The organism is Rhizobium sp. B21/90 (genome assembly GCF_019355815.1).
GTDB classification, from domain to species: Bacteria; Pseudomonadota; Alphaproteobacteria; order Rhizobiales; family Rhizobiaceae; genus Rhizobium; species Rhizobium rhododendri.
The window spans coordinates 3,608,890-3,666,560 of sequence record NZ_CP072162.1 but is presented as its reverse complement, the minus strand read 5'-3'; the positions used below and the strand labels follow the sequence as shown (position 1 = coordinate 3,666,560).

The following is a 57,671-nucleotide window of genomic DNA, read 5'->3' as shown; positions in this document are numbered from 1 at the left end:
AGGTGATGATCACGAATGTCTGGCCGAGTGCCAGGATGGCGGTCATCGAGCCCTGACGCAGCAGGTTGCTGATATTCAGCGACGTCCAGAAGCTGTCAGTCGCAAAGGCCAGTACCAGCCAGAGGAAAAATAGCAATCCGATCAGCGTCAGGCTGAAGAGCATATTCATCCGCTTGCGGGGGACGGGCGCTACGGTTTCTGTAGGAGTGACTGTCATCGAATTCTTCCCTTAATCTTTATGTCTCACGCGCCGATGGCTTCGCCGAGGACTTCCTCGTGCGATGCGGCATGGAAATCATGGCTTGCCACCAGTTGGCCGCTACGGAAGACGTGCAGCCTGTCTGCGAGCTCGTAGACTTCCGGCAGGTATGAGGAAATCAGGATGATGCCCGCTCCCTGTTTCAGAAGCGTCGCGAACAGCCGGTAGATTTCCGCTTTGGTGCCGACATCGACGCCGACGGTCGGTTCGTCGAAGATGAAGAGCTTGGCACCGTGGCTCAGCCATTTGCCGATCACCACCTTTTGCTGGTTGCCGCCCGACATGCTGGCGGCGGGCACGCGCCGGGTAGGCGTCTTGATGCTGAGGTCGCGGATCTGCTTGTCGGCATTGGCAGCCTCCTTGCTGCGGTTGATGACAGGCCCCATGCTCAGGCGCTGGAACACCGGCAGGTTGATGTTGAGGCCAATCGGCAGATTGAGGCACAGGCCCTGGTCGCGCCGGCTCTCTGGGGCAAGCGCAATGCCGAGCGCCATGGCGCTCCGCTCGTTCTTGATGTCGACCTTGCTGCCCTTCCAGTGGATTTCACCGGCAGTTGTCTTCTCGCGGCCATAGAGGCCGAGTACGAATTCACTGCGGCCAGCGCCGATCAGCCCGTAGAGGCCGACGATCTGGCCCTCCTTGACTGTCAGCGAAACATCCTTGAAGCCCGGCCCGGACAGGCCACGAACGTCTAGGATCGTCTCGCCGATCGGGATCTCTTCCTTGTGGTAGATCTGCTCGATGGAGCGGTTGATCATCATGGTGATCAGCTCTTCGTCGTTCGTCTCGCCGATCAGGCGCGTGCCGACGTGGGTCCCGTCGCGCAGTACCGATACGCGGTCGGCCAGCTCGAACACCTCTTCCATGCGATGGCTGATATAGACGATGGTGACGCCCTCGGCCTGCAAGCGGCGGATGAGCTTGAAAAGCTGGGCCGATTCCTGCCGCGTCAGATAGGCGGTAGGTTCGTCGAAGATCAGGAATTGCGTGCCACGCATCGCCGCGCGCGCCGTGGCAACGAGCTGTTGCTGGCCGATCGTCAGTGAATTCAGCGGCGCTGCGGCGGGCAGTCCGAAGCCGAGGTCGTTCAGCACCGTCTGCGCCATTGTCTCCATCTGCTTCTTGCGCATCACGCCGAAGCGACTGACCTCGTCGCCGAGAAACAGGTTGGCTGCAACGGAAAGATGCTGGCACAACACGACTTCCTGATGGACGGCATTGATGCCACGCTCTATCGCCTCGTTCGGCGTCGCCAGCGCGACTGGATGTCCGCACCACACGATTTCGCCCGACGTCCTGCCGATGACGCCGGTCAGAAGCTTGATGAGCGTCGATTTGCCGGCGCCGTTTTCACCGACGATGGCGTGGATTTCGCCGGCGAGGAATGTCAGCGTCGCAGGCTTCAGGGCCTGGACCGAGCCGTAATTCTTTTGAAGCGCCTTCAGTTCGAGAATGGGTGATCCCGGCGGAACACGGTTTGCTTCCTTGAGGGCGGCGTTGTCATCGTGGCGATGACTGACCTCTTCCAATCCGGCCATGGGCCTATCCTCTCCACTGCATCAAACGCCTTTCAAAAGCGCTTTCGCATTTCTTCAAAGTCGGTTTGTCTTTGGGTGGAAAGGCCGCGCGGGTGTCCGCACGGCCTCCGGCGATGGCTGTTACTTCAGCTTCGGGTTCAGGAGCGCATCGATCTTCGGATCGCTCATGTTTGCCTTGGTGACGAGGTTGGCACCTGTGTCGACCGTAGCGGGGACCTTTTCACCCTTGGAGACGGCGAGTGCGGTCTTGATGCCGTCATAGCCCATCCGGTAGGGGTCCTGAACGACGAGGCCTGCAATGGCGCCGTCCTTGAGGAAGCCGATCGTCTTGTCGTCGCTGTCGAAGCCGATGACCTTGACCTTGTCGCCGAGCTTGTTTTCAGCGATTGCCTGGCCGACGCCCTGCGCCATGATCAGGTTGGAGGCGAAGACGCCAACGATCTTCGGGTTAGACGTGATCAGGTCGGTCATGATGTTGAGACCGGTGGTCGCCTGACCGTCGGCATACTTGTCAGCAACAACCTTGAGGCCCGGATACTTGGTCTTGATTTCATCCAGGAAGCCCGCGCGGCGCTGCTCGAGAGAGCCAGCACCAGGTGTGTTGGTGATGATGACGACGTCGCCTTCTTCCTTGCCGGTCATGCCTTTGATGGCAGCGGCAAGACCGTCGGCAGCAATGCGGCCGCCCTGGGTGTTGTCTGTCGTCAGGAACGACTTGAACGCCTTGGAGTCGGCACCGGAATCGATACCGATGATCGGAACCGACTTGGCGGCTTCATCGACGGGCTTGCCGAGTGCCTTGGATTCAGTGGGCGAGATCACGATTGCAGCCGGTTTGCCGGCAACGGCATTTTCCAGGATGCTGATCTGGCCGTTGACGTCTGTCTCAGCCTGGGCGCCGAGTTCCGGCACCTTGACGCCGAGGTCCTTGCCGGCCTTGCGGGCGCCGGCGAGCACGATCTGCCAGTAGAAAGACGTGGTGTCCTTGACGATGATCGGGATCGTCACTTCGGCGGCGAAGGACGTGACAGGTATCGCTGTGGCAAGGACGGCAGCGCCGGCCAGGGCGGCAAATGCACGGCGGGAAAGAATGGATTTCATGATGTGAGTTCTCCTCTCAGGTGCGTTCTCCTCCAGATAAATCGTGCCGCTGAACGCATGCGGACGACCTTTGTCGATAGTCTCTTGATTGTTCGGCGCGAAAGGGAGCCCGCGTCTGGCGTATCAGCCAATGGTGGCTCGAATTGTTTTGAAAAACGGACGGCGTCCGTGGCTTCCCCTCCCTCTCCAAGGCCGTCTCCCCACGGCCAGTTGTCTCAACGAAACATAAATTCCACAAAGGTGTCAAGATGGAATATATGTTCCAAATAGCGGTTGCGGCGCTTTCGGCCCGGTAATCCGTGCAGCGTTAGACGCGCACAGCATCTTCTCCCAAAGGTGGTGCTACCAGCACGTAGGGCTCAAATTGCGGATAGACGCTTTCCGGAACCGGCTGCGCGAAGTTTTCCATGTTGCGATACAGACTTGCAGCCTTTCCCGTGCCGATCAGCACCGAGGCAACAAGCGGGTCTTGCAGCGGAAACTGCAGCGCCGGTGCCGCCAGAGGAACCCCGCTTTTCGAGGCTATGGCTTCCATCGCAGCGACCTTCTCGAGCACCTCTTCCGTTGCCGGCATATAGTCGAAATTTGCACCGGCAACCGGTCCTGTTGCCAGGATGCCGGAGTTGAACACTCCGCCGATGACAAGCGAGGTTTGCGCTGCCCGGCAAAGCGGCATCAGTTCTGCTACCGCCGAGCGATCAAGCAGCGTGTAGCGTCCGGCCAGAAGAATGCAGTCGAGCGGGGCGGCGCGCATGACGTCGAGGCAGACCGGAACTTCGTTGACGCCGAGACCGTAGGCAGAGATGGCGCCCGAAGATTTCAGCTGCTCCAGCGCCTTCAGTCCGGAGCCGAGCAACTGTCCGAGGTAATGTTCGTTCGCTGCCCGCCCGTGGGTGTAGGCGCCGATATCGTGGACGTAGAGGATGTCCATATGGTTGAGGCCGAGGCGTGCATAGCTGAAGTCGACCGAGCGCATGATGCCGTCGTAGGAATAGTCGTAGTCGGCATCGAAGGAGAGCGGGTCAACATAGCTGTAGTCGGGGACCGTCCCGGTCGGCACCGGCCGGAGCAATCGGCCGACCTTGGTCGACAATACGTAGCTGCCATCCGGCTTGTCGCGCAGGAAATCCCCGACATAGCGCTCGGCAAGGCCGAGGCCATACCACGGTGCGACGTCGAAATAGCGGATGCCGCTATCCCATGCCGCCTGCAATGTCTCCATAGCCTGATCGCGTGGGCAGGTGCGGTACAGACCGCCGAGCGCCGCGGCACCGAAACTGATTTCGGTGACTTCGAGCGCCGTCCTGCCGATTTTCCTCCTGTTCATCATCTCTCCTCAGACGATTGCAGATCTTCAGTCTTAAAGCGTCGCACCCAAATGCCAAGGCACAAACTCGTTGTCGCCATAGCCGAAGGCTTCGCTCTTGGTTTTCTTGCCCGATGCCGTTTCGATGATCAGCTCGAAGATCTCGCGGCCCTTGGCCTCGATGGTCGTCTCGCCGGTGGCAATCGTGCCGCAGTCGATATCCATGTCCTCTTCCATCGCCTTGTAGAGCGCGGAGTTGCTGGACAGTTTGAATGACGGAGCAGGTCGCGATCCGAAGCAGCTGCCACGTCCAGTGGTAAACGCGATCATGTTGGCGCCACCGGCAACCTGTCCGGTTGCCGATACGGGGTCGTAACCGGGCGTATCCATGAACACCAAGCCGCGTCCGGTGACCCGTTCGGCATAGCCATACACGTCTGTTAGCGGTGACCGGCCACCCTTGGCGACGGCGCCAAGCGACTTTTCGAGGATAGTCGTCAGGCCGCCGCGCTTGTTGCCGGGCGACGGATTGTTATCGAGCGATGCGCCGTGCAAGGCGACATACTTTTCCCACCATGTGATCTTGGCATCGAGCTTGGCAGCGACCTCTTCGCTCACCGCCCGGCTGCGCAGCAGGTGTTCTGCGCCGTAGATTTCCGAGGTTTCCGACAGAATGGCGGTGCCGCCGGCAGCAGCCAGGATATCTGCCGCAGCCCCCAGTGCAGGATTGGCGGTGATGCCGGAAAAGCCGTCCGAGCCGCCGCACTGCAGGCCGATGATGATCTCGCTGACGGAGATCGGCTCGCGGCGAGCGGTGCCCACTTCCTCGCAGATTTCCTTGAGCACGCCCATGGCAAGATTGACGGCACGGCGCGAACCACCGGCATCCTGAATGTTGAAATGACGCTTGCTGGCACCGGCACCGCTCTGACCGTAGAGCGTCAGCTGATTGACCTCGCATCCAAGCCCGATCATCAGCACGCCACCGAAATTGACGTGACGCGCGTAGCCGGCCAGTGTCCGGTGCAGGATATGCATGCCATCGCCGGTCGAGCTCATTCCGCAGCCCTGATCGTGGACGATCGGTACGAACCCGTCGATACCATCATAGTGCGGCAGCAGCGTCCGGTTTGCCTCTTCTGCGATGGCGCGGCAGACCGTGGTGGAACAGTTTACGCTGGCAAGGATACCGATATAGTTCCGCGTTGCCGCGCGTCCGTCGGCGCGACGATAGCCCTGGAACGTCCGGGCCTTTTCAGCCTCGGTGGCCGGCTCCGGCGCGGCTGCTGCCGTCACGGAAAGCCGGTCGTTCTCGAAATGGAGGTTATGGCTGTGCACATGATCGCCGGCCTTGATCTCTGCCGTCGTGCGGCCGATCGCCTGTCCATATTTGACCACAGCTTCGCCCAAGCCAAGATCCTTCAGCGCGAACTTGTGGCCTGGGTCGATCTTTTCGCGCGTCGTCAGCAGTCCGCTAAACGCAGTTCCGGCTGCGATCGGTGCAGTCGCAACGGCGACGTTGTCACCGTTGGACAAGATGATCCAAGGCTGGTTGTTCAACTTCGTCTCCCTGTCCAGGCGCCTGCTGCATTGGCAATCGCGCATTGATTTTGTTTTTTATCTACAATAAACATTTTGAAGTCAACGGGGAATATCGCCGCTGACGAGGGAGAATGCGCCAACAACAAGCGCTTGTGAAAAGGCGCGCTACACTGGCCACGCAAGCTTTGCCGCCTTAAGAGGTGGCCGGGTTGCGCGGGGTCGTGCAGGCAGCAGGGGGTCGGCATGGCCAGACAAAATACAGTGTTCAAGGAGGCGTTCAATCGCTATGCGGCGACGCTTGTCCCGCATGCAGCCTTGCCGTCCGAGCCTGATATCGCGGCCCAGCTCGGCATCAGTCGCAGCACCGCGCGCGCAATTCTCCTGCGGCTAAGCGATGTCGGGATCATCCAGTGGAACAAGCGCGAGAAGACAGTGCTCCGGCCGCCTGTGGCAGCCGACCTGTTTCCCGAGCAGGAAACCAATTCGCTGCACGACATCATCGAGCGCAGCTTCATGCTGCGCATATTATCGGACGAGGCCCAGCCGGGCATGCAGATCAACGAGCTGGAACTCGCCCGCGAAATAGGCACCGGCACGACCAGCGTGCGCGAGTTCCTCATTCGCTTCTCGCGATTCGGCTTGATAGAGAAACGCCCCAACAGCCATTGGACGCTGAAGGGTTTTACGCGCGAGTTCGCGTTGGAACTGGCTGACGTCCGCGAAATGTTCGAGCTGCACTCGGCAGCGGAGTTCGGGCGGCTGCCGGCCGATCATCCGGCCTGGGCAAGCCTTGCCGCCATCCGCAAGGAGCACGACGAGTTGCTTGCCGACTTCGACGAACGATATCGTAACTTTTCACAACTCGACGAGAAATTTCACCTGCTGATCCAGCGCGCCTCGAACAACCGTTTCATCGCCGATTTCTACGACGTCATCGCCATCGTTTTCCACTACCACTACCAGTGGAACAAGGCACAGGCCCGGCAGCGGAATGCCAGGGCGATCGCCGAGCACCTGGCCTATATCGACGCCCTGCAATCGCGCGACATCGGTCGTATCGATGAGGCTTGCCGTCATCACCTGAGGTCTGCCCGGCAGACATTGCTGCAATCGATACCGCAGGCCCCGAGCGAGGAAGGAAACCCAAAGTGAAGACCCCCATAATGCAGTTCGGCACCAGCCGCTTTCTCCAGGCCCATGCCGATCTCTTCGTCAGCGAGGCGATGGAGAAAGGCGAAGCCCTCGGGCCCATTACCGTCGTGCAGACGACAGGTGCAAGCGAGCGCGCCGAGCGCCTCAAGGGGCTCGCCGTCGAAAGCGGCTTTCCTGTCCATATCCGTGGCATTGAAGACGGCCGCCCGGTGGACCGCGTACAGCAGGTGACCAGCGTCAGGCGGGCACTCTCCGCATCTGCAGATTGGGCAGAGGTCGAGCGCGTGTTTGTCGAGCAAGTCCAACTGGTCCTCTGCAACACCGCAGACCGGGGATACGATATTTCCCTGGAGCCCGCGACGCTCCCGGCGGATCTGCCGGTGTCCTTCCCCGGAAAACTGACGGTTTTGCTGCATCGTCGGTTCGGGTCAGGGCGGGCAGGTCTGACAATCCTGCCTTGCGAGCTGATCAGCAGGAATGGAGAGGCACTGCGAGCCATTGTGACCGGCCTTGCCTCCAGCTGGTATGCGGACGACACCTTCAATGCGTGGCTCTCGACGAAAGTGATCTTCTGCAACACGCTGGTCGACCGTATCGTCTCCGAACCGCTGGCGCCGGCCGGCGCGGTTGCCGAGCCCTATGCTCTCTGGGCGATACAAAGGATGCCGGGGCAGGCCTTGCCCTGCATCCATCCGGATATCGTCGTGGCCGATGACATCGAGCCCTACGAGAAACTCAAACTCTTCATCCTCAACCTCGGCCATACCTATCTTGCCAATCGCTGGATCGAGCAGGGTCGCACGGAAGCGATGACCGTGCGCGAAATGCTCGGCGATCCGGCAACCCGAGGCGCCCTCCTGTCGCTCTACGACACTGAAGTCGTTCCGGGTTTTGCACGAAGGAAGATGCAGGCCGAGGCGGAGGCCTATGTGGCCGCGACATTGCAACGCTTCGACAATCCGTTTCTCGACCACAAGCTTTCCGACATCGCCCAGAACCATGGCGAAAAAATTCGGCGACGTTTCCAGGGTTTCGTGGAGTGGTCGGGCATCACCGCGCCGACATTGCAAGCCATCATCCGCTCCAACGCCGAAGCGTAGCTGCTTCCCGGCGTGTCCAGGGTGGCCGGCAACGGTTTCCTCTGGTCAAGGGCTTCGAACGGCGTGTATCACATTCGCTCCTGAAGCCGTCGGATCGATGCACCATGCGCCTTGCAAGCCTAGCCATGTACACCACGCCAGCCCCGGTTGCTGCTGCCAACGACGCACTATGGGCTTATCTCCGAAATCGGTTGCGCCAGCTAGGGCTCGATGGTGTCCCGGACGATCTGGGCAGGCTTGTGGTCTACGATCAGGCGTGGCTACGTCCAGACCTGCTGTTGGCGCAGACCTGCGGCTTCCCCTTCGTGACGAAGCTGCTTGATCGTGTTCGCTTGCTCGCAACCCCCGTTTATGATCTGCCGGGCTGCAACGGGCCTCTCAACCGCAGCAAGATCATCGTCGCCGGAACTAGTCCTGCCACGGGCCTCGAAGATCTGCGCGGATTGACGGCGGCCATCAACGAGCCCGGCTCGAACTCCGGCAGCAATCTTTTTCGCGCAGCTATCGCACCGCTTGCGCGAGACGGCAGATTTTTCGGCTCGGTGATAGAGACCGGTGGCCACCTCGCCAGCATCGAAGCCGTCGCCTCCGGCAAGGCCGACGTGGCCGCTATCGACTGCGTTACCTTCGGCAACACGCTCCGCTTCGATCCGGATCGGCTTGCCAATGTACGCATCCTTGCCGAGACCCCGGAGGGCCCCGGCCTGCCTTTGATCACGTCGGTCAGGACGACGGACGACGAGATAGCGGCAATCAGGCTCGTTCTGGATGAGGTCGCTTTGGCAACGGAACTCGTTGAAGTCAGGGAAGTCCTGTCGCTTCGACGTTTCGAGGTCCTGCCCGAAAGCGCCTACCAGCGTCTCGCCGAACTGGCACGCGATGCCGTGTCTCTCGGCTATCCCGTCATCGCCTGATCTCGAGTAGGTCTCACCCGACGACGATCAGTTCGAGGGATGCGCCTGTTCGTTTCGGGCATTGGTCAGGCCGGTGATGGCATCACGGTCGCCGGTGGCGGCTGCAGCCTCGAAGATGCGGATGGCATCGGAATAGCGCTTGAGGTTCAGGTAGGCGTAGCCGCGCAGCACCATCAGGCCGATCTGTTCGGGCTGGATCTGGTTGAGCTGGTCGAGATACAGAATTGCCTCGCGATACCGTTTTTCGTCGTAGGCGGACGAGGCGCGTTTGGTGAGGATTGCGACTTGCAGGCTCAGCGCCCGCTCGCGGCTCTGTGGCGCCTTGATTGCCGAGACTGCGGCGTTGCTGGCGAGATTGAGCTGCAGATAGGCGAGGCTCTGGCCATAAGCAGCGTCCTGGCGATCCTTCGGCAACGGGCTCCGCAGCGCAATTTCAAAAGTTGCGGCGGCCTCGACCGGCCGCTTCTTGCTCATCAGGCACCAGGCGCGGGGGAGTGCGGCCTCTGGCGATAGCATGGCGGGATCGATGGTCGTCGTGCAGCCGGCGCTGGCAGGCCTACGGGCTTCCCGTACCCTTACGACCTGAGCCTCCTGTCGTGGAGCAGACGAGAGATAGCTTGTCTCGCGAACCGGTGCCGGTGGCTGCCGTCGGGTGCCCTGGGGTGCAGCTTCGATCGCCTGCGTCTCGCCACCATCGACACGGGCCTGCCGCGGGGCTGCACCGGTGTCGCGGAGCGTGGCGATCCGCTCGGATCGCCCGGCCCACTGACGCTGGATATCCGTGACGCCGGCCTTGTCGTTCAATTGGGCAAGGGTGATGGTCAGGCCGTAGGCTGAAGGCTCATCGTCTGCCTTCCACCCGAGCGCCGTCCGGAACCACTGTGCCGCCGTCTGCGGCTGGTTGAGGCCGCGCGCATACCAGCCGAACTGCTGTGCGCTGGGCACATCGCGGGCCTTGAGGACCGCACCAGCGATCCGCTGTAGGACGTCGACCTTGAGGATAACCGGGGGGTCGATTGCCAAGAGGTTCGCCGCCGCCGCGAGGTAGGTGGCATTTGCGTCCTTGGAGTCGTCACGCCACTTGAACATGACCTCCTCGGCCTCCTCCGGAGACTTGCGGGCAATGAGGGTCAGGGCAAGCCCCTGCGATGCCGACGCGGTGTCCTCCTTGGTGCGCGCAAGACGAAACCACTTTTCCGCGTTCGTCAGGTCGCCGCGCGGATAGTTGTACCAGCCGAGCAGCAGCGCGTCGGACGCCAGTCCTTGCGTCTCGCTCAGGCGCTCGAGGCGGCTCAGATATTCGGGGGCAATCACGAGTTTGGGGTCGGCATTGGCCTCGGCCACGAAACGGCGGGCGAGATCGTCGCGGATGCTCTCGAACTCCCGCGTCCCGTCGGCCATGGGCTTTTCCTGCGCCATCAGGTCCTGCATGGTGCTGTAGGGCAGCAGCGCCGAGGCTTTCTGGATCGTCGCCAGCCGCTCGGCAGCATTGGTGCAGTTTTTCATGACGTACATGTAAGCGTCGCGCGCACGGGTCAGGCGGTCGGTGTGACCGAAGGCATCCGCCACCCGCCACAGCACGTCGACTTCGCTGCAGGTCAGCAAGCTCGGAGTTTCTGAGGCCACGCTGACAACGGTCTCGTATTGCTTCAGATCTGAAGCGTTGATGAGGCGGGTGCGTGCCTCCGCGACATTCAAGCGCTCGGTAAGGTCCGTAGGTGGCTGCCAGCCGGGCTCGGCGGCCTGACGGTCGGAGATTGCCTTGCGCACTTCCGCATAACGAGCCTCCGAATAGAGCTGCCACATCGATTCCAGCTGCTTGTCCTGGTTCTGGGGCACGGCCAGCGGATCGGTCGGCGGGGTCCATGTCGGATAGAGGGCCTGCAGCCTGGAGATTTCGGCCTGCAGCCGCGCCTTGTCGCCGCGGCTGGCAAAATACCGTAGGGCGCTCTCGTCGACGGCCGGTTGGGCAGCGGCAGGTGGGCTGGATGGCGGAGGTGCTGTCTGAGAAACCGCGGCAGGCTGGTCGGCGGCAGTAGCCGGCGTCGTCGCGTCGGGAGCTGCCATATTCTGGGCGAGGTCCACGGCCGGTGCCGTATCCACATCGCGCGCCAGGCCCGGCTCCGTCGTCTGCCTGTCGAAGGGATGGAAGTCAGGGCCGCTGATACGCCCCATGCGCATCAGCTGGGGTATCTCACCAGGCGTGTTGGTGCCCAACAGGTCTGACACCCTGTCGGCTATCTGCGAGCGGTCCTTGAGTGCGGCTATGCCCACCGTCATGATGAGCGTCGCCGACAAAAGGACTAGGGACGGTCTCATAGGCACTCCGGATGCTTTTCCGTAACAAAGGCAAGCCCCAGCAAGTGGAGCGTGGACGGGAAATACAAAGTCGGAACAAATGATTTGGCCGACGCTGGGAGTTTCGTCCCCGCAAGCATACAGGCCATAATATGGTTAATAATCTGATAACCGGGGTCGTCCAGCGTCGTCTTGACGCTGTCGTTGCTGAGGTCGATGAGCCGGATGGAGCCGTCGGCAGCGCTCATTCCAGACTGCAGCCGACCCAGCAGATCCCTGTCGTCGATGCCGCCGCGCATCAGGTAGAGCGGAATCCGGATTGCGTTGTAGCCGAACTCCGGAACGAAGCCTTCAGCGGGCTTTGCCTGCCTCTTCAGGCTGACCCAATCTGCCGGAAGTTTTTCTTTTCCGAACTGCATCTGAGATATCAGAACGTGGCCATCATCGGAAAGCTGCTGCCACTTCGGCGATGGCAGCAGTGAATTCATCACCGGGAAGGCCTCAAAGATCCAATAGGACGGGTTGATCACCGGTCCATCTGCACGGTCGGCCGCCGCAAAGCCTGAGACGCCCGGCAGCAGCAATGTCCGGCCGCCGCTTTCAACGATAGCCTTGTCGAGCAGCGTCGCCGCAATCTTCGTTGCCGCCTGCGTATAGTCTGCCCGGCCCCAGGCCGCGCCAGCGCGCGCCAAGGCGTAGGCAATCAAGAGGTCGCCATCGGTGGCATCGTTGATGTCGTCGACATGCGGGGTCTTGTCGGGGCTCCAGCTCCAGGCGGCGAGCCCGTCATCGCGGATCAGCAGTTCGGTTCGCGTGAAATACCAGATCTGCTCGAAATCGGCGGGGCTTTCGGAGAGATAGGCGAGCAGCAGTCCGTAGCCTTGTCCCTCGCTGTGGCTGATCCCGCCGTTTCCGTCGTCCACGATGCGGCCGGAGGGATCTAGAAACTTCGCCTTGTACGCCTGCCAGGACTGCGTCTGTATCATCGGCTCCTGTGCTCCGGCCGGGTTTTCGCAGACAAAGAAGAACAGCACTCCGATGACGCAGGCGGTGACCTGCCTCAAAGTCATCGGCGCCGTCCAAGATTGGATAGAAGCGCGGCAGTCGCAAGTCCCATCAGCATCGTCAGGGCTGCAAAGAGCAAGGCGTAGGAGAGGATGTTGGTCGACAGCCAGTTGGCGGCAACGAGCCGGTAGTTGGAGAAGGAGAAATCCTGCGTCGGCACAAAGGCAAACCGTGCGACCGGCACCGTCTCGATTTTCTTGGTTCCTGCCGCATAAGTCGTGATGCGACCGGAAAGCTCCGGCCACGTGTCTTCTGCGGACAGAGCCGTCAGGCCGGATCTGAGGTCGCCAGCCGTTGGTGACGTGACGATGGTCCAGGTTCCGTTGCCGTCCGGGCTGGCGCCCTGCGCGACCATGATTGTCGCAGCGTTGCTCGGCATGAACGTTGCCTCGGCACTCGGTGCGAACCGCAGGGAGCTGAAGGAAATATCGAAATTGCGCCGCATCCATTCCTCGAACGCGGAGATCTGCCCGGTCCAACTTCCGCCACTGACCATGGACCGCCATTGCTCGAATGTTGCGCCGGTATCCACATCTGCCGGCTTTCCAGCCGTATTCGGTCTCCAGCTGACCTGGCTTGCCGGCGCAATGTTCAATTGCGTGAGTGCTGTCGGCGGGATCTGCGAAATGGGGCCAATGAACAGCGCGTTGCGATCGCCGATCCCGGCGGGCGAGGTTGCGACCTCGATGGGAATGGGTCGGCCAGCCATCAGGGCCAGCCTCGCGAGGAAGGTCGCCGATGCGGACAGCGTATCGGCGTCCACCCGGTCGAGATAGACCGGGAGAACATTCTCGATAAGGCCGTAGGGGTAGCCGGTGCCGCCGGTTGCCGCGAGATTGGGACGTTGGCCGACGCGGGCGAAGTCAGGCATGCGGAATTCGGATGTATCGAACAGCGCGAAATGGGGCGTTGCCGATGCGTTCGAGCCCGGAGCGCAGGCGGCGTCGGCGCTCGTCAGAAGGGCGGCCTCCACCGCAACGTGGTTCAGCCCGGGCTTGAAGTGTCGGAGCGTAACACGGATCGGCAGGTGCCGGAAAATGCCACCGCCCTTGTTGGTGATCGGCACGGTCGAAGCAACGCTTCCGTTGACGAATACGTCGATATGGCTGCCGGGCAAGACGTCGGGAGAATAGGCAGCGTCAAGCAGTATGGTCGCCTCGCCGTAGGCGTTGGCATAGAAATCGGCCGGTACGCCGATCCCGAAATCTGTCCGGAATCGGCGTCCGGTAAATTGTGTCGTGGAGACGCCAAGCTGCGAAAACGGCAGGACAGTATTGCTGAAAATCAGTGGCACATCGGGTGCCTGCCATCGCTGCGTCGCCAGCACGTCGCGGCGGTTGTCTACTGCCCGGTCAGTGGATGTGACCAGGCTGTCGATGGCGGTGTCTATCGATTGCCACGAAGGACCCGTGACCAGCAGAACCGGTCCGCCGCTACGGGGATCGTTGACGAACGTTGCCACAGGGGCCACTTGTGCCGCCGGTGGCAGTGACGGAAAGAGTGGCTGCAGTTCGCTTGCCGTCCCGACAAGAACAGTGAGCTTGCCCGGTGCCAAGGCTGGCAGGCCGGCGGTCTGGAAGTTGAAGGACTGGTTGGGCATGCCGCTCAGTACCGAAAGGCCCTGCGCCAGTCGCATGAGCGGTTTCGTGGTGCCAGGCTGGGCAAGCCCAGGCACGACGAAGTCGAATTCAGTCGCGCCCTTTTCGTCGACGCCCACCGCGCGGACACCATCGGTGCTCACCAGCCGCGCGGCTTCCGTACCGCCAAAACTCAGATAAGTGCGGCTCGGGTCGATATCCGTCCAGAGTTCGTAGGTCGAGGAGATGCTGCAGTCCGTCCGGTGGCGCTGTTGCGTCTCGAAGCTCACCAGGTTGGAGCCTGCCTGCAACAGCCCGGGCGGCACGTCGAAGCTGAGCTCTTCCGGCTTTTCGGAAGAATGTATGGGCGTCGATCCGACCGAACGGCTGTTGATGAGAACAGTCAGTTGAGACGCTTCGGGCGCGACGACGATAGCGTTCTGATAGGCGAGGTTGAGCTTGACCGGAGCGGCCGCTTGCGCCGGCGTCAGATAGATCGACCACGTCTTCTTGTCGATTTCGCCGTTCAGGCCAAGATCCGAAGCCGGGACGAGGAAGCGCCTGAAGCGCTCTGTCGTGACAGGCTTGCCAACCGGAGTACCTGCGCTTTTTTGCGGGGCCGCGGCGGCCGGCACGGGTGGTGGCTTTGCGGCGGTCGGCACCGGTGTAAAGGGCGGTATGGCCGGCTGCGCGGCAGGTGCCGGCTGAACCGATGGGCTCGCGGGTGCTGCACCCTTCGGCCGCTCAGGCGTCATGTCGAAGGGCGTCGTCTGCGCGAGGGCAAATGGCGCGAGCCATGTTGTAGCGAGCGCGGCTACGACCGCGATACGACCCGGCCTCATTGTGCGCCCGCCTTCACTGGCTGGATCTGCTCCTCGGGCTTGCCTCTGAAACTGCGGAAGAAATACACAAGCCCGCGGCTCGTCTGGTAGGCCGATACACCGAGAAACCAGATCGTTCCCCTGATCAGCCCGGGATTGCGGCGACGGGAGAGCTGGAATTGCGTCCACTGGTCTGAGTTTGCAAAGATCAGATCCGCGATCAGGCGGTGATCCAGCGCGCTTTGTGGATTGTAGAGGCAGCCGATCGCCGTGATTTCGCCGCTAGGCTGGGTGTTGCGCACGGTGACGATCAATGTCTCTTCCTGGGCGCCGCTGTAGGGCCTGAACTTGATCGTCGCGCGAGTGTCCACTCCCAGCGGATCGAAGGTCTTGCTGAAGACGTGCAGCCTCGCACCATGAACGGATACGTCCTCGATAGAAGCCGGATACCAGCGCCCGTCGACGCCGAATTCGCACCGTCGGTTAACACGCACCCGCCGCGACGAAGACCGCTCGCCGCGCTCGGAGACAACGCCGAGAGCGCAGCCGGCCATGATCAGGTTGAGCAAGGTCCAGCCGGCAACGACCAGCGTCACGTCTGCCTTGTAGGGCTCGGCGTAAAGGCGGTAGATCGCCATTCCGAAAGCTACCAGCAGAACCCCAAAGATGACGAAGAACGGTCGGCTGATTTCGGAAAGGCGCGCGACGGCAATGGATTCGTCCTTGGCCGTCACCTTGAATGTCGGCTTGCGCGGATTGAGGATGACCGAGATCACCGCCGGCAGCAGATGCACCGTCTGCACATATTCATAAAGCTCTGAGATCCAAGGCCAGCGGAACGAGCCGTAGAGATAGTTCTGCATCATCATGTTCACGACCATGTAGGCGAGCGAATAGGCCAGGAACTCGCCGCCCGACGAGGTGAAGATCTCGAGATTGAAGAAAAGATAGAACAGCGGCGCGAACAGGAACATCGTCCGTGGGAACGGGAAGAGCCAGAACAGCGTCGACGACATGTAGCAAAGCCGCTGCGGCAGGGAGAGCCCGCGCTTGAAGAGCGGGAAGCGGAAACGCAGGATCTGCATCATGCCCTGCGCCCAGCGGCTGCGCTGACCGATGAAGCTGGCAAAGGTCGCCGGCTGGAGGCCCGCGATCAGCGGCTTGTCGACATAGATGCTGTTCCAGCCTCGCGAGTGCAGCTCGATCGCCGTTTCGCAGTCTTCGGTGATGCTGACGCCACTGAACCCGTTGGTTTCAGCCAGCGCCTTGCGCCTGAGGACGGCAGCGGAGCCGCAGAAAAACGAGGCATTCCACTTATCGAGACCGCGCTGGATAATGCCGTAGAACATCTCGTTCTCGCTCGGCATATGGTCGAACGTCTGCAGATTGCGCTCGATCGGGTCAGGGTTAAGAAAGAAATGCGGTGTCTGGCACAGGAAGAGCTTCGGATCGTCGTCGAAGTAGCCAACGGTTTCGAGCAGGAAATCACGTGCCGGCGCGTGATCGGCATCGAAGACGGCGATGAGCTCGCCCGTCGAGTGCTGCATGCCGTTGTTGAGATTGCCGGCCTTGGCATGCTCGTTGCGATCGCGGGTCATGTAGCGAACGCTGAGTTGCTCGCACAGTTCCTGAAGCTGGATGTGGCGGAGGGAGGCGGCTTGCGCATCTAATATGTTGTTGGCATTGCGCTTCTGCAGTGTACTACCGTCGTCAAGCAGCCAGACGGTGACCTTCTCGGGTGGATAGTCCATCGCCTTGGCCGCCGCCAGCGTATTGCCGAGCAGCGCCGCATCCTCGTTATAGGTCGGCACGAAGACATCGACATGCGGAAACTTGCCTTCGGTGGCGGCACGAGACGGTCGTGGCGGCAACGGCATGGCAACGACAAACAGGCTGAGCGCGCCCATCATCACGCTGTACATTTCGGCGAGATAGACGAGGAAGCCCGGAATGAAGTTTTCAGGCTGATTGATTGGCGGCAAGGTGCTGGTCGTCCGCCAGAACACGTAGCGCAGGATGATCGAGCTTCCGAAGGCGAGCGCTACGAGGCGCCATTTTCCCTCGCCCTTGAACAGCTTGATCAGCGCCATGATGATGACCACCGTGACGCTGACGATCAATTGCGTCTGGAGGCTGATCGGCAGGGTGATGAGGGTAATTACGCATACCGCGACGATCATCCAGATCAGGATACTGGCGGCTTTGCGCATGGTTATTCCTTTACCTCAAGTCAACACTTAAGCACGACGCGATCATGGCGACGACACCAAGCACCGTGACACCGGATGGTTGACAAACCGTTCATGCTACTCGTCTCTTGATCGATGTAATCGCAAGACCTTAGTTAGGAGCAGGCACAATGACCGCCGGAGCCGCTGTCGTGCTGCTTTTGTCGTCGCCGATCGGCGACGGAACGACCGGCCCCCTGGGCGCCGGCGCGGGTGCCTGCTGTTGCGCGACCGGACGCGGTGCTGCGCGCGGTTCTACGCTGCGCGGGCTTTGCGGTGGGATGCCAGGTGACGTCGCCGGCAATTGGAAAGCGGCTGGCAACTGGCCGGCGCTCGTAGGCGATACCACCGGGTAGATGGGGTTGCCGGTGCGGCCAAGCGTCGGATCGACCGGTGGAGCGCTGTCATACGGGTTCCAGCCGGGTGCCGGGAAAGTGCCTGTGATGGTGTAGCCATACATGACACGAAGCAGTTGCTCGGCGGTTGCATGGGTGTCGCAGAGTCGCAGCCGGACCTGCACGGTACCGCGATTCTGAAAAGCACCACGAGCATTGTCGCTGGAGCGCACCTGCTGCCAGGCATAGAGGCAGGTGTCGCCTTGTGCACTTTTGCCCGTGGCATAGCCGAACGGTCCGTAGTTGTTCTGGACGTAGATGCCGGACCGAACCATCGCCACGCCAGGCAACGCACGACGCATATCCCTGTCGACCGTGCTGTCGCGGATCGAGGCATAGCCGAGGCCCTTGCGGTTGTCGTAGTCGAGACCGACCGGCCCGAAGAACGTCACCTGCAGATCGTTCTGCCCCGAGGTTGCGGCTGAGGTAAAGAGGTAGATGTCCTGCTGGACGGCGTTGTTGTAGGAGTGCTGCACGACATTGACGATCGAGGGACCGCCCGGAGGTGGCAGCGCGAAAGCCTTGTCGCTCGTCACCGTCTCCGCGGGACCGGGAACCCGGATCCCATCCTTCGACGCGCAGCCGGATATCGCCAGCGCCGCCGTGAGCCACAGCGCGCCATAGACACCTTTTGTCATGCGTGACGGCGCGACATGCCGAATCAGAGAACGAGGGACCATGCGCATGAAATAGCCAAATGCGCTACATAAGCAACATGAACATCGTTTTGCGGGTATTGGTGGGTGCGCTGAAGGGCCCCGTCGCGAATGAAATCTTCTGCCACGCGTGCCTTTCCGGCGACAATTGACAAGCCAGCGTGGATGAAGAACATGCCCTCGAGATTGCGTGATGCCCGGGAGTGCAGCGCGCCATTCAGAAAAATCAGGGCAGGAGACGGCAAAATGGCAGGCGATATCGGCATGTTCGAAGCGGGAAGCTTCATCGGGCGCATCTGGGATGCGGCCAAGGACGGTCCATCCGTTGTCGTTATCCGCGACGGCACTGTCTACGACGTCACGTCACGAGATATTCCGACCGTCTCCGCCCTTCTGGAAATGGACGATCCCGTCGCTTTTCTAAGCACGCAGGTGGGCGAAGCTGTCGGCAGCCTCGAGGCGCTGTTTTCGGCGGACGCCAAATCGCCCCACAGCTTGCTGGCGCCGATCGACCTGCAGGCCGTCAAAGCTTGCGGCGTCACGTTCGCGCGCTCGATGCTGGAGAGGGTAATCGAGGAGCGCGCTGCCGGTAATCCGGATCTAGCGAACAGCATTCGCGGCCGCATCACGTCCATCATCGGCGACAGCCTTCGCAATCTGAAGGCGGGATCGCCGGAGGCCGCAAAGGTCAAGGCGGCGCTGATCGAGGATGGCGTCTGGTCGCAATATCTGGAAGTCGGCATCGGCCCGGATGCCGAGGTCTTCTCCAAGGCGCAGGTGCTCTCCTCCGTCGGTCACGGTGCCGATGTCGGCTTGCACCCCATTTCCAAATGGAACAACCCAGAGCCGGAAATCGTGCTGGTCGTCGATAGCCAGGGGCGCGTCAAGGGCGCAACGCTCGGTAACGACGTCAACCTGCGTGACGTCGAGGGCCGCTCTGCCCTGCTGCTCGGCAAGGCCAAGGACAACAATGCTTCCTGCTCGATCGGGCCGTTCATCCGGCTGTTCGACGATACTTATTCCATCGACGACGTCCGCAATGCCGACCTCGATCTCACAATCGAGGGAGAGGACGGCTACGTGCTGCACGGCAAGAGTTCGATGAAGGAGATCAGCCGTGATCCGCTCGATCTTGTCTCCCAGACAATCGGGCGGCATCACCAGTATCCCGACGGAATGGTGCTGTTCATGGGGACGCTTTTCGCGCCGGTCGAGGACCGCGACGTGCCGGGGCAGGGCTTTACCCACAAGATCGGCGATGTCGTGACGATTTCGAACGACAAGCTGGGCGCACTGCGTAACCGCGTCATGCTGTCGACCGATTGCCCGCCCTGGACTTCAGGCATTACAAAACTCATGCGCAATCTGGCGTCGAGGGGCCTGCTTTAGGAAGCCGCTCGCTCGCTGCGGCTACTCGGAGACGAGCAGCGCCACTGGTGAAGTGGCCAGCAGAGCTGCCAGTTTCAGCGGCTGGCCTGTCTCGTGGACCGTACCGTCGATGACATTTCGCACTCTGCCGACAGCGCGCTCGGGCAAGGCGATCGCACTGTCTCGCCAGTAATCGCCGCACGGCCATTCGCTTTCGCCCAGTCCGAAAACAAGCCGAGGAGCAATGGCGACGACCATTTTGTTCTCGTGGCTGCGCAGGAATGCGATGGCGTTGGCGGCGCGTTCACCGGTGACGGCCAATGGCTGATAATCGCCTTTAGCAAACAGCGTTGGCTCTGCGTTGCGGAGCGCAAGGCCCTTCTGGACGAGGCGCTGCTTGAAGAGTCCCCGGGCAAGCGCGCTCTCATCGCGTATCTGGAGGGGCACGGCCAGGTCCTCACCCAGGCGTGCAAAGTCCGGCAGGCGGCGATTGTCGGGGTCGACGAGGCTGAGATCCAGTTGCTCTGCGCCCTGGTAAATGTCGGGTATGCCTGGAGCTGCCAGCTTGATGAGCGTCTGTGTCAGGCCGTTAAACAGGCCCGCCCGCACGAACGGCTGCAGCGTCTTGCGGAAGTCCTGCAGAAAAGCCGCATTGTCGCTTGCAAGCAGATTGGCCGCGAAAGCCTTTACGGCGTCCTCGTAGGCACCATCCTCCTCGCCCCAGTTGGTGCGCTGCTTGGCCTCGCGCAGCGCTTTCTCGACATAGGCAAGGAAACGGTCGGGCAAGTCGGCCGGAGCAGGCGCTTCGAGCGCGAGGTCGGCCGGCCAGGCACCGGCGAGTGCCTGATAGAGCATCCATTCGAGCCGTGGTTCCGGCGCGGCGCCACCCGGCAGGGAAGCGCCGGTGGCGGCATTGATCTTGCGCCAGCGCTCCACGCCATCCAGCCATGCCTCCGGCGCTTCGGTAAGCGCATAAAGCCTCGCCCGCCCGTCCTCGCCGCGTTTCGTGTCATGTGTCGATGTTGCGGAGAGGCCGGCCGGCTGCGTCTCCATCCGCTTGGCCATCTCATTGTGGAAGCGCTCGAGTGCAAATTCACTGGCGGCAGGTTCGCCGCCGACCTCGTTCAGGCCGATCAGGCGGTTATATCGATAGAACATCGTGTCTTCGATAGACTTCGCCGTCAAAGGCCCCGTCAATTGCTGGAAGCGCCGTCGGAATTCGAGCGCATCCGCCTTGGCCTCCGGTGGCACATTGCCTTGAAATACCTTGTCGACGAAGGACAACGCGGCGTGGTCCGGCTTTTCGGATGAGCCGCCCGCAGTTTCCACGATAGTCCTCCACATCGCGCCATCGGCCGCGTCGAGGGCGCCATCCGTCCCGTAGGTCCGATACACCGGGCAGGCGACAAGCAGAGACACCAGCGCCTGTTCCAGTGCCGCTTGCTCGGGCACGTCGCCATTGATCGTTCCGACACTCAGAGGCAGCTTCAGCAAATTGTTGGTTTCAACAGCGAAGTTTTTCCGGGCAAGCATCGCCTTGACAGCCAGCGCGCCCTCGGCAAATTCCGGCTCACCATCGGCAATTTCCCGATAGGTCTCGGTGATTGCCTTCATTCCAGACGTGTTCCCCAGAACGTCGGGCAAGGTGGTGATAAATTCATAGCCTGTGGTTCCGGAGATCGGCCACGCCTCCGGCAGCGTCTCTCCTTCGGCGAGGATTTTCTCGACGACGATATAGGTATCCTCACCGACGGCACTCCGCAGACGCTCGAGATAGCCGGCCGGATCTGCCAGCCCGTCGATATGATCCAGCCGCAGTCCATCGACTGCACCGCTGCGCACCAGTTCGAGTGTCAATCGATGTGCATCGTCGAAAACAGCCGGGTCTTCGACGCGCAAGCCTACAAGGCCAGTCACCTCGAAAAAGCGACGATAGCTGAGCTCGCGCGGTGCGTCCTTCCAATAGATCAGCCGCCAGGGCTGCTCATCCAGCACGGCCTGAAGCGAAGCCGGGTCGCTGAACTTTTGCTCGAGCGCCTTGTTTATGTCTGCCGCCTCGCCAGAGAGCATGTCGCGCATGCTTTGGTGAAATTCCGTCTCCCGCCGTGGATCTGCATCAGACGCCAGAGTGCACATTGCAGCGACGACCGGGAGATCAAGTCGCGACAGCACGGCGGCATAGGTGCTCGGCGACAGTGGCAGCCGCTGCTCGTAGTAAGCAACAGTGAGCGTGCCGGCATCCGCGTCCATCGTCAGCTTCAGTTCGCCTGCCCCCAACGCATCCTGCAGCGGCTTTCCGAGGATAGGCAACGTCAGCTTTCGGCTCCAGTCGATGTCGAAATGCTGGCTGAAGGGGCTTTCCTCACCCCACTCGACGACGCTGCGCCACCACGAATTTTCCAGCGAGGCGGCCATATGGTTTGGAACGATGTCGACCAGCAGGCCGATGTCGGCTTCCCGAAGTGCCTCCGACAACTTGTCGAACCCCTCGCGGCCGCCAATCGCGGGATCGATCTCGTTGGTGTCGGTGACGTCGTAGCCGTGGGTGGAACCCTTGGTCGCGGTGAAGATCGGTGACGCGTAGAGGTGACTGATGCCCAATTGGCGAAGGTAAGGAACCATTTTCCGGGCATGGTCGAAAGTCATGCCGTCGCGAAACTGGATGCGGTAGGTAGAATTGGGCAAAGTCATGGGGATACCTGGCAGAGTGGGAAGGCCGTCGGGTAGCGTGGTCAGCAAGTTACGCTCCCAGGAGCCAATTTCAGGCCGCATGGAAACGAATTAACCGGCAACGCAATGCCCTTAGCCTCTCGGTGAAGCCTCGACCTGCAAACTTGCGGAAGCAAAATAAGTTCCGTCCACTGACGATGCGGGGTGGCGCAGGCGCCTCGGTCTAGTGGGTCGGTGCCGGTTGCAATGCCGGCTGGCTGCGCGCAGCAGTCAGTTCTGCGGTGGTGTGGTTGAGGCGGTCGGCTAGCACCCTCATGATATCCACGGCCATTTCGGGGAAGTCGGAGAGCAGCTTGAGGAAGTGCTCTTTGCTGATCCGCAGTGCCTCGACATTCGAGGTGGCCTTGACGGTCGCAGTACGGGAGACGTCGCAGAGGATGGCGATTTCTCCGACAATCGAATTGACATCGACATCGGCGACCTTGATCTCACCGGTCGGCGTATCGACCAGGATATCGGCGGTTCCTGCCAGCACGACATAGGCAGCGTCGCCAAGATCGCCCTGGTGGAAAAGTATTTGGCCAGCACGGTAGCTGACACGATCGGAGGTGAAGGCAAGCAGTTTCAGCTTCGCCGGCGCAATGCGTGCGAAAATCGGCACTCGCCGCAACATTTCGACTTCATCTCTTAACAGCATGCGCGTTCAACCCCGGGATCACCGCCGCCAGATAGCCTATAACGATAAAAGTTCTTTGAACATCCCGTCGTGCTGCAAAAGATCTTCGGTTGTGCCGCTTTCGGCCAGCGTGCCGCCCTGAAATACCAGGACGCGGTGGAACTGCTCCGCTAGCGCGACATTCGACAGAACCCAGATGATAGCCGGGTTGTGGTCGCTGTTTTCGATGTCGCGTAGAACGGTGCGGACGATCTGGTCCTGGATGCGATGGTCGAGCGCAACCAGCGGCCTGTTGAAGATCAGGTAGTCGGCGCGCTTCAGCAGCGCGCGGGCAAGGTTCAGCTTCTGGCGCTGGACGTTGGTCAGGCGCTTGCCGCCGGAGCCGACGTCGAAATCGAGGCCGATTGCCAATACGCTGTCCTGCAGGCCCAGCCTGTCGAAAAGATCGCGCATGATCACATGGATCTGCTCAGGCGCATCGGCCTGCTGGTGGGCGATACGCCCAAACAGCACGTTGTCCATCAATGTGGCCGAAGCCGTGAAGCGCTCGGGGTCATAGCGTTCGATGACAGCGTTCAGATCGGCCGGGATATGCTTGTGAAACTCCGTACGTGCCTCGACGATCTTGTTCATCAACTGCTTGGTGAGCAGACCGAAGCGGTGGCGTGGCTCGATGTAGGAGAAACTGAGACGAATGATCGATGCCCGCTCTTCGGGCGTCGCCGTCTCGAAGTTGCGGCCGCCCCGCTTCTGCAGCAGCGCCTGATAGTCGGGAATGTCGTCCGCCGTCATGAAGGTGAGCTGCTGGAAGAAAGGGTGGTCCGGCGGCAGGTCGTTGAACAACTCGACTGTATTTTCGGCGATCTCGATGCCCATGTCGTAGAGTTCGCTGTTCAGGCCGCTGTCCTGGAAGAGCTTGATGAAATAGGGATGTGCAGCGAGCTTCCTGTTGGTCATCAGCGGACGCTTAAGCGTGCCGAACAGCAGGTTTTCACCCACCGTCGCCTGCGTATTGTAGGCGGTGAATTCGAACGGCACGACCAGCCCGTCGAGATCCTGCTCCTTCAGCCGCTCGATCAGCGCATGGCGCAGTTCGACGATCCGTTCGGTCAGGTCCTTGTGCGTCTCAGTATCGACTGTGGAGCGCAGCGCCATGTCGAGAATATCCTGCGACATCAGCACCGAATCGAGCACTGGTCGGATGACGCTGTAAAGGTCGTCCGGCCCGGTCGCCCCGGCAGATGTGTAGTCGACCCAGTCGCTGTCGAGGCTGAGAGACGGGTTGCCGGCGCGTTTGGCCTCCGAAATCGCCCACTTGTTGCGCACCGCGGCCTCGCCCTCATAGGTGACGGTCGTCAGCGGGGCATGCTTCAAGCCGTAGAGAATGTTGTCGCGCAACGTTCCGTGGAAGAAGTAGGTGTCCGAGCCGGCATAGGCGATCCGTCGGCCGGTCACCGATTCCGGTAATTCCAGGATGTCGTGCCCATCGACGGTCACCTTGCCGCTGTCCGGCCAGACCAGCCGTCCGAAGGCCTCGGCCAGATACTCGCCCCCACTGCCGCTCTCGCCTACGATCGCCACGGTTTCACCGGGCTGGATCTCGAGCGAGACATGGTCGAGAACACGGGCGCCGCTGTCGTCGCTGATTGTCAGGTTGGTGGCGACAAGCGCATGCTCCAGCCGTGCCGGAGATTTGGGGTCCATGACCTGGATGCGCGGGTCGATCAGCCGGTCAACGCTGAATTGCTCGACCACCTGATTGTATTTTACCTGGACATCCTGACGCGACTGGTCCCAGTCGATCAGTTCCTTGAGCGGTCCCGGCAGATCCTTGTAGGCGTTGATGACCGCGACCAGCTGGCCGATGTCCAGGCGCCCCTGCAAGGCGAGAAACCCGCCGATCGAATAGAACAGGAACGGCGTGACCTGGGCCAGGAAGTTGTTGATGAACTTGACAAGGAATTTCCACTGATAGAGGTCGTAGCGGATCGAGAAGATCAGCCCCAGCCGGGCAGCAATATCGGCCCGCTCGAAGTTGGACGTGTCGTTGCCATGGATGGTGCCGATGCCATCGACGATCTCGCCAACTCGGCCAGAAAGTTCGCGCGCCGTCAGTTGGCGCTGGCGGCCAAGCTCAAGCAGTCGCTTGCGCATGCGGGGAATAACGACCGCCTGCACCGCGACGATGCTGGCGGCGATCATACCGAGCCAGAAATTCTGCATGATGATGAAGATGAGAGCGGTGACCGCCTGCCCGCCGAGCAGTGCGGGCTGGACGAATGCGTCTCCGGTAAACCCGCCGAGAGGCTCCACCTCGTCCTTGATCATCGTCGCGATTTCAGCCGCCTTGACGCGCTTGAAATGCGAAGGCGGAAAGCGCAGCACCCGATCGACAAGCTCGAAGCGGATGCGACGCAGCATCCGCTCGCCAAGCCTACCCTTGTAGGTATTGATGTAGAGTTTGAAGAGGCCGTTCAGCACCACCAGGGCCAGAAACACCAGGCTGAGAGCGATCAGCATCTCGAAACGGTCGAGCTTCAGGCCTTTGAATACCTCGATATGGCCAACAAAGGGGATGTCGTAGGCGATATGCATGAAGGACTGCGTGGCGCCTTCGCCCTCGAAGCCCTTGCCCTGGATCGGGCCGTTGACGATCTGCTTTGGCAGGTCGAAGGACAGGAAGTAAGGCACCATGGACGCAGCAACGACGAGCAGGATCCATATCTGCTCGAGGCGCGTGTTCGACCAGATATATTTGGCGAGGCTTTTTTCCATTGCTTACCGCATGCTTCTAAATTCGGGGGTCGCCACGCTCGTCTTCCTCTCGCATGCCGCTTTTCCCTGTCGCTCGAAATGCGAAATGCCATGGCGGCGATCCATTCCGATTCCCCGCCTTCGAGCTTATATCACAACAGTCTGCAAAACGAGGTCAAAGCTGCAACGGTCAGGCAGCATCTTGAACGATAACGGCCGTCTTTTCGGCGCCATCCAGGTCGATAGAATGCGAAGCCGGCTTTGGTTTCTGCAGTGCTGTTGCAACTGACTGTTCCAGCATCTCGGCCGTAAGCCCTGCCTCCGGCAAAGCTGTCGCCAGACCGAGTGCTTCCAGCCGTTCGGCGCGGACGGATTGCTCCGTTTCACCACCGGCGGTGAACGGTACGAGGATAGAGCGGCAGCCGGTCACGAGCAGGTCGCAGACCGTATTGTACCCCGCCTGCGAGATCGATAGCTCGGCCCCACGCAGCAGCGACGGGAAATCGCTGCGAAAACGAACCAGTTGCGTATTGGCCGGAGCTTCGTTCTGAAGGGCCATGAAGTCCGCCTCGGGCATGTTCGGCCCCGCGATCAGGCACCAGCGCCGGTCGGTCGCCACGCGTCTCGCCGCGTCGAGAGAGGCGCGGACGAGATCGCGCCCAACCGCGCCGCCGCCGGCGGACACGACGATATCGAACACCTCGGCCGGCTCCGGTGGCATCGCCGGTGCCACAAGTCCGGTGTAGCGTATCTTGCCAGCGATATCGGCGGCCAATGGAAACGTTTCCTCAAGACGTACGAAACGGGGGTCGCCATGGACCAGCACGCCGTCGAAATGGGCGTCGAGCGTGGCAACGGTTTCAGCGTCGCGCCCCGCCTTCTTCTGCTGCTGCAGGATGTCGCGCACCGAGGTGAAAAGCTTTGGCCGCGGCTTTGCCGTCTCGATGGCGTCGAGCAGCGGCAGCAATTCGAACCGCATTTGCCGACGGCCGAAGGGAAAGGCCTCGATGACGACGACGTCCGGTCGCGTCGCATGAAAGGTCGCAAGCAGCCGGTCGCGGCGGTCGTCCAGGAATGCCTGGTCAACCGGCGTGCCATCCTTGTGGGCAAGTCCTGAAAATCCCGATGTCGCAGCCACCACCGGAGGCAGGGCAATTGAGGTGACGTCGTCGCCCGGAAATCCAGCGACCGGCAAACCGCCGGTCACCAGCGTAACGCTGCAGCCGCGACGCGCGAGCGCGCTCGCAATGCGGCTTGCACGGGCGATATGGCCGATGCCGAGCAGATGCTGAACGTAGAAGAATACCTTTGGTCCACTCACGCCGATTGCTTCCGGTTGTCGTCTTTTTGCCATTCCTCTTCGAACAGCCGGCTGAGGTGTCGGATGCTGGAATGATAGTCGAAGTTCTCGCGCACCCGCCGCTCGGCAGCCAAACCCAGACGGTCGCGAAGGGCAGGGTCGCGGATTGCGGTTTCCAGAGCCCGGGCCAGGCCGGTTGGGTCTTCGGAAGACACCAGCAGCCCATTCTCGCCGTCGATCAAAAGTTCCGGAACGCCGGAAACCCGCGTCGAGATGCAGGCGAGACGCTGGCTGGAGGCCTCGACCAGCACGTTTGGCAGCCCATCGCGGTCGCCGTCGGCAGCAACGCGGCAGGCAAGCGCGAACACATCGGCACGTCGATAGTGTGCCAGCACCTCTTCCTGCGCCATCGCACCCTTCCAGATGATGCGGTCGGCAATACCGAGACTGTCCGCCAGTGCTTTCAGGTCAGCCAACCGGTCACCGCCGCCGATATGCTCGAAGCGCCAGTGGAGCGTCTCAGGCAACAGCGCCAGCGCCCGCAGCAGCACGTCGTAGCCCTTTTTCTCGACGGCGCGGCCGACGCTGAGCAGCAACACGGGTGCAGCGGGATCGCTGCCGTTGCGGTTGGAATGTTCAACTTCGGAAGGGCTGAAACGGGCGAGGTCGAGACCGTGGTAGCTTAGGTACACACGCTCCTTGAATGGCGTCAAAGTTCGCATGTGGTCAAAACCGCTATGGGTGCAGGTCACCGCCCATCGCGCCTGTCCGAGCTTTTCGGTCAGTTCCCAGTCGGGTGACGTCCAGATATCCTTGGCATGCGCAGAGCAGGTCCAGGGGGTGCCGGTGAGAATGCTTGCATAGGCGGTGACGGAGGCGGGGGTGTGAATGAAATGGGCATGCAGCCACTCGGCTCCGTCAGGCCATTCATGCGCCAGCACCATCGCCTGGCCGAGACGGCGAAATCGGTTGCGCGTCGGGTCACGCTTCAGGTCGGCCCAGAATTGGCGCAGCAGCTGCCGAAAGCCGGGTCGGTGCCTGACCGATAGTAGCGCCTTGACGACGCGCAACGGCTCTTCGTGCAGATATTCCGGCAGGTAGACGACACGCGCCTTGATCTCGTCGTGGACCGGGTGCCGCTTCTTGTCGGTGGGACGGCGCATCGAGATCAGCGTCAGGTCGAAGCCCGCCTGCTCCAGCCCAAGCAGCTCCTGGGCGATAAACGTTTCCGACAGCCGGGGATAGCCCTTGAGGACGACCAGTATTTTCTTTCGGATAGGCAATGGCTGCGCTCTACTCACCGACGACGGAAAGCGAGGGATAGCTCTCCCGCCCGTCGAGCCACTCGCCGACGATCTGCGAGATGTTGACGAGACCCTCGAGCCGCATGTTCTTCTCACCGCTCTTGGATGGAGGTGCACGATTGACCAGCTTCTTCAAGGCTGCCGATAACTGCAATGCGTCCTCGGACTCCTCGGGCAGCAGCATGTCGACCAGTCCCATTGCACTCGCCCGCTGGGCGCGGATCAGTTGTTCCTCGCGCGGCCGCGTCCGCGGGATGATAAGCGCCGGCTTGTCGAAAGACAGGATTTCGCAATAGGTGTTGTAGCCACCCATGGCGACCACGGCCGTCGCACCATCGATCAGTTCTTCCATGCGCTTGTCGAACTCGATCACCTCGAGACAGCTGATCTTGTTGGCACGCTCGACAAGTTCGGTCCGCTCACGGGCCGGCATGTAGGGTCCGAGCACGATCAGCGTCTTGTACTGCAGCGAGCGATCCTGTTCGTAGGCATTGACGATATCTCGCACGAGATCCGCGCCATCGCCGCCGCCGCCTGTTGTCACCAGAATGTAGTCCTCATCCGGCACGTGCTCGGATTTCTTGCCTTGCGGAACGCTGCGCTGCAGGAAGCCGACAAAGTCCATTTTCCGCCTTACGCCGGCGGGAACGTCGAGGCCGAGAAGCGGATCGTAGAAATCGGGCGGCCCGTAGACCCATACCCGGTCGTAGTACTGGTCGATCTTTTCCAGCATGTTGCTCTTCTTCCACTCGGCATCGAGCAGATGCGGTGCATCCATCACATCGCGCATGCCGAGCACCAGCGTCGTGCCGCGTGCCTTCAGGTATTGCAGCGTTTCCTCGACCTCGCCCTTGAGGCCGAGCGGTTCCTTGTCGACGATGAAGATGTCCGGCTGGAAGTTTTCGGCCGTCTGGCGGATGATCGCCTGGCGCATCTTCAGCGTGTCTTTCAGGTCGACGTCGCCGGCCATGGAGGTGTATTCGCCGTCCTTGAGCTTGATGACGCTCGGCACCTGGACGAAATCGACGCGGGCACGGTAGTCGAAGGCACCGGCGATGGTTGCGCCCGAAATAATGAGGACGTTCAGCCCGCGATAGTCGCCGACCAGCGAATGCGCGATCGTCCGGCAGCGGCGCAGGTGTCCGAGCCCGAACGTGTCATGGCTGTACATGAGTATGCGTGCATCTTCAACGCGCCGTTTCATGGGCAAAACCTCAAGTCCAAACGTCTTTCGCAGTTAGTTTGCAAGAGGGAGCCAATGCCGTCATGCGCCGTGCGCGCTGTTTTGCGTCCGCACCACACGCTATTTGTAGGGATCGGCAGCATCGCGCAAGCCATCTCCCAGAAAATTGAAGGCAAGTATCACAAGAATTACTGGAATCATCGGGAACAGAAGCCAAGGATAAAACGCGATAACGCTGACGCTTCGGGCCTCTGTCAGCAGGATACCCCAGCTGGTGATGGGGGGTCGCAGGCCAAGGCCCAGAAAGCTCAGCGCGGTTTCTCCGAGGATCATGCTCGGGATCGAAATCGTCGCGGTAGCGATCAGGTGCGACATGAAGCCCGGTACGAGATGGCGGCCGATGATGCGTCGCGATTTGGCGCCCATCAACTGTGCCGCCAGCACATAATCCTCTTCGCGCAAGGACAGGAGTTTTGAGCGGACGGCGCGCGCAAGCCCGGTCCAGTCGAGAATGCCGAGAATGATGGTGATCCCGAAGTAGACCAGGATCGGGCTCCAGGTCACCGGCATGATCGCCGCCAGCGCCATCCACAGCGGCAGGCTCGGTAACGATTGCAGGACTTCGATAACCCGCTGCACAAGGAGATCGAACCAGCCACCGTGATAACCGGCAAGTCCGCCGAGCACGATGCCGAGGATGAAGCTGATGGATATGCCGATCAGGCCGATGGTGAGCGAAATGCGTGCACCGTAGATGATCCGCGAGAACACGTCCCGCCCGAGCCTGTCCGTTCCCAGCAGATACATCTGCCCGCCCACAGCCGGGCAGACCAGATGGATGTTGGAGGGAATGGCGCCCCAGAAATTATAGGCATCCCCACGGCAGAGGAAGCGGATCGGCTGCACGTCGTCAGGCTTGTCCGTATAGGACCTGCGCAGCGTCTCGATATCGAGCGACATGGTGCGACCGTAGACAAAAGGCGCCACGAGCTTTCCGTCATGGAAGATGTGGACCGCCTGGGGCGGTGCATGGATGAAGTCGACATTGCGTGTGTGTAGGCCGTAGGGCGCAATGAACTCGGCGATGATAACGACGCCGTAGAGGAAAAGCAGGAATATGCCGGAGGCGACAGCCACCCGGTGGCGCTTGAATTTCCACCACATAAGCTGCTTTTGCGACGCCATGTGATAGCGCGTCTGGCCGGCCGACATCGCCTCGAACTGCATCGGGTCGAATGGCGCTGTCGAGACGTAATGCTGCATCGGCGCCCCGGGTTCTGGCAAGGATGAGGTCAACGGATGCTCCTGCCCTGCAAGCGGATACGGGGGTCGAGAAAGCCAAGGGCTATGTCGGAAATCAGCACGCCGATGACATTGAGGACGGCGAGGAACATCAGGAACGATCCGGCAAGATACATGTCCTGGCTCTGCAACGCCTTGATCAGCATAGGCCCGGTGGTCTCCAGCGACAGCACGATCGCTGTTATTTCAGCGCCCGAGATGATCGACGGCAGGATCGAACCGATATCGGCGACGAAAAAGTTAAGAGCCATACGCAGCGGGTATTTGATCAGCGCACGCAGCGGGTGAAGACCCTTGGCCCGCGCCGTGATGACGTATTGCTTCTGCATCTCGTCAAGCAGGTTGGCGCGCAGCCTCCGGATCATGCCGGCGGTACCGGCCGTGCCGACGATGACGACGGGGATCCACAGATGCGAGAGGATGGAACTCGCCTTCTCCCAGCTCATCGGTTGGGATAGATATTTCTGATCCATAAGGTGGCCGATGGAGACGCCGAACCAGACATTGGCGAAATACATCAGGATGAGCGCCAGCATGAAGTTCGGAATGGCGATCCCGAGCAGCCCAAGAAACGTCAGGCTGTAGTCGCTCCAGCTGTACTGATGCGTCGCCGAATAGATGCCGATGGGAAACGCGATCAGCCATGTCAGCAGGATGGTGGTGAACGACACGAGGATGGTCAGCCAAAGTCGGTCGCCGACCACCTGAGAGACGGGTAGCTGATACTCGAAGGAGTAGCCAAAATTGCCGTGCAGCATGCCGGCCACCCAGTAGACATACTGGACCGCCACTGGCTTATCCAGGCCGTATTCCTTGCGAAGCTCCTGTATTTCCTGAAGGTTGGCGGTCTCGCCCTGGGCTTGCAGTTCGGCAATCTGGCTTTCGAAGAAGTCGCCCGGAGGCAGCTGGATGATGGTGAACACCAGCATCGAGATAACCAGCAGCGTCGGGACCATGACGGCAATACGCCAGACGATATATCTAAGCACCGGGACGGTCCTCCGTCAGCCAGAAGGTATCGGGCATATAGATGCCGAGGAAGCATGTCGGGTCAAAGCCGTAGAGTGCCTTTTCGGGCACGTTCTGCAGCCGCCTGGAGTGCAGGATGGGCTGCAGGGTGCCATTGATCAACCCGATCGAAAAGACCTGCTCGGTATAGATCGCCAGCATCTTTTGCCAGATTTCCGTCCGCTCCTCGAATGAGGCCGCGATACCCCATTGTGCCAGGAGCTCGTTCAACTGCGCAGCCTCGGGAACATCGGGGGCGACCCCCTGGCTTCCGCCGGACAGGTAATACATGCCCCAGAGCGGCCATTGAAGCTGGTCGTCCATCGTCGGTGCCAGTTCGCCGGGGTTCATGTCTGCCGTCGGTACGCCGTTGTCGAGCCCGTACCAGATGGACATCATGATGCGCCCGCCCATCGCCCGGCTGCGGAAGATGTCGCGCTGCGACGAGCGCGTGAAGGCCGCAATGCCGATCTTCCGCCAATGGTCGGTGACCAGCTCCATCACATCGGTGTCGAGCGTGCTTTCGCCCGCTGTCTCAACGGTGATTTCCATCGGCCGCCCGTCGGGCAGCAGGCGCAGGCCATCTGCGTTGCGCTTGTCGAGGCCAGCAGCATCGAGCAGGGCATTGGCCTGGGCCGGGTCATGGTTCACCCAGGCCTTGGCGTATTCCGGCTTGAAAAGCGGGCTTTCGGGCAGCACGGTGTCGGCACTTTCAGCACCGAGGCCATAGAAAGCCGCCATGTTGATCTCGTGACGGTCGATCGCCATGGACAGCGCCCGGCGTACCCTGACGTCGCGGAATACATCGCGCCAGACCTTGTCGGCACAATTGAGGTTCGGCAGCAGCGCCACGCGCGATCCGCGCGCCATTTTCCAGAGGTTGACCTTCACCGGGTAGCGCTTTTCGGCGTCTTTCAGGAACGCATAATCGTCGAAATCGATGCCGGTCGCCTGCAGGTCGCTTTCGCCGGCACCGGTTTTGGCGGCAATGATCGACGACGAACTGACGTTCAGAACGAAGCGATCGATATAGGGAAGCTGCCGCCCGTTCTCGTCGACGCGGTGAAAATACGGGTTGCGCTCGAAAACGAACTGCTCGGCCGGTGGCGCGGTGGTGTTATGCCAAGGATCCAGCACCGGCAGGGCCGGATTTTCCGGACGGTAGGCGCGACCCATCTTGATGTGCATCTCCTGCCACTTGCGCGCATGATTTTCCTTCATGAGCGAAGACAGCCTGATCTCGTCCTGATATTTCTTGTGGAACTGCTTCAGGTAGTGGGCAGGCCCGGCAAGCACCAGCGGCTGCGGGGCAGCAATGATCGGCAGAAAATTGGGGTTCGGTTTGTCCCAGGAGTAGCGCACAGTCAGGGAATCGATCACCTCGAACTTCGGCAGGCTGCCATGCGGCCTCAGTTCCAGAGCACCGCCGCCCGGAGTGAGCTGCTTGTTGAGGATGACGTCTTCCCACCAGTAGCGAAAATCGTCGACGGTGAACGGTGCGCCGTCCGACCATTTATGGCCGGGCCTGAGGTGGAACGTAAATACACGGTCGTCTTCGACGTCGTAGGATTCGAGGATGTCCGGCTGCATCTGCAACTTTTCGTCATAGCCGATCAGTCGCGCGTAGCCGTAGATCGTCATGAACCGGAGATCGCTCTGCCCACCGATGATGGTCCGCACCGAGCCGCCATATTGGCCGGGCTGGCGCCCCATCGCCTTCAGTTGGACAACCCGAGGGCGGTCCGGCAGGCGGTCGGCCATAGCTGGCATCTGGGCTGCATCGAGCCATGGCCGAAGATATTCCGGCTCGATATCGCGATCTGCAGCGCGCGCCGAAAACGTCGGCAGCATGGTCGAGGCGATTGCACCAAGGAACGTCCGACGGGTTACCACGTGCGCAATTCCTGGATGTTGGCGTCGCGATGGGCGCGAACGAAATGGCCATCGCCGAGATCTGCGTAGGCAAGTTCCTCGCCTTCGGCCTCGGCGAAGTTAGGCCCCCAGTCTCGCTTCGAGCTCGGGCCGACTGCTTGCAGCCCGGCAAAATCCAGAGGACGGTCGAGGTCGGGGAAGGGGACGGCGGAAAGCAGCGAACGTGTATAGGGATGCACCGGGTCGCGCAGGATGATGCCCCGGGGCGCGATCTCGACGATGCGTCCGCGATACATCACGGCAATGCGGTCGGCCATGTAGTCAACGACGGCGAGATTGTGCGAGATGAACAGGTATGTGAGCCCGAGTTCCTTCTGCAGGTCCTTCAACAGGTTGAGAATCTGCGCCTGCACGGAGACATCGAGCGCCGAGACCGGTTCGTCCAGGATCAGCAGCTTCGGACCGAGAGCCAGTGCCCGGGCGATGCCGATACGCTGGCGCTGCCCGCCGGAAAAGCTGTGTGGATAGCGGCTGAGGTAGCGTTCGTCCAGGCCGATGGCGCGCATAAGCGCCGAGACCTTCTGTTTGCGGTCTGCGCTGTCGCCGCGCCCATGTATCTCCAGAGGCTCGCTGAGAATATTGCGCACCGTCATGCGCGGCGAGAGCGACGAAACCGGATCTTGGAATACCATCTGGATGTTGGTGCGCATTTCCATCAACTCGTCGCCACTCGCCGACAGCACATCGACATCGCCGTGGCCGTCGTTGAAAACGACGGTACCGCTGTCCGGCTGGACGGCGCGCATCAATATCTTGCTGACCGTTGTCTTGCCGCAGCCGCTTTCGCCAACCAGTCCCAGGCATTCGCCCCGACGAATATCGAAGCTGACATTGTCGACAGCGCGCATCTCGGACCCGGTACCCCTGTCGAAAAGGCCGCGCCTTTTTGTTTTGTAAGTCTTGGCAAGATTGCGGACCGTCAGCAGCACTTCTGGTCCTGCCGGCTCGCTCTTGCGCTTTGCGGAGAATGTATCGATGTTGACAGGCACGTCGCGCAGCGATTTCAGCCGCTCGCCGGGCTTCATGTCAAAATGCGGTACGGCAGACATCAGTCCTTTCAGGTAGGGATGTTGCGGGTTCCTGAAGATTGTCTCTACGGGACCGGCCTCCATCACTTCGCCGTGGTAGATGACAACCACTTCGTCGGCCATGTTCGCGACCACGCCGAGATCGTGGGTGATCAGCAGCATCGCCATCTGCATCTTGCTTTGCAGATCGCGGAGCAGGGTGAGGATTTGCGCCTGGATGGTCACGTCGAGCGCCGTCGTCGGCTCGTCGGCGATCAGCAGCGCCGGGCTGCAGATCAGCGCCATGGCGATCATCGCTCGCTGGCGCATCCCACCGGAAAGCTCGAACGGATACATGTTGAAGGTACGCTTGGGGTCCTGAAAGCCCACGAGCTCCAGCATTTCCTCGGTCTTGAGGCGCTGTTCTTCTTTGGTCGCGGTGCTGTGTATCCGAAGCGCTTCGCTGATCTGGTTTCCAACCGTGTGAAGCGGGGACAGCGACGTCATCGGCTCCTGGAAAATGGTCGCCATCCTCCCGCCGCGAAGAGCCCGCATGGGGGCGCTGTCGCGCGACAGGCTCAAGATGTCGGTGGTGACGCCGTTTTTTGGGTCGGTGAACAAAATCCTGCCGGATGCAACAGCCGGAGTGGGCAGAATGCCCATGATTGCCTGGCTTATGATCGACTTTCCGGACCCGGATTCGCCGACCAGTGCGGTCACCTTGCCCGGTAGGATCCGAAGGCTGGCGCCTTTGACGACGGAGAGCTTGTCGCCGTAAAGCGAAAACGATACGTCGAGATTTTCGATACGCAGCAAGTCCGTCTCAGGCGCCATGCAAAAGAATTTCCCCGTATCACCTGTGACCCGCGCCGGCACACTAACGTAGGCTATAACGGGTGTCCAGTTCGCCGGTTCCAGTCTCCCGACAGAAATCTGCTTCGTCTTCAGATACCTATCAGAATGGCGCGAAGGAGCTTATGCTTGGCTCTACTGGACGATTTTTCCGGGTTGCCGCCGGATATCCTGTTTCTTGGCGTCGCGATGCAGAAGAATAACTTGCTCTGCCTCGGATAACCCGTCCGTCGCGGCATCGTAGAAAACATCCTGATCACCCTGCGATGTAACGACCGGCTTCGGGTGAAGTACAGTCAGTTTCTGGCGTACGCCGCGAAGCTTTTCTTCGCCGAGCGTTACCCAATCGCCGCCGCTATAGCCAACGAATGCCTTGCTGGCGACCACTTCGCGGGAATACTTCTTGGTCAGCGATTGCAGTCGTTGCACTTCGTTGACGGCGGAGCCGAAGGCGGAGAACGTCAGCCGGTCCCTGAGGCCGACGTTGCCGAACATAACATTGCCGACATGCAAGCCGATGCCATAGCTGATCGGGTTTAGCTTCCTGGACAGGCGATCCTCGTTCAGTTGCGCGACACGCATCTGCGCCTGCGCTACCGCGGCAAGCGCTGCCCGGCAGGCAACCTTCGACGGGTCCCTGTGCCTGTCGCAGGGATACACCGCCAGAAATCCGTCCCCGAGAAAACTCATGATTTCGCCACCGTTCCGGTTGAACGGCGCGGCTATCGCGTCGAAGAACGCGTTTAGCGTGTCGATATACGCCTGGCGCCCCTCTTTCTCGGCAAATACCGTCGATTGACGCATGTCTCCCATCACCAAGGCGGCGCGGATAGTCTCGCCGTCGCCGCGCCGGATCTGGCCGTTCAGCACGCGTCTGCCCGCATCGCCTCCGAGATAGGTGGTCAGCATATTGTTGGCGAGCTTGCCGAGCACCGCCATCTTGGCTGCCAGCGCCAGATGGTTCTGCATCCGCAGCAGGGCGCCGATCATCTCTTCGCTGAAGCCGCTTGCGCCATCTGTCGCCCACGAACCCATCATGCCTTGCGCCGAGCCGTCACCGAAGGTCTGCACGAAGGCAATGTAGTCGGTAACTTTCTCCTTGCGAAGTTCCTCGAAGATCGGGAAGTCAAGCGGCCCGTCGCCGTCGATGCGGCGGCGCATATAGTCGAGATTGCTGGTCAGCAGATGGTAGTAGGGGCTTTGCAGGAACCGCTCCGGCTTCTCGCCGGAATGGCGATAGCCTTCGATCGTCAGCCCGCTGGCGCGACGCCAGGTGAAGCCCAGCGCATCATAAAGCGGATGCAGCATCGAAAACGTCAGATGCACACGGGCAATCGGTAGGCCGGATGCGGAAATCCGGTCGCAGAAACCGCGCACGACGTTCTCGAGGTTTTCACCTGTCAGCGCCGCCTGCGTCAGCCACTCCGCCACCTTGTCGAGAAAAATGTCGGAGACGCTGGGAAAGGAGTTCGTCATGCAAGCGGTTCTCTGGAGTGGCGTCGGTTGCCGGGTGCAAGGGGCAACTGTTACGGAGGCAGATAAGAACATTTCAGGTTGAGGCAATGGGCACGGCAAAGCCTGTCGCGTAAAACACTATTCCTCCTGACGAACAGTGTCAGACCGGGCCCGATGCATTAGTCGGCCAGCTTCCGGCGGGCATGTCGGCACCAGACTGCGGCTTGGCACGAAGATCCGCGGCAGCCATGGCGTAGCCGCCATTGGCGCCATCGATGAAATGCATGTGGTCGCGCGACAGGGGTGTCGGCACGAAGCAGGTCATCAGCGCCGAGGCCTGCCGGTGCAATCCGTAGCGGCATATGCCTTTTGCTTCCGCTTCCTTCAAGATTTTCTCCAGTCGCGCCAAGCGGTCGGCATCGAGGTCGATCGTCATTTTCAGGCCGTCGTCGAATTTCCGGAAGTCGGAATTGGCCGCGACGTCCCGCTTGTAGCGGCGTGCATCGAAGGACCCCAGCGTGAGCCGAAGCTTGTGTAGGGCGATGGTCAGGCCGATCTGTGCGGCGATGGCGAGCTTGCGGCGCAGGATCCGTCCGTCCAAGGCCGTCGCGCGCGCTTCGTCCGCCACCCCGCCAAGCGCCAGACCCAGTTCGGGGCCGTCGACCGGCACCGGATGGCCGTCGCGACCCTGCTCGGCGGCGATTGCAATGATGCCGGCGACGAGGCTCTGGAACTCCAAACCATGGCCGCGCACATCCGGTACCGCGATGACGGAGACGATTTCGCCGTTGCGCGCCTCGATCGGGTTCCAGCGACAGGAAAGACCGGTCAGGTCCGGACGCATCTGCGTCTGGTCGGCTTCGACACCGTAGTTGCCAGCCTTCATCTGCGCCTCGGCCCAGGTCGTGCCGCCGCCAGCGAACATGGCGTATGAGACAAAATCCGTTGGGCTGAAGCGCGCCACCCGAACGTCCATTCCCTGTGCCCGGATGTCGGCCATCGGCACGAGCGCGCATCGCAGGCTCAGGTGCAGGTCGGCGGCCACGAAGGATTGCACGGAGGCCAGCGCCTGGCGTGTGCGGTCCAGGCCGCCCGACGGAATGGCGATGCACGCTCCGTCTCCGCCGAATACGAAAGGGTAGTCGGCGCGTCCGAGTGCGTTGAGAACGGCGGAGATAACGCTGGCTCCGGCCATGTTGACGGCCTTGTAGCGACCGGCTGCAATCGCTTCCGTCGAGGAGACAATATCGGCAAGAGCCAGATACCAGTCGTCGGGCAGGGGACGATAGTTGCCGTCGTCAGTCACCCCTTCGAAGCGGGTGAAGACCGGCAGGGCACTGAAGAACGCATCATGTGTCAAATCGTCCATAATCCATCCCTAGCATATCCCTTTATGTTGAACGAGTGCAGTGACGGATGAGTTGCACGCGACGCGACAGACCGAAAACGTTGTTGTCCTGTCGACGGGGCCGTCCTGACCTGCTAGGCGGACACACTCAATTGCCAACCCTGGAAACTCCCGACCATGAGCCGCCTCGACAGTTTCATTCGACGCCTGAGCGCCCAGCGCGACATACTCGATCATCTGACCAGAGATATCGCCGCTCTCGAGGGCCCGATCCTCGAATTGGGACTGGGCAACGGTCGCACCTTCGATCATCTGAGGGAGCGTTTTCCCGGCCGTCGGATCATTGCCTTCGACCGCGCCGCCAATGCCTCCGCCCATTCAATGCCGGCGCCGGAAGATCTGGTCCTTGGCGAAATCCAGCAGACGGCCCAGGCATTTCTCGGTGTGGATGCGGCACTCGCCCACGCCGATATCGGCACCGGCTACCCTGACAAGGACGAGATCACGCTGCGCTGGCTGCCCCAGTTGATGGCCGGTGTGCTGAGATCGGGTGGCGTGGCAGTCAGCGGCCTGCCGGTTGTCCACGCCGACCTGCAGCCGCTTCCGCTGCCGGATGGCATCCACGAGGATCGCTATTTTATCTATCGCCGCAGATAAGACTCAGCCGTAAAAGAGCACGTCGAACTGGTCGCCGGTAACCGGCAATTCGTCGACCTGCATGTCGATCTGACGATCTTCGCTGAACATGATGCAGGTCTGGTAGAAGCCTGCCAGCTGCCGCTTGAAGTCGGCAGCCTGCTCGCGCCCATAGAATGCCGGCGTGAACTCCATGTAAAGCGGCACGCGACGAGCCATCAGGGCGTGCATCGAGCGACAGGCCACCGGCTCGTAGCCTTCTATGTCCATCCAGATCAGCCCGACCTGACCGACCGCCACGCCGGCCTCTTCGAGAATCTGCGCCACCGGCCTGACCGGAACGGAGATCTTCAGGGATCCGCCGGCCTTGCTGATTGCGCTGCTTTTGCCATGGTTACTGTGATGCTGGAAGAATTCGAGGTTGCCCGTGCGGTCGCCCGCAGCACAATTGACCAGCGTGACGCGGTCTTCGAGCTGGTTTTGCTGGATATTGCAGCTGAGCAGCCTGACATTGCGCGGATCTGGCTCGACCGTGACGATCCGGCGATAGGCCTGGCTCAGGGCAAAGTAGATGGTCTGCGTGCCGATATTTCCGCCGAGTTCGAGCAGCACGTCACCGCGGCGCTGCAATCCGCGCTCACGCAATACAGCCAGCAGGCGGTCTACATGGTCGCGCTCGAAATGCCCCTTCCGGAACACCTTGCGGCCGATATAGTCCGATGGCGAAACGCTCATGATGTGATCGCCGCAGTCGACCGTCAGCGTCAAAACCCGCGACCCTATCCCGCCGATCAGCAGTTTGCGGCCGAACGGCATGTCGAACAGGCGCGTCGCCAGACGGTCGCGTAGCTTGCGCAGGCGTCGCTTGTAGTTTTTGCGTATCCAAAGGAGAGGGCTCATCATCGCCTTCCCTACACCGGCCGCCGGCTCATGCAAAGCGGCGGCACTCGTTCTTCGGCACGATATAGACCTGCAGAGGCTGCGCACGACCGCGCACGGCGATCTCACGGCTTTCGATGCCTGCAGTGTCGACGCCGGAGAGCAGCGCGACCGGCTCCGAGAATACAAGCGCGGTCTCGAACTCCTTGGCAGCGCTCTCGAGCCTGCTCGCGACGTTGACCGTATCGCCGATTGCCGTCAGAGATTTCACGTTGCCATAGCCCATCGATCCGACAACGGCCCGCCCGGTGTGGATGCCGATGGCGATCTGAAGGGGCGCCGAGAGTTCATCCGCCAGTTCCGCCGCCAGCTTGTCGAGCTCGACCACGATCGCAGCCGCAGCCTTCAGCGCCTGCCGGCAGGCAATCTCCGGCGTGGTGCCAAGGCCGAACAGCGCCATCACTCCATCGCCGATGAATTTGTCGATACGGCCGCCTTGCTCCTCGATGACGCGTCCGACAATGGAGAAATAGCGGTTGAGCAGAAACACGATATCGAACGGCAGGCGCGATTCGGTGAGCGTTGTGAAATGGCGGATATCGCAGAACAAAACGACGATCTCACGCTCCCGACCCGGGCTTGCCGCCTGGCTGAAAGTGGGAATGGCCGTCTCGGCGAGAGGCACGAGCATCGGCACGACGGTGACGTTATGGGGCGGCCGCAGCTGGCAGGCGAGCCTGACTTCAGGTGCCGCACCAATCCTGGTCAGGGTTTTCTGCTCAAGGGAATCAGGTGGCGGCAGGTTCTTGCCACCTTCGATCACCTGGACGCGGCAGGTCGAACATTGGCCCTTGCCCCCACAGATCGAATAATGCGGAATGCCCCCGAGGCGGCTGGCTTCGAGCACTGTAAAGCCACGCGGAACCTCGATGGTTTCGCCGCCGGGATAGCGAATGGTAATCTGGTGCGCCCGCTCGCTCCACCGACGTCTGGCCCGTAGCAGGAACAGTCCAACTATCGAGACAGCGAGGATTCCGTAGAGCGCCAAGCGGTATGGGGCAAGCGCCTCCGACACGCCGCGGGGTGCAGAGCCTGCGACGCTCGCAGCCTCCCGGGCTCCGTAGTAGCCGCCGGGATAGCCGTTGGGGACCTCATGGGCGATCTGGTAGGCAATATTGCGGCCCATTGCCGCAAATCCCAGCAAACCCAGCACCGGCAGGAGGATTGCGAACGCCAGCAGGGCAGGTGCAAGGCGGCTGTACCATGGGCGATATCGCAGCCAGAAATGCAGCCCGATGCATCCATGCACCCAGACGACGACCAACGCGATCGCCTGGCGCAAGCCAACATAGGGCGAGTTGACCCATAGGGACCGGACGGTGGAATGGTAGGTGTCGGCAAAGCCGTAGAGGCTGTAGACGACCCGCGTGGCGACGACATGGTCGATCAGGAGCAGCGGCACCAGCAACCCGGTGATAATCTGGAATGCCTCGCCGACAGGCATCCGGAGCGTCCTGCGAAGATACAGCGCCCGGAACACCAGAAGGACATGAATGACGACCGCACCGTAGAAAAGGCCGGTGCCGATCGGATTGCGCCATATCAGCAGGAAGATGAGGCGACCTTTTTCCGCTGCATGAACTGAAATCAGCCCGAGCGCATGGTTGCTGATATGCATCAGCACAAACAGGAACACGACCAGACCCGAGCCCAGTCTGGCTCTCCGGATGGATCGGTCGGAAAGCAGGGTATGTCGCGCCGCTATGGTTTCAATCCGCCTCTGGATGGCTGTTCACAAATGCGCTCGGATAGGCTAACCAAAACCGGCCATGAATATCGACATGCCACATTTGTCTATGGTTTATCTAGCGAATAACCGGGAAGCTGTCGAGGATCACCCCGCAATACAAGGTCGCATCATCCTGTCGTTCACGAAGGCTTTATGGGTTTTCCACGCCGTTCGACGGCAACGCGACAGGGGAGACGTCAACAAACTGGCGATGCCATGAAAATTGCCTTCTATGCGCCGCTAAAATCGCCCCACCATGCCGTCCCCTCTGGCGACCGCCTGATGGCGAGGCAGCTGATCGCAGCGCTCGAAATGGCAGGCCATAGCGTCGAGGTCGTGTCTGAACTACGCAGCTTCACGGCAACGCCGGATCCGGATTTGCGCGCGCAAATGACGACAATGGCAGGCGAGGAGATCGCGCGCCTGCTGGCAATGCCGACGTCTACCAAGCCACAGCTCTGGTTCACCTACCACCCTTATTACAAGACGCCGGACCAGATCGGCCCTGCTGTCGCAAGTGTGTTTGGTATTCCCTATGTTACCGCCGAAGCCTCATACTCCGGGCGTCGCGATCAGCAGGGCTGGCACGAAAACCAGCGTCTGGTGGCTGACGCCGTCCGACAGGCTGCCGTCAATTTTTGCTTCACCAAGCGCGATCGGTGCGGCCTGATGAAAGCCATCCCCGAGGGTGTCTATGCTCACCTTCCCCCGTTCATCGACCCGGCGCAGTTTGCGTCGCCTGCCGCAGAGGCGCCGCACCGGCTGATAACTGTCGCGATGATGCGCGATGGCGACAAGCTCGACAGCTACGCGATGCTGGCGCGCGCGCTCGATCTGATCCGCGAGAAGGACTGGACGCTGACGATCATTGGCGATGGCCCCAAACGTCCGGACGTCGAGGCAATGTTCGCACCGTTCGGAGACCAGCGCATCGATTGGCTCGGCCAGAAAAATGCTGATGAACTCGCCATCGAGCTTTCGCGCGGCGGCATCTATGTCTGGCCGGGGTGCGGCGAGGCCTACGGTCTCGCCTATCTCGAAGCCCAGGCAGCGGGCCTTCCCGTCGTTGCCCAGGCAACAGCCGGCGTTCCGGAAGTCGTCGTGAACGGCAAAACGGGCATCCTGACGCCGGATGGCAATTTAGAGGCATTTGCGGCAGCGATTGCCGAGCTTCTCGACGATCCCCAGCGCAGTGGGGAGATGGGGGCCGCTGCGCGTCAATTCATTTTTGCCGAACGGTCGCTGGAGGCCGCATCGAGCCGGCTGGACGCGCTCTTGCACCAGCATCTGGGAGAACGACATGCGCGATGAGCCGCACTGGAAAAAATTGGGTGACATGCTCGAGAGGCTGTCCGATACAAATCGCGGTGTTCGGCTGTGGCTGCGCGATGACGATGCTATCGAACCGACGCCGGCCCTCGAGCGCCTGCTGGACATGACAAGGCATGCCTCGGTGCCGCTAAGCCTTGCCGTCATTCCCGCCTTCACCGGCCAGCCGCTGGCAGACAGGTTGGAGGGCGAGCCCCACGCCGCCGTGACCGTTCACGGCTGGAGCCACGAAAACCATGCCGGCAGCGGTGGCAAGAAGTGCGAACTCGGTTTGGATCGCCCGGCCGACGTCGTGCTTGGAGAACTCGGTGACGGTCTGGCCAAACTCCGAGCGCTCTATGCCGCCCGGCTCGATCCAGTGCTCGTCCCGCCATGGAACCGCATCGACAAGACACTGCTGCCCGAACTGAAGCCTCTCGGCTTTCGCGCCGCATCCGTCTATGGCAAGGCAGACATCGCCAGCCCTATCGAATTGATCAATACCCATGTCGACATCATGGATTGGTCAGCAGGCCGTTGCCGCCCTCACGCGGACCTCGTGGATCTGCTGGTCGCCGAACTCGCACGTCGCATGGACGGCAGCGATGAGCCGATCGGAATTCTGACCCATCATCTCGTGCACGACGAAGCCTGTTGGGATTTCATGGAAAAGCTGTTCGAAGTGACGGCTACCAGCGACGCCGCGCGCTGGCATTCGCTGCGCGATCTATTGGGTTAAACAGCCACCGTCTGGCCATCGAAAGCGGCAAATGCGCCGGGCAGACGTTCGCGAGCTTTTGCCTGCATGGCGTCCAGTTCATCGTCCGTGCGCGATGGAGCGTGATGAAAGAGGGCCATGCGCTCGACACCGGCCATCTTTGCGAGCTTGACGCCTTCTTCCCAGGTCGAATGGCCGAACCCGCGATATTTCGTCATTTCCGGTTCTGTATAGGTCGTGTCGTAGACCACCAGATCGGCCCCCTGCATCAGGGCCAGAGCCGCTTCGTTGATCTGGTCGTCGCGGTGCTCGGTGTCATAGACAAGGGCGATGATCCGGCCGGCCCATTCGATGCGGTAGCCGACGGCCCCGCCTGGATGATTGAGCAGCGCGGTGTGGATGACGATCCCCGCATGGGGCTCGATCACGTCGCCGGGTTTGAAATCGCGAAAGCCGAGTGTCGCCCGGCAGATATCAGGCTCGACTGGAAACCATGGCGGCCGCATGAACTGGTCGATCATGCCTCTCGTGGTCGTCTTGCCGGCGAGATGTCCCGACCACAGGTTGACGGTGACGTTTGGATTGTAGATGGGCTCGAAGAAGGGCAGGCCTATGATGTGGTCGTAGTGGGAATGGGTGAAAAACAGGTCGATGTCCGTGACTCCGCCCTGTCGCAGCGCAGCCGACGCTTCGCGCACGCCTGTGCCAGCGTCGAACAGCAGGTGCCTGTCGCCAAATTTGATTTCGATGCAGGACGTGTTGCCGCCGTAACGCTCGAATTCCGGGCCGGAAACCGGGATACTTCCCCGGACGCCCCAGAATTTGAGTTCAAGCAGATCGCTTTTCATGCTCGTTTTTATACCAATTCCCCATTGCCGACAACGTAACCACACTTTTTCCTCCGTGCGAAGCCAGCAATTTCCATAAAAGTTTCCATCAGGCGAAAACCAAATCACCGAAAACCCGGCCCCGACCTTCGGCGCGCGCGCGTAAGGTCGGCTTTGTGCGTTTTCGCGGGAACCTAAGCATCTTCTTAACGTTTAAATTGTCGGCATCGTAATGCCTGCCGATCCAGAAATTTTGCAAACGGTGCATCATCTCCTTGTCGATATTCCTTCGCATAATGCCAGCAGGCCTGTGCTCGACAAAGCGATGGGCGCGTTCGCCTGAACTGACAACCAACCCAAGAACGGACATATCCTTATGAGTTTTTCATTCTCGGAACTGGACTTCATGAAGCCGGAACTCGGCGCCGAATACACCGGCGCCGGAACGCATTTTGCGGTGTTTTCGGCCAATGCCGAGAAGATTGAACTTTGCCTCTACACGGATGACGGCAAGACAGAAACAGCCCGCATGGCGCTGCCAAAGCGGGAAGGCGATATTTGGTCGGGTTATATCGCCGGCCTCGGTCCCGGCACAGTCTACGGCTACCGCGCGCACGGGCCCTACGATCCAGCCAACGGCCACCGCTTCAACCCCAACAAGCTGCTTCTCGACCCATACGCCAAGCAGATCATTGGCGACATCAAGTGGGATGACGCACTTTACGGATATACGATTGGCGCTGAGGATGGCGATCTCTCGTTCGACGAGCGTGACAGCGGTCCGTTCATGGTCAAGGGCGTTGTCCAGGATTCCGATTTCGACTGGGATGGAGACAAGGCAATCCGGCGCCCCTGGACGGAAACCGTTATCTACGAAGCCCATGTCCGCGGCATGACGATGACCCACCCGGACGTTCCGGACGCCCTGCGCGGCACCTTTCTCGGCATGTGCAGCGATCCGATTATCGAGCACCTGACCAAGCTCGGTATTTCTGCCATCGAGCTCTTGCCGATTCAGTCCTTCGTCGATGACCGCTACCTCGAGGAAAAGAACCTGCGCAACTACTGGGGCTACCAGACCCTTGGCTTCTTCGCGCCGATGAACCGCTTCATGTCGAGCAACAAGATCACCGAAATCAAGACGATGGTGCGCAAGTTCCACGCCGCCGGCATCGAAGTGATCATGGACGTCGTCTATAATCACACGGCCGAAGGTTCCGAACGCGGACCGACAATGAGCTTCAGGGGGCTGGACAACCAAAGCTATTACCGCCTGTCGCCGGACGACCAGCGCCACACCTTCGATACAACCGGCACAGGCAACACCCTGAACGTGTCGCATCCGATGGTGCTGCGCATGGTGCTCGACAGCCTTCGCTACTGGGTTGGCGTCATGCACATCGACGGTTTCCGCTTCGATCTGGCGAGCACGCTCGGCCGCGAGGAAATGGATTTCGACCGCCAGGGCGGCTTCTTCGACGCCATTCGCCAGGACCCGATCCTGGCCGGCGTCAAGCTGATTGCCGAGCCGTGGGACATCGGCGAGGGCGGTTATCAGGTTGGCGGCTTCCCCTATCCCTTCCGCGAATGGAACGACAAGTTCCGTGACACCGTCCGGACCTACTGGACAGGCGAGGGCGGTCAGATTTCAAAGCTTGCGACGCGTCTCGCCGGCTCGGCAAGGCAGTTCAACCACTCCGACCGTGGCGCCACCACGTCTATCAACCTGCTGAGCGCCCATGACGGCTTCACATTGATGGACACCGTGTCGTTCAACGAGAAGCACAATGAGGCCAACGGCGAAAACAACAATGACGGCCATTCCGACAATCACTCGGACAACATGGGCGTGGAGGGCGCGACAGACGATCCCGAGATCAACGCTGCCCGCGCCCGTCGCCGTCGCAACATGATCATGACGCTGATGCTGAGCCAGGGCGTGCCGATGATTGTCGGTGGCGATGAAGTCGGCAATAGCCAGGGCGGCAACAACAACGCCTATTGCCAGGACAATGAGATCGGCTGGACTGACTGGAGCGGCCTGAAAGATCCCTTTCTCGAATTCTGCCAGAAGGCCGTCGCCTTCAGGAAGGCTCACCCCGTCCTCCGCCAGGAGCGCTTTCTGACCGGTGACACCTCGGAAGACGGTCGCGCTGAGATCGCCTGGTTCAAGCCCGACGGCAACCAGATGGACGACGGCGCCTGGGATGATGGCGAATTGCGCGTCCTGGGTGTCTACATCGGCAAGAGTGTCCACGCTACCGATAGCGAAGTCCTCGACGACCTGTTCATGGTGTTCAATGCGGGCGGCGACTGTGAATTCCATCTTCCTGAATTGGGGGAAGGTGAAAAATGGTGCCGCGTCGTGGACACTGGAACGGAAGAAACCTTCACAACCCATGAGGTCGAAAACACGGTTGTCGTCTACGCCGCGAGTGTCGCGGTATTCGCACCGAAAGCCGACGAGCCGGATCAGCCGAAGACTGCCGAGCGCAAGCGTTGGTTCCACTTTGGTCGTCAGGCTCAACCCGACAGGAAATAGCAGGCAGCTTCGATGAGCGAAATATCGATCACAGATCTTGGTCTTGTGTATGTGAACGACAGCGAACCTGGTATTCGCCGCCATCGAAGAGGCACAGGCTTTTCCTACAGGCTGCCGGACGGCAGCGTGCTCAACGACGCGGTCCATCGCAAGCGGATCGCGTCGCTCGGTCTTCCGCCCGCCTATGACAATGTCTGGATCTGCCTGCAGGAAAACGGCCACCTGCAGGCAACCGGCATGGATGCGCGCGGACGCAAGCAATATCGCTACCACAAGGAGTGGCAGTCGCACCGGAGCGTGGAGAAATTCCACCAGCTTATCGAGTTCGGTCAGGCGCTGCCGAAAATGCGCCGCGCCGTCCTGCGTCACCTCGATGGTGGCATGGACGACATCCATGGCGTCCTTGCCGCTCTGGCCACGTTGCTCGACGAGGCGCACCTGCGCGTTGGCAATCAGAGCTATGCGCGCGAAAACGGCACCTATGGCGCCACCACCCTGCTGAAACGCCACCTTAAGCTTAACGGTGGGCGTATCGAGCTTCGCTTCATCGCCAAGGGTGGCAAGAGGGTGCAGCGAAGCCTGAAGCATCCGCGTCTGCAAAGGATGCTGGAAGAGATCGCCGATCTGCCCGGTCGCCAGTTGTTTGCTTGGAAAGACGAACACGGGTTGCTGAGACCAATCGATTCGGGCCGCCTCAATCTTTACCTCGGAGAAATCTCCGGCCTTTCAGTCTCGGCAAAGACATTTCGAACCTGGGGCGGCTCGCTCGCCGCCTTCACCTCCGCCCGCAATGCGCTGGAAAAAGGCATGCGGCCGACGGTCAAGGAAATGTCCGAGGCGTCTGCCGAGGTGCTCCACAACACCCCGGCAATTTCACGGTCGAGCTATATACATCCGTCGATCATTGCTCTCGCAGACAAGCAGCATTCTCTCGACGAAGAGGTCTTCGCGCCCCTCGTCGAACCCCTGCGTGGTCTTCGGGCTGACGAAAACCGATTGCTCGATTTTCTGATCAGGCGCAGTGAAGAGAGCAGTCCATCCGCATAGTAGGTCTTGGCTCCAGGAACCATTTGCCCCTGCAGCAGTTGCACCTGAATGATGCGTTGTGGAGGTAGTGATGAAAGACGTCCAAGACAGCAAGGCCTCCAGGCAGCCGGATCCCCGCGACCGTCTGATCGTCGCGCTCTACGCGCAGCTGAAGGCGGAACGTGAAACCCGCGAGGCGCTGGAATGGCTCATCCATAACGGCACCTTGTCGAGCGCGGTTTTGGAGGCGGTCGCTGGCGATGCCGTGCCCGCTGCCAGCAGTGACGAACTGGCTGCTGTCGAAAAGATCGTCGCCTTAGACAACCGTCGTCGCGGACACTGATCATGACAGCACGAGCAAGCTGGAAGGGGCAGTTGACCATCGGCGCACTAAGCTGCTCGGTAGGGCTTTACACTGCAGTATCGTCCTCCGAACGTCTTTCATTCCACATCATCAATCGCAAGACCGGCAATCGCGTCGAGCGCCAGTTCGTAGACAGCGAGACCGGAAAGCCCGTGGAGCGGGACGATCAGGTCAAAGGCTACCTGCTGGACGATGGTGAGTACCTCGTCATGGAGGGCGACGAGCTCGCCTCGATAGTCCCCGAAAGCGATAAGGTCCTGTCGATCGAGAGCTTTATTGGCTGGGACGATATCGACAGGCTGTATTTCGACCGTCCCTACTTCCTCATGCCGGTCAGCGACGATGATCGCGAGGTCCTGGCGCTTGTCATCGAAGCGATGAACCGCGAAAAGGTCGCGGCTCTCGCCCACGCTGTCCTGTTCCGCCGGTACCGGACGTTGCTGGTCCGTCCCTATGAAAAGGGTCTCGTCGCCACAATGCTCAATTTCGACTACGAGGTCCGTTCCGAGGCCGATGCCTTCGAGGATATACCCGAGCTCGAGGTGACAGGGGAAATGCTGGAGCTGGCAAGCCACATCATCGATACCAAGAAGGGCACCTTCGACGCCTCGGCCTTTGACGACCGATACGAAGAGGCATTGGTGGAACTGGTCAAGGCGAAGGTGGAGGGCAAGCCTCTGCCGAAGAAGCCGCCGGTGAAAGAAGAGAAGGTCGTCGATCTCATGCAGGCCTTGCGCGAGAGCGCGGGCATGGCGAAGCCAAAGCCCGGGGCAAAGACAAAGAAAGCGCCAGCGCAGACGAAGAAAGCCGGCTAATCAGTTTTTCGGCGCGCGTTATCGCCCCTTGGTTGTCTGGTTTGCTTCGATGCTCTTCTTCAGCGCATCCATGATGTTGATGACGTTGCCTGATGTCGCGGGAGCTTCTTTGCGAGTAGCTGCCGGCTTCTTGCCGCGTCCCCTCTTCTTGGCCTTGATCAACGCTGCGAGTTTGTCCTGGATAGGGTCCAGCGTCAGCTCGGGAGACCATTCCACCTTGCGCTTGTCGATCAGCGTCTTCATCAGGGCAAGCGCCTCCGCTTGCGGCTTTTCTGCCACCGCAAAGGATTTGTCCGGCTCGCGCACCTCGTCGCCATAGCGCAACGTCCAGAGGATAATGCCGTTGCCATTTGGCTCCAGCAAGACAGCACGCTCGCGCCTGTTCAGCACAAGCCGCGCGATGCCGACCACCGCGCTTGCCTTCATGGCCTCCCGGATAACGCAGAAGGCTTCCAGGCCCACCTTGTCCTCAGGCGCCAGAAAATGTGGAGTGTCGTAGTAGATCCAGTCGATCGAGTTTTTCGGCACGAAGGTGTCGATACTGATGGCACGATTGCTTTCGAGGGCCACCGCCTCGATCTCCTCGTCCTCGAGGAAGATGTAATCGTCGTCGCCGCGCTCGTAACCCTTCACCTGCTGATCGTCCGGCACAGGCTTGCCCGTGCCGGAATCGATGTAGTGGCTTTCCAGCCGGTTTCCACTCTTCCGATTGATGACATTGAACCGGATTTTGGCGTTGTCCGTCGTCGCCGGCGTCAGCGATACCTGGCAGGTCACCAGGGAGAGTTTCAAATAGCCTTTCCAGTATCGGGGCTGTTTTGCCAAAATTTGTCTCCTTGCCTTCCGCGACTACGCGATGTCCTGATCCAGCTCGGGGTAGTGTCGGAATATGCCGTCCTCGTTGAACGGGAGGCGCCTCTCGGATTGCAGGTAACGTGCGATGTTGGGTCTCTGTGCAACAGCATCGCGAAGCGCGATCAGCAAAGGATATCGAGGGGCGTAGCCTTTCATGGCGCGCGGAAACGCATAAGTCAGGCCTTCGACGACCTGGAACAGAGACAGGTCCACATAACTCAGCGATGGCCCCACGCTGTATGTGGGGCCGGAAGTATTCGCCTTCAGGATACGCTCGAAATAGCCGAGGTACTTCGGAATGCGTTCCTGGATGAAAGCTTCCGCCCGCAGCTTTGCCGCGTCTTTCTGGTCTTCGTAATATTGCGATGTGGAGATTGGGTGGTGCGTGTCGTGAACCTCGGACACGAGGTCCGTGATCGTCAGCTGCAAGCCGTTGGCAACAAACCGTTGCTCGTCTCCCGCCGGCGCCAGGCCGAGCTTCGGCCCCAGATAAAGAAGGATATTGGCAACATGCGACACGAAGAGCTCGCCATCCTTCAGGAACGGCGGTGAGAATGGAATCAGGGGGCGCTTTTCACGCTTCATAATCTCCAGCATGGCACCCGTTCCCCGGCCGGGACCGTCGGCGCGGGTCACATCGACGTAGTCAGCGCCAGCTTCTTCCAAGGCGAGGCGGACAAACTCACCGCGGCCCTGCAGTCCGTCCCAGTAATACAACTCATAAGTCATCGAATCTCACCATTGCCATTGGGTCGTTGGGGTCGCCGCTGCAGACCTTCGGACCCGCTGAAAGACTAGTGCTTAACGGATGACCGTGCAGTTTACGGAGGTGGTGCTACGCTTTCGCGCTCACATCCTTCTTGGTCGACCGCTTCGGCGAAATGGCTGGCGGTGGTGTTGACCCATTGGCTTTTGCCGCCTTGGAAGAGGGGGTCTTTGCTTTCGGCTTCACAGCCAGGCCATGTGGCGCCGTCGTTTCCATGACGGCCCGTTCCTTGGTCGCCTGCTCCCAGTGGATTGAGTCTCTCCCTGTTGGATAGCCTTCCTCTTCCCAGAGTGCGTAAGCGCGTTTCATAATCCATTCGTCTCGGGATTCCGTCATCGCTTTTCTCCTTGGCAGCTTGGAAAGTTTAACTTCTTGGGAAATGCAAAGTTCCAGCTCCGCTGACACGTCTGTTCGATATCGGGTCGCAGCGTCGGGACGGCGCTGCCAGAACTGGGGCGATATTGGGACCAGGGAAACCCGCTCGTCGCGAACATCAGGTCGCATCAACATTGCCGCAAAATCAATATGAGCCGGCAATGGCGCTTGTTCAATTCAAAAACGTAATCCCTCGTTTTTTGCAGTGCAAAACCGCCCCTCTACACCCCTCTCCTCTCAACCCTTCGATTGCGCACAATTCCGGCACCGTTATAGTCGCCCGATGTTCAGTCTTATCATTGCCTACTGGCCCCATATCCTTCTCATTTTGTCGGTTGTCATGGGGGCAACTGCGGCTATTCATGCCGCCATGACGAAGGAAGACGTGCGTGCCGCCATCGGATGGGTCGCTCTCATCGTGCTGTCTCCCATCGTCGGTGCGCTTCTATACGCCGTCGCGGGCATCAACCGCATCCGGCGGGCGGCGCTGACGTCCCAGCGAGACATGCTTTTCAGGCAGGAAACGCGCAGTGAACTGGCGATCTTCGAAGCTGACAGCGAGGCGCTGCGGATTGCCTATGGGCAGCGTTTTGGCGCGATGAAGGTGCTGGGAGACCGCGTCACCCGCCATCCCATGACCAGTGGCAATTCCATAAAGATGCTGGAGGGCGGCGATATCGCCTATCCGGCGATGCTGGAGGAAATCAATGCCGCGGAGCGCAGCATCATCCTCGAGACCTACATCTTCGATCGCGATCCCATCGGGCTGAGGGTCGCCGATGCGCTGATTGCTGCCGTCCGGCGCGGGATCACTGTTCGCGTGCTGATCGATGCCGTCGGCGCCCGCTATTCGGTGCCGAGCATCATGGGGCACCTGAAGGAGGGTGGGGTTACCGTCGATGTCTTCAACGGCAATGTCATCATCGGCCTCCGGCTGCCCTATGCCAACCTTAGAACCCACCGAAAGATCCTGATCGTCGACGGCCGTGTTGCGTTGACCGGCGGAATGAACATCCGGAAGGGCTTCACGACAGAGTTTGCCGGTGAGCAGGCCGCCCACGATGCGCATTTCCGCGTCACCGGTCCGGCCGTAGCAGACCTGTTCCACACCGCTTCCGAAGACTGGCGTTTCGCCACCGGGGAAATCCTGCAGGGCGATGAATGGCGGATGGCAGAGCAGCAGAGGGATCCGGATGCACCGATCCTGATGCGTATCGTCTCATCCGGTCCAGACCGTAGCCTTGAGACAAACCACAAGATGCTGATTGGCGCCTTTTCAGTCGCCCGCAGCTCGATCCTGATCATGTCACCCTATTTTCTGCCGGATCGCGAATTGATCAGCGCCCTGATCACAGCGGCGCGACGCGGCGTAACGGTCGATATCGTCGTGCCTGCGGCCAATAATCTGGTGCTCGTCGACCGCGCCATGACGGCGCAGTTCGATCAGATGCTGAAGAACTACTGCCGCATCTGGCGCGCCAAAGGCGCTTTCAATCATTCGAAGCTGCTGTCGATCGACGATGTCTGGGCCTATGTCGGCTCGTCCAACCTAGATCCTCGCTCTATGCGGCTGAACTTCGAGGTCGATATGGAGGTCATCGACCGGGGTTTCGCGAAGAAGATCGGCGATCACATCCGCGAAGTCCTGTCGACTTCGGAGCAGGTCGAGCAGCATGCGCTTCGCAAGAGACCGTTCCTGGTGCGATTGCTGGAAAAGGTGCTCTGGCTCGGATCACCTTTTCTTTAGCGCCAAACGCCATCGAGGGCTGGCAGTCGCGTCGGCCGGCCCTATAGTCGGCAGAAGCGACATCGCGGTCGCCAGCAAGTGGTCGAGTGAAATGCATACCAAGAACCACCAAAGCCTGCGCAGAAGCATTTTGCATTCCATCCGCAACCGGAAGATCCATCGCGCGCACGCCCATGCGGACGACCATGAACGCATGCCCGGCACCGTGATTGCCTCCTACAATGTTCATAAATGCGTCGGCTCGGATCGCCGTTTCGATCCCGATCGCATTCTGCGGGTCATCCAGGAAATCGATGCCGACATCATGGCCTTGCAGGAGGCCGATAGCCGGTTCGGAGAACGCACCGGCCTGCTCGATCTTTCCAGGCTCGAGCGCGAGACAGGGTTGGTCGCCGTGCCGGTCGAAGGGGTCGCGAAGGCTCATGGATGGCATGGTAACGTGGTGCTGTTCAAGCAGGGAACGGTCCGCGATGTCCATCAGATCAAGCTGCCAGGCCTCGAGCCCCGTGGCGCGCTGGTGGCGGAGATCGAGTTGTCCAACGGCAGTGCCTTGCGCATCATCGCCGCCCATTTCGGCCTTCTGCGTCGGTCGCGCGCCCAGCAGGCGCGTGTCCTCGTCGATATCATGACCAGGGACGATGAAACGCCGACCATCCTGCTGGGCGATCTCAACGAGTGGCGCCTGGGTAACCGCTCGTCTCTGCACACGTTTCACGCGGCGTTCGGTCCGCAGCCGGCTGCGGTGCCGAGCTTTCCCGCCAATATGCCGATCCTTGCGCTCGATCGCATGATCGCCAACAAAAGCGGCCTGATCTCGGCAATAGAGGTCCATAACACGCCTCTGGCGCGTATGGCCTCCGACCATCTGCCCATCAAGACAACGCTGGTTACAGAGCCGCTGGTCGCCGCAAGCGTCTGATCGTCGGCTTCAAGCCTTGTCGCGAAACAGTTTCCAGCGTGTCGGCCTGAAGGCGATGCGGCTGCGGTCGAGCTCGCCGACTTTTTCGGGTGGTAATTCGATCTCGACCCGGGGATGACCGGCGCCGATATCGATTTCGATATGACGCGTGCCGGCAACGCGCCGGCTTGCGGTAAGCAGCCCCGCTATGCAACCGCCGCATCCATCGCGCAGTTCGACATCGTGAGGCCGGAAATAGAGATTGGCTGGACCGTTCGGCTCGCCTGCCGCTGTCAGTCCGAGCGGACGATCCTCGAACCAGATCTCGCCGTCGGTAACCTGCACCTTCAGGCAGTTCGACTGGCCGATGAAGCCGAAGACGAAGGGCGAATTCGGGGTGTCGTAGATATCGTCGGGCGTGCCGATCTGCTCGATGGCGCCCTGGCTCATGACGACGACCCGGTCGGCGAGCTCCAGCGCCTCGTCCTGGTCATGGGTGACGAAGACAGTCGTGTGGCCCGTCCGATCGTGAATTTCCCGCAGCCATTTGCGCAGATCCTTGCGAACCTGCGCATCGAGTGCCCCGAAGGGCTCGTCGAGCAGAAGCACGTTGGGCTCGACAGCCATGGCGCGGGCAAGCGCCACGCGCTGCCGCTGGCCGCCTGAAAGCTGCGCCGGATAGCGTTTCTCAAGGCCCGAAAGCTGCACGAGATCGAGCAGTTCGAGCGCCCGCCGACGGATCTCCGATCGCGCCGGGCGGCGGGCCGAAGGGCGGACCTTGAGGCCGAAGGAGATGTTGTCGAGCACCGTCATGTGGCGGAACAGCGCGTAATGCTGGAACACGAAGCCGATATTGCGTTGCTGCACGGTCTTCATCGAGGCGTCTTCGTTGCCGAAATAGATCTCGCCTTCCGTCGGCGTCTCTAGCCCGGCGATCAGCCGCAGCAAGGTCGTCTTGCCGGAGCCGGAGGGGCCCAGCAACGCAATCAACTCGCCGGAGCGGATGTCCAGCGTAACGTCGTGCAGGGCCGGAAAGCGGCCGAAATCCTTGCGGATGTTTTGAACGCGAACTTCCATCAGTCTTCCTTAGTGACGCCGGCTCGCAGCGATTTCCTCGCTGAAGCGCATTTCCAGCAACGTCTTGAGAATAAGCGTCACCAAGGCGAGCAGCGCAAGCAGCGTTGCCACGGCGAAAGCGCCGGAGAAATTGTAGTCGTTGTAGAGAATTTCGATCTGCAGCGGCATGGTGTTGGTCTCGCCGCGGATATGACCTGACACCACCGAGACTGCGCCGAATTCGCCCATGGCGCGGGCGTTGCAGAGCAGCACGCCGTAGAGCAGCCCCCATTTGATATTCGGCAGCGTCACGTACCAGAAGGTCTGGAAACCGCTGGCGCCGAGCGAAAGGGCGGCCTCTTCATCGGCCGTGCCCTGTTCCTGCATCAGCGGGATCAGTTCGCGGGCGACAAACGGAAAGGTGACGAACATCGTCGCCAGTACGAGCCCCGGCACCGCGAACAGGATCTTGATGTTGTTTGCCTCCAGCCATGGGCCGAGCAGGCTGTTGGAGCCGAACAGCAACACGAACACCAGTCCGGCGATGACCGGGGATACCGAGAAGGGCAGGTCGATGAGCGTCGTCAGGAACGCCTTGCCTTTGAATTCGAACTTGGCGATCGCCCAGGCCGCACCCACGCCGAAAACCAGGTTGAGCGGCACGCTGATGGCCGCGACAATCAGCGTCAGCTTGATGGCGGAAAATGTCTCCTCGTCCTGCAGCGCCTCGAAAAATGCGCCAGCGCCCTTGCGAAACGCTTCGACGAAAACGGCTGCCATCGGTAGCAGCAGGATCAGCGCCAGGAAAACCAGCGAGATTGCGATCAGCGTCCAGCGGGCGAACCGACTCTCGGTAACGGCAGACGTCACCTCATGAGGCGGCACTGTTGGATCATGCGCCATAGCCGTACCTCCGCCTGCTCCAGGTCTGGATGAGGTTGATCACCAGCAGCATCACGAAGGAGATGATCAGCATGATCGCGGCGATGCCGGTCGCTGCGGCATAATTATATTCCTCGAGCCGTATGACGATCAGTAACGGTGCAATTTCCGACACGTAGGGCAGGTTGCCGGCGATGAAGATAACCGATCCGTATTCCCCGACCGCGCGTGCAAAGGAAAGCGCGAAGCCGGTGAGCACGGCAGGAGCTAGCCCCGGCAGCAGCACCCGGGTGATGGTCTGGAAGCGGTTAGCGCCGAGCGTTGCTGCAGCCTCTTCGACCTCGCGGTCGATTTCTTCCATGATCGGCTGTACCGTGCGCACCACGAAGGGCAGGCCGACGAAAATCAGTGCAATCACTACGCCCACGGGCGTGAAAGCGACCTTGATGCCGAGCGGCGAGAGAAACTGGCCGATCCAGCCATTCGGCGAATAGAGTGTGGTCAGCGCGATACCGGCGACGGCCGTCGGCAGCGCGAAGGGCAGGTCAACGACGGCATCGATGATCCGCTTTCCGGGGAAATTGTAGCGGACCAGCACCCAGGCCAGAATGACGCCGAAAATTGCATTGACGACGGCAGCGACCAGGGCGCCGCCAAAGCTCATTCGCAACGCCGCGAGAACCCGAGGGTCTGACGCGATAGACCAGAAGGCTCCCCAGCCGAGCGAACTCGTCTTCAGCAGCAGGCCTGAAATCGGAATGAGAACGATGAGGATAAGCCATATCAAGGTAAAACCGAGCGCCATTCCAAATCCTGGAATGACGCTCGGTTGCCTGAATTGCCACCGTCTACGGGTTGGTGCCTGCATCTAGTCTTACTGTCCCGGCTTGTAGATCTTGTCGAAGATACCACCATCCGCGAAGAATTTAGGCTGCGCCACCTTCCATCCGCCAAAATCGTCGATCGAGGCGAGCTTGAGGTTGGGGAAGCGGGCAATGTCTTTCGGGTCGGCGGCTGCAGGCTTGATCGGACGGTAATAATGCGCAGCCGCAATCTTTTGTCCATCGTCCGAATAGAGATAGTTCAGATAAGCCTCGGCCAGCCTGCGCGTGCCCTTCTTGTCGACATTGCCGTCGACAACGGCAACCGGTGGATCGGCCCGGATCGATACCGACGGGGTGACGATCTCGAACTTGTCCGGCCCGAGTTCCTCGAGCGACAGGTAGGCTTCGTTCTCCCAGGCAAGCAAGACGTCGCCGAGGCCGCGTTGCACGAATGTCGTCGTCGCGCCACGGGCGCCGCTGTCGAGAACCGGCACGTGCTTTAGCAGCTTCGAGAGGTATTCCTCCGCCTTGGCATCGTCGCCGCCATTGGCTTCCTTTGCCCAGGCATAGGCTGCAAGAATGTTCCAGCGCGCGCCACCCGAGGTCTTGGGGTTCGGAGTGATGACCTGGACGCCGTCCTTGATGAGATCGGGCCAGTCCTTGATAGCCTTGGGGTTCCCCTTGCGGACGAGGAAGACGATCGTCGAGGTGTAGGGCACGCTCTTGTTGGGAAACTTGGTGTTCCAGTCCGCCGGGATCTTGTTGGTCGCCTTGGAGATCGCATCGATATCGCCTTCGAGCGCCAGCGTCACTACATCGGCGTTCAGGCCGTCGATGACCGAGCGAGCCTGGGCCCCCGAACCGCCGTGCGAAGCCTTGAGCTCGACGGTCTCGCCGGTATCCTTCTTCCACTTGGCAGCGAAGGCGGCGTTGAAATCCTTGTAGAGTTCGCGCGTCGGATCGTAGGACACGTTGAGCAGCGTCTGTTCGGCTGCAAAAACGGGTGCCAGTTCGGAGAGCGAAAAGCTGCCGATCAGCACTGCGGTGGCAAGAAGTCTGGATAGCCGTAGCGTCTGCATGAACACCTCCCTGATTGTGCCTCAACTCTACCAATCTGGTCGTATAATGTAACGGCGATTGTTCCCGCGACGCCCGCCAACGTGGAATTTCATCCCATAGACTCGCGGAAAATGAAATCACATTGCTGAGCGAAGCCGCAGAGACTGGATCTCATCGATCCCGATCATGATTTA

Annotated in this window: 45 protein-coding genes (1 of these 45 running past the window's edge); 13 read left to right on the top strand and 32 right to left on the bottom strand. The window is 60.7% G+C overall.

Translation table 11 applies throughout. The features are described from left to right. From J5278_RS17730 to J5278_RS17710, 5 genes are all read right to left on the bottom strand, one after another. Nucleotides 1-217 carry the beginning of an ABC transporter permease gene (locus J5278_RS17730; protein WP_142823777.1) on the bottom strand. 755 nt of this gene lie to the left of the window's left edge, so 217 of the gene's 972 nt are visible here — the first part of the coding sequence; its start codon is at nucleotides 215-217; the stop codon falls past the left edge of the window. Nucleotides 218-243: 26 nt separating this feature from the next. Continuing rightward, nucleotides 244-1,797 carry a sugar ABC transporter ATP-binding protein gene (locus J5278_RS17725; RefSeq protein WP_142823778.1) on the bottom strand — a complete coding sequence of 518 codons (1,554 nt, stop codon included), beginning with the start codon at nucleotides 1,795-1,797 and terminating at the stop codon, nucleotides 244-246. Between the two features lie 120 nt (nucleotides 1,798-1,917). Beyond that, nucleotides 1,918-2,898, bottom strand: a complete 981-nt coding sequence (locus tag J5278_RS17720) for an ABC transporter substrate-binding protein (protein WP_209182572.1) — start codon at nucleotides 2,896-2,898, stop codon at nucleotides 1,918-1,920. A gap of 307 nt (nucleotides 2,899-3,205) precedes the next feature. After that, nucleotides 3,206-4,225, bottom strand: a complete 1,020-nt coding sequence (locus J5278_RS17715; protein WP_209182573.1) for an aldo/keto reductase — start codon at nucleotides 4,223-4,225, stop codon at nucleotides 3,206-3,208. 33 nt (nucleotides 4,226-4,258) lie between these two features. Continuing rightward, complete coding sequence (locus J5278_RS17710; protein WP_161990927.1) at nucleotides 4,259-5,764, bottom strand: UxaA family hydrolase; 1,506 nt, start codon at nucleotides 5,762-5,764, stop codon at nucleotides 4,259-4,261. Nucleotides 5,765-5,989: 225 nt separating this feature from the next. Here J5278_RS17710 and J5278_RS17705 point away from each other — a divergent pair, with 225 nt between their 5' ends. The 3 genes from J5278_RS17705 (at nucleotide 5,990) to J5278_RS17695 (ending at nucleotide 8,912) form a co-directional block, all read left to right on the top strand. Next, complete coding sequence (locus J5278_RS17705; RefSeq protein WP_209182575.1) at nucleotides 5,990-6,898, top strand: GntR family transcriptional regulator; 909 nt, start codon at nucleotides 5,990-5,992, stop codon at nucleotides 6,896-6,898. Then, nucleotides 6,895-7,998 (top strand): mannitol dehydrogenase family protein, encoded by a 1,104-nt coding sequence (locus J5278_RS17700; protein WP_209182576.1) that lies wholly within the window; start codon nucleotides 6,895-6,897, stop codon nucleotides 7,996-7,998. The genes J5278_RS17705 and J5278_RS17700 overlap by 4 nt, the downstream gene beginning before the upstream one ends. Before the next feature lie 104 nt (nucleotides 7,999-8,102). Continuing rightward, entirely contained in the window at nucleotides 8,103-8,912 is an 810-nt protein-coding gene (locus tag J5278_RS17695; protein WP_209182577.1) for a phosphate/phosphite/phosphonate ABC transporter substrate-binding protein, read from the top strand. Between the two features lie 27 nt (nucleotides 8,913-8,939). Here the strand turns inward: J5278_RS17695 and J5278_RS17690 are convergent, their stop codons facing one another. The 5 genes from J5278_RS17690 to bcsN form a co-directional block, all read right to left on the bottom strand. After that, entirely contained in the window at nucleotides 8,940-11,231 is a 2,292-nt protein-coding gene (locus tag J5278_RS17690) for a tetratricopeptide repeat protein (protein WP_209182578.1), read from the bottom strand. Beyond that, nucleotides 11,228-12,280: a glycosyl hydrolase family 8 gene (locus J5278_RS17685; RefSeq protein ID WP_209182579.1), complete on the bottom strand. Its 1,053-nt coding sequence runs from the start codon at nucleotides 12,278-12,280 to the stop codon at nucleotides 11,228-11,230. Before J5278_RS17685 ends, J5278_RS17690 begins: the two co-directional genes overlap by 4 nt. Next, on the bottom strand, nucleotides 12,277-14,694 hold the full coding sequence (locus J5278_RS17680) for a cellulose biosynthesis cyclic di-GMP-binding regulatory protein BcsB (protein WP_209182580.1): 2,418 nt from the start codon (nucleotides 14,692-14,694) through the stop codon (nucleotides 12,277-12,279). Before J5278_RS17680 ends, J5278_RS17685 begins: the two co-directional genes overlap by 4 nt. Further along, a complete protein-coding gene (gene bcsA / locus J5278_RS17675) occupies nucleotides 14,691-16,883 on the bottom strand; it encodes a UDP-forming cellulose synthase catalytic subunit (protein WP_111216292.1) in 2,193 nt (730 codons plus the stop codon). The genes J5278_RS17680 and bcsA overlap by 4 nt, the downstream gene beginning before the upstream one ends. Nucleotides 16,884-17,013: 130 nt before the next feature. Further along, nucleotides 17,014-17,934, bottom strand: coding sequence for a cellulose biosynthesis protein BcsN (bcsN, locus tag J5278_RS17670; protein ID WP_209182581.1), 921 nt, complete (start codon nucleotides 17,932-17,934; stop codon nucleotides 17,014-17,016). A 264-nt stretch (nucleotides 17,935-18,198) separates the two neighbouring features. Here bcsN and J5278_RS17665 point away from each other — a divergent pair, with 264 nt between their 5' ends. After that, nucleotides 18,199-19,341, top strand: a complete 1,143-nt coding sequence (locus tag J5278_RS17665) for a fumarylacetoacetate hydrolase family protein (protein ID WP_209182582.1) — start codon at nucleotides 18,199-18,201, stop codon at nucleotides 19,339-19,341. A gap of 21 nt (nucleotides 19,342-19,362) precedes the next feature. On the opposite strand, the gene treY is transcribed toward J5278_RS17665, so the two are convergent. The 12 genes from treY to J5278_RS17605 form a co-directional block, all read right to left on the bottom strand. After that, the gene (gene treY, locus J5278_RS17660; RefSeq protein WP_209229136.1) at nucleotides 19,363-22,011 is read right to left on the bottom strand and encodes a malto-oligosyltrehalose synthase; all 2,649 of its coding nucleotides are present in this window, start codon (nucleotides 22,009-22,011) and stop codon (nucleotides 19,363-19,365) included. Between the two features lie 202 nt (nucleotides 22,012-22,213). Beyond that, on the bottom strand, nucleotides 22,214-22,687 hold the full coding sequence (locus J5278_RS17655) for a Crp/Fnr family transcriptional regulator (protein WP_111216298.1): 474 nt from the start codon (nucleotides 22,685-22,687) through the stop codon (nucleotides 22,214-22,216). Nucleotides 22,688-22,723: 36 nt separating this feature from the next. Continuing rightward, nucleotides 22,724-25,441, bottom strand: a complete 2,718-nt coding sequence (locus J5278_RS17650) for an ABC transporter ATP-binding protein (RefSeq protein WP_142823791.1) — start codon at nucleotides 25,439-25,441, stop codon at nucleotides 22,724-22,726. A gap of 169 nt (nucleotides 25,442-25,610) precedes the next feature. Further along, nucleotides 25,611-26,741 carry a glycosyltransferase family protein gene (locus J5278_RS17645; protein WP_209182584.1) on the bottom strand — a complete coding sequence of 377 codons (1,131 nt, stop codon included), beginning with the start codon at nucleotides 26,739-26,741 and terminating at the stop codon, nucleotides 25,611-25,613. After that, nucleotides 26,738-28,003 carry a glycosyltransferase family 4 protein gene (locus J5278_RS17640; RefSeq protein WP_209182585.1) on the bottom strand — a complete coding sequence of 422 codons (1,266 nt, stop codon included), beginning with the start codon at nucleotides 28,001-28,003 and terminating at the stop codon, nucleotides 26,738-26,740. The genes J5278_RS17645 and J5278_RS17640 overlap by 4 nt, the downstream gene beginning before the upstream one ends. Nucleotides 28,004-28,013: 10 nt before the next feature. After that, a complete protein-coding gene (locus J5278_RS17635; protein WP_209182586.1) occupies nucleotides 28,014-29,228 on the bottom strand; it encodes a glycosyltransferase family protein in 1,215 nt (404 codons plus the stop codon). Between the two features lie 99 nt (nucleotides 29,229-29,327). Then, entirely contained in the window at nucleotides 29,328-30,470 is a 1,143-nt protein-coding gene (locus J5278_RS17630) for an ABC transporter permease (protein WP_161990930.1), read from the bottom strand. 29 nt (nucleotides 30,471-30,499) lie between these two features. Continuing rightward, a complete protein-coding gene (locus tag J5278_RS17625) occupies nucleotides 30,500-31,498 on the bottom strand; it encodes an ABC transporter permease (protein WP_142823796.1) in 999 nt (332 codons plus the stop codon). After that, nucleotides 31,491-33,410, bottom strand: a complete 1,920-nt coding sequence (locus tag J5278_RS17620) for an ABC transporter substrate-binding protein (protein ID WP_209182587.1) — start codon at nucleotides 33,408-33,410, stop codon at nucleotides 31,491-31,493. The genes J5278_RS17625 and J5278_RS17620 overlap by 8 nt, the downstream gene beginning before the upstream one ends. Then, nucleotides 33,404-35,290 carry an ABC transporter ATP-binding protein gene (locus tag J5278_RS17615; RefSeq protein WP_209182588.1) on the bottom strand — a complete coding sequence of 629 codons (1,887 nt, stop codon included), beginning with the start codon at nucleotides 35,288-35,290 and terminating at the stop codon, nucleotides 33,404-33,406. The genes J5278_RS17620 and J5278_RS17615 overlap by 7 nt, the downstream gene beginning before the upstream one ends. 153 nt (nucleotides 35,291-35,443) lie before the next feature. Next, nucleotides 35,444-36,784 (bottom strand): adenylate/guanylate cyclase domain-containing protein, encoded by a 1,341-nt coding sequence (locus tag J5278_RS17610; protein ID WP_209182589.1) that lies wholly within the window; start codon nucleotides 36,782-36,784, stop codon nucleotides 35,444-35,446. Between the two features lie 139 nt (nucleotides 36,785-36,923). After that, a complete protein-coding gene (locus J5278_RS17605; RefSeq protein WP_209182590.1) occupies nucleotides 36,924-38,132 on the bottom strand; it encodes a DUF3095 domain-containing protein in 1,209 nt (402 codons plus the stop codon). A 156-nt stretch (nucleotides 38,133-38,288) separates the two neighbouring features. Here J5278_RS17605 and J5278_RS17600 point away from each other — a divergent pair, with 156 nt between their 5' ends. Beyond that, nucleotides 38,289-38,768: a class I SAM-dependent methyltransferase gene (locus J5278_RS17600; RefSeq protein ID WP_209182591.1), complete on the top strand. Its 480-nt coding sequence runs from the start codon at nucleotides 38,289-38,291 to the stop codon at nucleotides 38,766-38,768. 3 nt (nucleotides 38,769-38,771) lie between these two features. Here the strand turns inward: J5278_RS17600 and J5278_RS17595 are convergent, their stop codons facing one another. Beyond that, on the bottom strand, nucleotides 38,772-39,647 hold the full coding sequence (locus J5278_RS17595) for an FkbM family methyltransferase (protein WP_209182592.1): 876 nt from the start codon (nucleotides 39,645-39,647) through the stop codon (nucleotides 38,772-38,774). A 28-nt stretch (nucleotides 39,648-39,675) separates the two neighbouring features. Further along, the gene (locus tag J5278_RS17590; RefSeq protein WP_209182842.1) at nucleotides 39,676-41,400 is read right to left on the bottom strand and encodes an adenylate/guanylate cyclase domain-containing protein; all 1,725 of its coding nucleotides are present in this window, start codon (nucleotides 41,398-41,400) and stop codon (nucleotides 39,676-39,678) included. A 231-nt stretch (nucleotides 41,401-41,631) separates the two neighbouring features. On the opposite strand from J5278_RS17590, the gene J5278_RS17585 reads away from it, so the two are divergent. Further along, nucleotides 41,632-42,726 (top strand): glycosyltransferase family 4 protein, encoded by a 1,095-nt coding sequence (locus tag J5278_RS17585; RefSeq protein ID WP_209182593.1) that lies wholly within the window; start codon nucleotides 41,632-41,634, stop codon nucleotides 42,724-42,726. Beyond that, the gene (locus J5278_RS17580) at nucleotides 42,716-43,462 is read left to right on the top strand and encodes a polysaccharide deacetylase family protein (protein ID WP_209182594.1); all 747 of its coding nucleotides are present in this window, start codon (nucleotides 42,716-42,718) and stop codon (nucleotides 43,460-43,462) included. The genes J5278_RS17585 and J5278_RS17580 overlap by 11 nt, the downstream gene beginning before the upstream one ends. On the opposite strand, the gene J5278_RS17575 is transcribed toward J5278_RS17580, so the two are convergent. Next, nucleotides 43,459-44,289: an MBL fold metallo-hydrolase gene (locus J5278_RS17575; protein WP_209182595.1), complete on the bottom strand. Its 831-nt coding sequence runs from the start codon at nucleotides 44,287-44,289 to the stop codon at nucleotides 43,459-43,461. The two genes, J5278_RS17580 and J5278_RS17575, sit on opposite strands and share 4 nt — an antisense overlap. 355 nt (nucleotides 44,290-44,644) lie before the next feature. Between J5278_RS17575 and glgX the strand changes: the two genes are divergently transcribed. The 4 genes from glgX (at nucleotide 44,645) to J5278_RS17555 (ending at nucleotide 49,015) form a co-directional block, all read left to right on the top strand. After that, nucleotides 44,645-46,810 (top strand): glycogen debranching protein GlgX, encoded by a 2,166-nt coding sequence (gene glgX / locus J5278_RS17570; protein ID WP_209182596.1) that lies wholly within the window; start codon nucleotides 44,645-44,647, stop codon nucleotides 46,808-46,810. 12 nt (nucleotides 46,811-46,822) lie between these two features. Then, nucleotides 46,823-47,857, top strand: coding sequence for a DNA topoisomerase IB (locus tag J5278_RS17565; protein WP_142823808.1), 1,035 nt, complete (start codon nucleotides 46,823-46,825; stop codon nucleotides 47,855-47,857). A 70-nt stretch (nucleotides 47,858-47,927) separates the two neighbouring features. After that, nucleotides 47,928-48,179: a hypothetical protein gene (locus tag J5278_RS17560; protein ID WP_142823809.1), complete on the top strand. Its 252-nt coding sequence runs from the start codon at nucleotides 47,928-47,930 to the stop codon at nucleotides 48,177-48,179. 2 nt (nucleotides 48,180-48,181) lie between these two features. Beyond that, nucleotides 48,182-49,015: a Ku protein gene (locus J5278_RS17555; RefSeq protein WP_209182597.1), complete on the top strand. Its 834-nt coding sequence runs from the start codon at nucleotides 48,182-48,184 to the stop codon at nucleotides 49,013-49,015. Nucleotides 49,016-49,033: 18 nt separating this feature from the next. Here the strand turns inward: J5278_RS17555 and J5278_RS17550 are convergent, their stop codons facing one another. From J5278_RS17550 to J5278_RS17540, 3 genes are all read right to left on the bottom strand, one after another. After that, nucleotides 49,034-49,840 carry a Ku protein gene (locus J5278_RS17550; RefSeq protein WP_209182598.1) on the bottom strand — a complete coding sequence of 269 codons (807 nt, stop codon included), beginning with the start codon at nucleotides 49,838-49,840 and terminating at the stop codon, nucleotides 49,034-49,036. Between the two features lie 24 nt (nucleotides 49,841-49,864). Beyond that, nucleotides 49,865-50,599: a glutathione S-transferase gene (locus J5278_RS17545; RefSeq protein ID WP_209182599.1), complete on the bottom strand. Its 735-nt coding sequence runs from the start codon at nucleotides 50,597-50,599 to the stop codon at nucleotides 49,865-49,867. 106 nt (nucleotides 50,600-50,705) lie between these two features. After that, nucleotides 50,706-50,972: a DUF2934 domain-containing protein gene (locus J5278_RS17540; protein ID WP_209182600.1), complete on the bottom strand. Its 267-nt coding sequence runs from the start codon at nucleotides 50,970-50,972 to the stop codon at nucleotides 50,706-50,708. A 322-nt stretch (nucleotides 50,973-51,294) separates the two neighbouring features. Between J5278_RS17540 and J5278_RS17535 the strand changes: the two genes are divergently transcribed. Together J5278_RS17535 and J5278_RS17530 are read left to right on the top strand one after the other, a co-directional pair. After that, nucleotides 51,295-52,758 (top strand): phosphatidylserine/phosphatidylglycerophosphate/cardiolipin synthase family protein, encoded by a 1,464-nt coding sequence (locus tag J5278_RS17535; RefSeq protein WP_209182601.1) that lies wholly within the window; start codon nucleotides 51,295-51,297, stop codon nucleotides 52,756-52,758. Between the two features lie 91 nt (nucleotides 52,759-52,849). Continuing rightward, nucleotides 52,850-53,677: an endonuclease/exonuclease/phosphatase family protein gene (locus tag J5278_RS17530; protein ID WP_209182602.1), complete on the top strand. Its 828-nt coding sequence runs from the start codon at nucleotides 52,850-52,852 to the stop codon at nucleotides 53,675-53,677. A 9-nt stretch (nucleotides 53,678-53,686) separates the two neighbouring features. On the opposite strand, the gene J5278_RS17525 is transcribed toward J5278_RS17530, so the two are convergent. Genes J5278_RS17525 through J5278_RS17510 form a run of 4 tightly spaced genes read right to left on the bottom strand, consistent with a single transcriptional unit; the run spans nucleotide 53,687 to nucleotide 57,497 of the window. Continuing rightward, the gene (locus J5278_RS17525; RefSeq protein ID WP_209182603.1) at nucleotides 53,687-54,733 is read right to left on the bottom strand and encodes a sulfate/molybdate ABC transporter ATP-binding protein; all 1,047 of its coding nucleotides are present in this window, start codon (nucleotides 54,731-54,733) and stop codon (nucleotides 53,687-53,689) included. A gap of 9 nt (nucleotides 54,734-54,742) precedes the next feature. Next, the gene (cysW, locus tag J5278_RS17520) at nucleotides 54,743-55,615 is read right to left on the bottom strand and encodes a sulfate ABC transporter permease subunit CysW (RefSeq protein ID WP_209182604.1); all 873 of its coding nucleotides are present in this window, start codon (nucleotides 55,613-55,615) and stop codon (nucleotides 54,743-54,745) included. Continuing rightward, complete coding sequence (cysT, locus tag J5278_RS17515; protein ID WP_111216351.1) at nucleotides 55,605-56,462, bottom strand: sulfate ABC transporter permease subunit CysT; 858 nt, start codon at nucleotides 56,460-56,462, stop codon at nucleotides 55,605-55,607. Before cysT ends, cysW begins: the two co-directional genes overlap by 11 nt. Nucleotides 56,463-56,468: 6 nt before the next feature. Further along, on the bottom strand, nucleotides 56,469-57,497 hold the full coding sequence (locus J5278_RS17510) for a sulfate ABC transporter substrate-binding protein (protein ID WP_209182605.1): 1,029 nt from the start codon (nucleotides 57,495-57,497) through the stop codon (nucleotides 56,469-56,471). Nucleotides 57,498-57,671 lie beyond the last annotated feature (174 nt).

Coding starts and splice junctions, on each gene's coding strand:
- J5278_RS17610 (WP_209182589.1), bottom strand. CDS start 36,784: ATGACGAACTCCTTTCCCAGCGTCTCCGACATTTTTCTCGACAAGGTG.
- J5278_RS17600 (WP_209182591.1), top strand. CDS start 38,289: ATGAGCCGCCTCGACAGTTTCATTCGACGCCTGAGCGCCCAGCGCGAC.
- J5278_RS17560 (WP_142823809.1), top strand. CDS start 47,928: ATGAAAGACGTCCAAGACAGCAAGGCCTCCAGGCAGCCGGATCCCCGC.
- glgX (WP_209182596.1), top strand. CDS start 44,645: ATGAGTTTTTCATTCTCGGAACTGGACTTCATGAAGCCGGAACTCGGC.
- J5278_RS17715 (WP_209182573.1), bottom strand. CDS start 4,225: ATGAACAGGAGGAAAATCGGCAGGACGGCGCTCGAAGTCACCGAAATC.
- J5278_RS17725 (WP_142823778.1), bottom strand. CDS start 1,797: ATGGCCGGATTGGAAGAGGTCAGTCATCGCCACGATGACAACGCCGCC.
- J5278_RS17680 (WP_209182580.1), bottom strand. CDS start 14,694: ATGAGGCCGGGTCGTATCGCGGTCGTAGCCGCGCTCGCTACAACATGG.
- bcsA (WP_111216292.1), bottom strand. CDS start 16,883: ATGCGCAAAGCCGCCAGTATCCTGATCTGGATGATCGTCGCGGTATGC.
- J5278_RS17630 (WP_161990930.1), bottom strand. CDS start 30,470: ATGCAGCATTACGTCTCGACAGCGCCATTCGACCCGATGCAGTTCGAG.
- J5278_RS17695 (WP_209182577.1), top strand. CDS start 8,103: ATGCGCCTTGCAAGCCTAGCCATGTACACCACGCCAGCCCCGGTTGCT.
- J5278_RS17605 (WP_209182590.1), bottom strand. CDS start 38,132: ATGGACGATTTGACACATGATGCGTTCTTCAGTGCCCTGCCGGTCTTC.
- bcsN (WP_209182581.1), bottom strand. CDS start 17,934: ATGACAAAAGGTGTCTATGGCGCGCTGTGGCTCACGGCGGCGCTGGCG.
- J5278_RS17585 (WP_209182593.1), top strand. CDS start 41,632: ATGAAAATTGCCTTCTATGCGCCGCTAAAATCGCCCCACCATGCCGTC.
- J5278_RS17565 (WP_142823808.1), top strand. CDS start 46,823: ATGAGCGAAATATCGATCACAGATCTTGGTCTTGTGTATGTGAACGAC.
- J5278_RS17580 (WP_209182594.1), top strand. CDS start 42,716: ATGCGCGATGAGCCGCACTGGAAAAAATTGGGTGACATGCTCGAGAGG.
- J5278_RS17575 (WP_209182595.1), bottom strand. CDS start 44,289: ATGAAAAGCGATCTGCTTGAACTCAAATTCTGGGGCGTCCGGGGAAGT.
- J5278_RS17720 (WP_209182572.1), bottom strand. CDS start 2,898: ATGAAATCCATTCTTTCCCGCCGTGCATTTGCCGCCCTGGCCGGCGCT.
- J5278_RS17555 (WP_209182597.1), top strand. CDS start 48,182: ATGACAGCACGAGCAAGCTGGAAGGGGCAGTTGACCATCGGCGCACTA.
- J5278_RS17540 (WP_209182600.1), bottom strand. CDS start 50,972: ATGACGGAATCCCGAGACGAATGGATTATGAAACGCGCTTACGCACTC.
- cysT (WP_111216351.1), bottom strand. CDS start 56,462: ATGCAGGCACCAACCCGTAGACGGTGGCAATTCAGGCAACCGAGCGTC.
- J5278_RS17595 (WP_209182592.1), bottom strand. CDS start 39,647: ATGAGCCCTCTCCTTTGGATACGCAAAAACTACAAGCGACGCCTGCGC.
- J5278_RS17510 (WP_209182605.1), bottom strand. CDS start 57,497: ATGCAGACGCTACGGCTATCCAGACTTCTTGCCACCGCAGTGCTGATC.
- treY (WP_209229136.1), bottom strand. CDS start 22,011: ATGACTTTGCCCAATTCTACCTACCGCATCCAGTTTCGCGACGGCATG.
- cysW (WP_209182604.1), bottom strand. CDS start 55,615: ATGGCGCATGATCCAACAGTGCCGCCTCATGAGGTGACGTCTGCCGTT.
- J5278_RS17705 (WP_209182575.1), top strand. CDS start 5,990: ATGGCCAGACAAAATACAGTGTTCAAGGAGGCGTTCAATCGCTATGCG.
- J5278_RS17545 (WP_209182599.1), bottom strand. CDS start 50,599: ATGACTTATGAGTTGTATTACTGGGACGGACTGCAGGGCCGCGGTGAG.
- J5278_RS17615 (WP_209182588.1), bottom strand. CDS start 35,290: ATGGCGCCTGAGACGGACTTGCTGCGTATCGAAAATCTCGACGTATCG.
- J5278_RS17635 (WP_209182586.1), bottom strand. CDS start 29,228: ATGAAACGGCGCGTTGAAGATGCACGCATACTCATGTACAGCCATGAC.
- J5278_RS17685 (WP_209182579.1), bottom strand. CDS start 12,280: ATGACTTTGAGGCAGGTCACCGCCTGCGTCATCGGAGTGCTGTTCTTC.
- J5278_RS17525 (WP_209182603.1), bottom strand. CDS start 54,733: ATGGAAGTTCGCGTTCAAAACATCCGCAAGGATTTCGGCCGCTTTCCG.
- J5278_RS17650 (WP_142823791.1), bottom strand. CDS start 25,441: ATGGAAAAAAGCCTCGCCAAATATATCTGGTCGAACACGCGCCTCGAG.
- J5278_RS17665 (WP_209182582.1), top strand. CDS start 18,199: ATGGCAGGCGATATCGGCATGTTCGAAGCGGGAAGCTTCATCGGGCGC.
- J5278_RS17535 (WP_209182601.1), top strand. CDS start 51,295: ATGTTCAGTCTTATCATTGCCTACTGGCCCCATATCCTTCTCATTTTG.
- J5278_RS17690 (WP_209182578.1), bottom strand. CDS start 11,231: ATGAGACCGTCCCTAGTCCTTTTGTCGGCGACGCTCATCATGACGGTG.
- J5278_RS17655 (WP_111216298.1), bottom strand. CDS start 22,687: ATGCTGTTAAGAGATGAAGTCGAAATGTTGCGGCGAGTGCCGATTTTC.
- J5278_RS17530 (WP_209182602.1), top strand. CDS start 52,850: ATGCATACCAAGAACCACCAAAGCCTGCGCAGAAGCATTTTGCATTCC.